The 57671-nt window shown below is 72.5% G+C and carries 46 protein-coding genes and 1 rRNA gene (1 of these 47 running past the window's edge); 28 read left to right on the top strand and 19 right to left on the bottom strand.

What is annotated here, in order from left to right; genetic code table 11:
- Together TU30_RS19540 and hutI are read left to right on the top strand one after the other, a co-directional pair.
- Positions 1–628, top strand: partial view of a formimidoylglutamate deiminase gene (locus TU30_RS19540; protein ID WP_042171723.1) — the 3' end only. Its footprint begins 782 nt before the window's first position; the window shows 628 of its 1410 coding nt (coding positions 783–1410); the start codon falls outside the window, past its left edge; it ends in the stop codon at positions 626–628.
- 96 nt (positions 629–724) lie between these two features.
- A complete protein-coding gene (gene hutI, locus TU30_RS19535) occupies positions 725–1933 on the top strand; it encodes an imidazolonepropionase (protein WP_042171722.1) in 1209 nt (402 codons plus the stop codon).
- A gap of 229 nt (positions 1934–2162) precedes the next feature.
- Here the strand turns inward: hutI and TU30_RS19530 are convergent, their stop codons facing one another.
- Complete coding sequence (locus TU30_RS19530) at positions 2163–3092, bottom strand: RNA polymerase sigma factor SigF (RefSeq protein ID WP_042171721.1); 930 nt, start codon at positions 3090–3092, stop codon at positions 2163–2165.
- Between the two features lie 239 nt (positions 3093–3331).
- Between TU30_RS19530 and TU30_RS19525 the strand changes: the two genes are divergently transcribed.
- Both TU30_RS19525 and TU30_RS19520 read left to right on the top strand, forming a co-directional pair.
- Positions 3332–3709, top strand: coding sequence for an STAS domain-containing protein (locus TU30_RS19525; RefSeq protein WP_042171720.1), 378 nt, complete (start codon positions 3332–3334; stop codon positions 3707–3709).
- Between the two features lie 308 nt (positions 3710–4017).
- Complete coding sequence (locus TU30_RS19520; protein WP_042171719.1) at positions 4018–4614, top strand: ATP-binding protein; 597 nt, start codon at positions 4018–4020, stop codon at positions 4612–4614.
- A gap of 435 nt (positions 4615–5049) precedes the next feature.
- On the opposite strand, the gene TU30_RS19515 is transcribed toward TU30_RS19520, so the two are convergent.
- Positions 5050–6546, bottom strand: a complete 1497-nt coding sequence (locus tag TU30_RS19515) for an oligopeptide:H+ symporter (protein ID WP_042171718.1) — start codon at positions 6544–6546, stop codon at positions 5050–5052.
- A gap of 512 nt (positions 6547–7058) precedes the next feature.
- Between TU30_RS19515 and TU30_RS19510 the strand changes: the two genes are divergently transcribed.
- Both TU30_RS19510 and TU30_RS19505 read left to right on the top strand, forming a co-directional pair.
- Positions 7059–7736, top strand: coding sequence for a response regulator transcription factor (locus TU30_RS19510; RefSeq protein WP_042171843.1), 678 nt, complete (start codon positions 7059–7061; stop codon positions 7734–7736).
- A 111-nt stretch (positions 7737–7847) separates the two neighbouring features.
- Positions 7848–9119, top strand: a complete 1272-nt coding sequence (locus TU30_RS19505) for an ATP-binding protein (protein WP_042171717.1) — start codon at positions 7848–7850, stop codon at positions 9117–9119.
- 43 nt (positions 9120–9162) lie between these two features.
- On the opposite strand, the gene TU30_RS19500 is transcribed toward TU30_RS19505, so the two are convergent.
- Complete coding sequence (locus tag TU30_RS19500) at positions 9163–9732, bottom strand: GtrA family protein (RefSeq protein ID WP_042171716.1); 570 nt, start codon at positions 9730–9732, stop codon at positions 9163–9165.
- Positions 9733–9927: 195 nt separating this feature from the next.
- Between TU30_RS19500 and TU30_RS19495 the strand changes: the two genes are divergently transcribed.
- From TU30_RS19495 to TU30_RS19485, 3 genes are read left to right on the top strand one after another with little or no spacing between them, the layout of a single operon-like run.
- Complete coding sequence (locus TU30_RS19495; RefSeq protein ID WP_078878374.1) at positions 9928–11121, top strand: 5-(carboxyamino)imidazole ribonucleotide synthase; 1194 nt, start codon at positions 9928–9930, stop codon at positions 11119–11121.
- A complete protein-coding gene (gene purE / locus TU30_RS19490) occupies positions 11118–11648 on the top strand; it encodes a 5-(carboxyamino)imidazole ribonucleotide mutase (RefSeq protein WP_107068508.1) in 531 nt (176 codons plus the stop codon). Before TU30_RS19495 ends, purE begins: the two co-directional genes overlap by 4 nt.
- Positions 11645–12865, top strand: a complete 1221-nt coding sequence (locus TU30_RS19485) for a dipeptidase (protein WP_199816875.1) — start codon at positions 11645–11647, stop codon at positions 12863–12865. Before purE ends, TU30_RS19485 begins: the two co-directional genes overlap by 4 nt.
- Positions 12866–12967: 102 nt before the next feature.
- Here TU30_RS19485 and TU30_RS19480 read toward each other — a convergent pair whose 3' ends face one another.
- On the bottom strand, positions 12968–13327 hold the full coding sequence (locus tag TU30_RS19480; RefSeq protein ID WP_042171712.1) for a VOC family protein: 360 nt from the start codon (positions 13325–13327) through the stop codon (positions 12968–12970).
- A gap of 139 nt (positions 13328–13466) precedes the next feature.
- Between TU30_RS19480 and TU30_RS19475 the strand changes: the two genes are divergently transcribed.
- Entirely contained in the window at positions 13467–14018 is a 552-nt protein-coding gene (locus TU30_RS19475) for a CGNR zinc finger domain-containing protein (RefSeq protein ID WP_042171711.1), read from the top strand.
- Between the two features lie 132 nt (positions 14019–14150).
- On the opposite strand, the gene TU30_RS19470 is transcribed toward TU30_RS19475, so the two are convergent.
- Complete coding sequence (locus tag TU30_RS19470) at positions 14151–15494, bottom strand: UDP-glucose/GDP-mannose dehydrogenase family protein (RefSeq protein ID WP_042171710.1); 1344 nt, start codon at positions 15492–15494, stop codon at positions 14151–14153.
- 260 nt (positions 15495–15754) lie between these two features.
- Here TU30_RS19470 and TU30_RS19465 point away from each other — a divergent pair, with 260 nt between their 5' ends.
- Positions 15755–16912, top strand: a complete 1158-nt coding sequence (locus tag TU30_RS19465) for an acyl-CoA dehydrogenase (protein WP_042171709.1) — start codon at positions 15755–15757, stop codon at positions 16910–16912.
- Positions 16913–16981: 69 nt separating this feature from the next.
- Here the strand turns inward: TU30_RS19465 and TU30_RS19460 are convergent, their stop codons facing one another.
- Complete coding sequence (locus TU30_RS19460; RefSeq protein WP_042171708.1) at positions 16982–18034, bottom strand: glycosyltransferase family 2 protein; 1053 nt, start codon at positions 18032–18034, stop codon at positions 16982–16984.
- A 178-nt stretch (positions 18035–18212) separates the two neighbouring features.
- On the opposite strand from TU30_RS19460, the gene TU30_RS19455 reads away from it, so the two are divergent.
- Positions 18213–19694 (top strand): LCP family protein, encoded by a 1482-nt coding sequence (locus tag TU30_RS19455; protein ID WP_078878373.1) that lies wholly within the window; start codon positions 18213–18215, stop codon positions 19692–19694.
- Positions 19695–19721: 27 nt separating this feature from the next.
- Here TU30_RS19455 and TU30_RS19450 read toward each other — a convergent pair whose 3' ends face one another.
- Positions 19722–20315 carry an acyl-CoA thioesterase gene (locus TU30_RS19450; protein ID WP_078878372.1) on the bottom strand — a complete coding sequence of 198 codons (594 nt, stop codon included), beginning with the start codon at positions 20313–20315 and terminating at the stop codon, positions 19722–19724.
- A gap of 90 nt (positions 20316–20405) precedes the next feature.
- On the opposite strand from TU30_RS19450, the gene TU30_RS19445 reads away from it, so the two are divergent.
- Entirely contained in the window at positions 20406–21692 is a 1287-nt protein-coding gene (locus TU30_RS19445) for an LCP family protein (RefSeq protein WP_078878371.1), read from the top strand.
- Positions 21693–21781: 89 nt separating this feature from the next.
- On the opposite strand, the gene TU30_RS19440 is transcribed toward TU30_RS19445, so the two are convergent.
- The 6 genes from TU30_RS19440 to TU30_RS19415 form a co-directional block, all read right to left on the bottom strand.
- Complete coding sequence (locus TU30_RS19440) at positions 21782–22144, bottom strand: four-helix bundle copper-binding protein (RefSeq protein ID WP_042171704.1); 363 nt, start codon at positions 22142–22144, stop codon at positions 21782–21784.
- Between the two features lie 130 nt (positions 22145–22274).
- Positions 22275–23999 carry an LCP family protein gene (locus TU30_RS19435; RefSeq protein WP_052479862.1) on the bottom strand — a complete coding sequence of 575 codons (1725 nt, stop codon included), beginning with the start codon at positions 23997–23999 and terminating at the stop codon, positions 22275–22277.
- 165 nt (positions 24000–24164) lie between these two features.
- Positions 24165–25919: an LCP family protein gene (locus tag TU30_RS19430; protein WP_078878370.1), complete on the bottom strand. Its 1755-nt coding sequence runs from the start codon at positions 25917–25919 to the stop codon at positions 24165–24167.
- Between the two features lie 297 nt (positions 25920–26216).
- Positions 26217–28025 carry an LCP family protein gene (locus TU30_RS19425; protein ID WP_052479861.1) on the bottom strand — a complete coding sequence of 603 codons (1809 nt, stop codon included), beginning with the start codon at positions 28023–28025 and terminating at the stop codon, positions 26217–26219.
- 241 nt (positions 28026–28266) lie between these two features.
- Entirely contained in the window at positions 28267–29556 is a 1290-nt protein-coding gene (locus TU30_RS19420; RefSeq protein ID WP_042171701.1) for an LCP family protein, read from the bottom strand.
- Between the two features lie 272 nt (positions 29557–29828).
- Positions 29829–30584 carry a TIGR03089 family protein gene (locus TU30_RS19415; RefSeq protein WP_042171700.1) on the bottom strand — a complete coding sequence of 252 codons (756 nt, stop codon included), beginning with the start codon at positions 30582–30584 and terminating at the stop codon, positions 29829–29831.
- Positions 30585–30713: 129 nt separating this feature from the next.
- Here TU30_RS19415 and TU30_RS19410 point away from each other — a divergent pair, with 129 nt between their 5' ends.
- Together TU30_RS19410 and TU30_RS19405 are read left to right on the top strand one after the other, a co-directional pair.
- Positions 30714–32231, top strand: a complete 1518-nt coding sequence (locus tag TU30_RS19410) for a peptidoglycan recognition protein (protein WP_042171841.1) — start codon at positions 30714–30716, stop codon at positions 32229–32231.
- A gap of 132 nt (positions 32232–32363) precedes the next feature.
- Positions 32364–33452 (top strand): sugar phosphate nucleotidyltransferase, encoded by a 1089-nt coding sequence (locus TU30_RS19405; RefSeq protein WP_042171699.1) that lies wholly within the window; start codon positions 32364–32366, stop codon positions 33450–33452.
- Between the two features lie 64 nt (positions 33453–33516).
- On the opposite strand, the gene TU30_RS19400 is transcribed toward TU30_RS19405, so the two are convergent.
- The 4 genes from TU30_RS19400 to TU30_RS19385 form a co-directional block, all read right to left on the bottom strand.
- Positions 33517–34551 (bottom strand): DNA-3-methyladenine glycosylase, encoded by a 1035-nt coding sequence (locus TU30_RS19400; protein ID WP_042171698.1) that lies wholly within the window; start codon positions 34549–34551, stop codon positions 33517–33519.
- A gap of 105 nt (positions 34552–34656) precedes the next feature.
- Positions 34657–36009, bottom strand: a complete 1353-nt coding sequence (locus TU30_RS19395) for a coenzyme F420-0:L-glutamate ligase (protein WP_042171697.1) — start codon at positions 36007–36009, stop codon at positions 34657–34659.
- Positions 36006–37064 carry a 2-phospho-L-lactate transferase gene (locus tag TU30_RS19390; protein WP_042171696.1) on the bottom strand — a complete coding sequence of 353 codons (1059 nt, stop codon included), beginning with the start codon at positions 37062–37064 and terminating at the stop codon, positions 36006–36008. Before TU30_RS19390 ends, TU30_RS19395 begins: the two co-directional genes overlap by 4 nt.
- Positions 37065–37118: 54 nt before the next feature.
- Positions 37119–37703, bottom strand: a complete 585-nt coding sequence (locus tag TU30_RS19385) for a cysteine dioxygenase family protein (RefSeq protein ID WP_042171695.1) — start codon at positions 37701–37703, stop codon at positions 37119–37121.
- A 777-nt stretch (positions 37704–38480) separates the two neighbouring features.
- Between TU30_RS19385 and TU30_RS19380 the strand changes: the two genes are divergently transcribed.
- From TU30_RS19380 to TU30_RS19370, 3 genes are all read left to right on the top strand, one after another.
- Complete coding sequence (locus TU30_RS19380) at positions 38481–38744, top strand: WhiB family transcriptional regulator (protein WP_004930599.1); 264 nt, start codon at positions 38481–38483, stop codon at positions 38742–38744.
- Between the two features lie 230 nt (positions 38745–38974).
- Positions 38975–42778, top strand: a complete 3804-nt coding sequence (locus TU30_RS19375) for a glycosyltransferase family 2 protein (protein WP_078878369.1) — start codon at positions 38975–38977, stop codon at positions 42776–42778.
- Positions 42775–44325 carry a DUF5719 family protein gene (locus tag TU30_RS19370; protein WP_042171693.1) on the top strand — a complete coding sequence of 517 codons (1551 nt, stop codon included), beginning with the start codon at positions 42775–42777 and terminating at the stop codon, positions 44323–44325. Before TU30_RS19375 ends, TU30_RS19370 begins: the two co-directional genes overlap by 4 nt.
- A 24-nt stretch (positions 44326–44349) precedes the next feature.
- On the opposite strand, the gene TU30_RS19365 is transcribed toward TU30_RS19370, so the two are convergent.
- A complete protein-coding gene (locus tag TU30_RS19365) occupies positions 44350–44799 on the bottom strand; it encodes a metallopeptidase family protein (RefSeq protein WP_107068507.1) in 450 nt (149 codons plus the stop codon).
- A 277-nt stretch (positions 44800–45076) separates the two neighbouring features.
- On the opposite strand from TU30_RS19365, the gene TU30_RS19360 reads away from it, so the two are divergent.
- The 8 genes from TU30_RS19360 (at position 45077) to TU30_RS19330 (ending at position 54483) form a co-directional block, all read left to right on the top strand.
- The gene (locus TU30_RS19360) at positions 45077–45544 is read left to right on the top strand and encodes a DUF3499 domain-containing protein (protein ID WP_078878368.1); all 468 of its coding nucleotides are present in this window, start codon (positions 45077–45079) and stop codon (positions 45542–45544) included.
- A 552-nt stretch (positions 45545–46096) separates the two neighbouring features.
- Positions 46097–47461 (top strand): phosphomannomutase/phosphoglucomutase, encoded by a 1365-nt coding sequence (locus tag TU30_RS19355; RefSeq protein ID WP_042171690.1) that lies wholly within the window; start codon positions 46097–46099, stop codon positions 47459–47461.
- Positions 47462–47987: 526 nt separating this feature from the next.
- Positions 47988–48158: a Trm112 family protein gene (locus tag TU30_RS34290; protein WP_078878367.1), complete on the top strand. Its 171-nt coding sequence runs from the start codon at positions 47988–47990 to the stop codon at positions 48156–48158.
- Between the two features lie 78 nt (positions 48159–48236).
- On the top strand, positions 48237–49364 hold the full coding sequence (locus TU30_RS19350; RefSeq protein WP_042171689.1) for an SIS domain-containing protein: 1128 nt from the start codon (positions 48237–48239) through the stop codon (positions 49362–49364).
- Between the two features lie 140 nt (positions 49365–49504).
- A complete protein-coding gene (manA, locus tag TU30_RS19345) occupies positions 49505–50656 on the top strand; it encodes a mannose-6-phosphate isomerase, class I (protein WP_042171688.1) in 1152 nt (383 codons plus the stop codon).
- Positions 50657–50801: 145 nt separating this feature from the next.
- A complete protein-coding gene (locus TU30_RS19340; protein ID WP_042171687.1) occupies positions 50802–51776 on the top strand; it encodes a cation diffusion facilitator family transporter in 975 nt (324 codons plus the stop codon).
- Positions 51777–52219: 443 nt separating this feature from the next.
- Positions 52220–53677 carry an adenosylhomocysteinase gene (ahcY, locus tag TU30_RS19335; RefSeq protein WP_042171686.1) on the top strand — a complete coding sequence of 486 codons (1458 nt, stop codon included), beginning with the start codon at positions 52220–52222 and terminating at the stop codon, positions 53675–53677.
- A 191-nt stretch (positions 53678–53868) separates the two neighbouring features.
- Positions 53869–54483 carry a hypothetical protein gene (locus TU30_RS19330; protein WP_042171685.1) on the top strand — a complete coding sequence of 205 codons (615 nt, stop codon included), beginning with the start codon at positions 53869–53871 and terminating at the stop codon, positions 54481–54483.
- Between the two features lie 41 nt (positions 54484–54524).
- On the opposite strand, the gene TU30_RS19325 is transcribed toward TU30_RS19330, so the two are convergent.
- A complete protein-coding gene (locus tag TU30_RS19325) occupies positions 54525–55466 on the bottom strand; it encodes an RDD family protein (protein WP_042171684.1) in 942 nt (313 codons plus the stop codon).
- 174 nt (positions 55467–55640) lie between these two features.
- Between TU30_RS19325 and TU30_RS19320 the strand changes: the two genes are divergently transcribed.
- Together TU30_RS19320 and TU30_RS19315 are read left to right on the top strand one after the other, a co-directional pair.
- Positions 55641–56648 (top strand): stage II sporulation protein M, encoded by a 1008-nt coding sequence (locus TU30_RS19320; RefSeq protein ID WP_042171683.1) that lies wholly within the window; start codon positions 55641–55643, stop codon positions 56646–56648.
- A 566-nt stretch (positions 56649–57214) separates the two neighbouring features.
- Positions 57215–57671, top strand: a 16S ribosomal RNA gene (locus TU30_RS19315); the annotation flags it as partial.

The raw sequence follows: 57671 nt of genomic DNA, 5'->3' as shown, positions 1-57671 counted from the left end.
GAACGAGGCCTGCCAGGAGGCGTACGGCCGCACCCCGACCCGCCTGCTCGCCGACCACGGCGTGCTCGGACCGCGTACCACCGGCATCCACAGCACGCACCTCACCGGCCAGGACATCGCGCTCCTCGGCGACAGCGGCACCGGCACCTGCATGTGCCCCACCACCGAACGCGACCTCGCGGACGGCATCGGCCCCGCGGCCGCCCTGCAGCGCCGGGGCTCGCCGCTCTCCCTCGGCTCGGACAGCCACGCCGTCATCGACCTGCTGGAGGAGGCGCGCGCCCTGGAGCTGAACGAGCGCCTGCGCACCCGCACCCGCGGTCACTGGACGGCGAACGCCCTGCTGAGGGCCGCCACCGCCGACGGGCACGCCGCCCTCGGCTGGGACGGGGCGGGCACCATCGAACCCGGCGCCCCCGCCGACCTGACCACCCTCACCCTGGAGTCGGTCAGAACAGCGGGGCCACCGCCCCGGCTCGGCGCCGAGACCGCCGTGTTCGCCGCGACGGCCGCCGACGTACGGCACACGATCGTGGCGGGACGGCACGTCGTACGCGACGGGGCGCACACCCTCGTCCCCGATGTGCCGCACGCCCTCGCGCGCGCTGTCGAGGCGCTGAGGCCCTGAACGCCGCCGGTCGCAACGTCGTCGGCCGCAACGCCGCCGGCCGCCCGAGGACCGGCCGCCGTCCCCGTACCCGCCCCCGCCATCCACGAGGACGCCATGAGCAGCACCGCCATCGTCAACATCGCCACGCTGGTCACCAACGATCCCTCCCTCGGACGGGGGTCCTCCCGCGCGAGCACCTCCGGGAGCGGGGGAACGTCCCCTCTCGGGCTGGTCCGGGACGCGGCCGTCGTCATCGACGGCGACCGCATCGTGTGGGCCGGCGCATCAGGCACGACACCCGCCACCGACCACCGGGTCGACGCCGCAGGCCGGGCCGTGATCCCGGGCTTCGTCGACTCGCACTCCCACCTGGTCTTCGCGGGCGACCGCACCGACGAGTTCAACGCCCGGATGTCCGGCCGCCCCTACAGCGCGGGCGGTATCCGCACCACCGTCGCCGCCACCCGGGCCGCGAGCGACGCGGAACTCGAGACGAACCTGACCCGTTTCCTCACCGAGGCGCTGCGGCAGGGCACCACGACCATCGAAACCAAGTCCGGCTACGGACTGACCACCGAGGACGAGGCCCGCGCGCTGCGGCTGGCCGCCCGCCACACCGACGAGGTCACCTACCTCGGCGCCCACATCCCCGCCCCGGAGTACGCCGACGACCCGGCCGGCTACGTGGACCTGGTCACCGGGAAGATGCTGGACGCCTGCGCGCCGCACGCCCGCTGGATCGACGTCTTCTGCGAGCGGGGCGCCTTCGACGGCGACCAGGCACGCGCCGTTCTCACCGCGGGCCGGGCCAAGGGCCTGCACCCGCGCATCCACGCCAACCAGCTCTCCCACGGCCCCGGCGTGCAGCTCGCCGTCGAACTCGACGCGGCCAGTGCCGACCACTGCACGCACCTCACCGACGCCGACGTGGACGCCCTCGCCCACAGCCGTACGGTCGCGACCCTGCTGCCGGGCGCCGAGTTCTCCACCCGCGCCGCCTGGCCGGACGCCCGCCGGCTGCTCGACGCGGGCGCCACCGTCGCGCTGTCCACGGACTGCAACCCGGGGTCGTCCTTCACGTCCTCGGTGCCGTTCTGTGTCGCGCTCGCCGTGCGGGACATGGGCATGACGCCGGACGAGGCGCTCTGGTCGGCCACCGCGGGCGGTGCGGCGGCCCTGCGCCGCACCGACGTCGGCCGCATCACCCCCGGCGCCCGCGCCGACCTCGTCCTCCTCGACGCCCCGAGCCACGTCCACCTGGCCTACCGCCCCGGCGTCCCGCTGGTCGCGGGCGTATGGCGGCGGGGCGTCCGCGCACTCTGAGCCGTCCGCGCGCCCTCCCCTTCGCGCGCCCTTCCCCCGCGTGCACCCGGATCACCGGCCGGCGGCGGAAAACGCGTTACGCCCCGTACCCGGCCGGTGTCCGGCGCCCGGGGAGGGCGTCCGGCGCCGGCGGAGTGCGGGGCGCGACGCGCGGGGCGCGACGCGCGGGTCGTCCGTGCGGGCCGTGTCCGGTGGCGACCGTGCGGGGTGCGCGGGACGCGGCCGTCCGTCATTCCTCGAGGGTCAGCCCTTTGCGCAGCCGTACCAGGGTGCGTGAGAGCAGCCGTGACACGTGCATCTGTGAAATACCCAGTTCCTCGCCGATCTCCGACTGGGTCATGCCTGCCACGAAGCGCAGCGAAAGGATCTTCCGGTCGCGCGGCGGCAGTTCGGCGATCAGCGGCTTCAACGACTCGACGTACTCGATCCCTTCGAGCCCGTGGTCCTCGTACCCGATCCGGTCCGCCAGCGCGCCCTCGGAGTCGTCCTCCTCCGGCTGGGCGTCGAGCGAGGAGGCGGTGTAGGCGTTGGACGCCGCCATGCCCTCGACGACCTCCTCCTTGGAGATGCCCAGACGCTCGGCCAGTTCGCCCACCGTCGGGGACCGGTCGAGCTGCTGCGCCAGCTCGTCACCGGCCTTGGCCAGGTCGAGCCGCAGTTCCTGCAGCCGGCGCGGTACGCGCACGGACCACGAGGTGTCACGGAAGAAGCGCTTGATCTCACCGATGATGGTCGGCATCGCGAAGGTGGGGAACTCCACACCGCGCGAAAGCTCGAAGCGGTCGATCGCCTTGATCAGACCGACGGTGCCGACCTGGATGATGTCCTCCATCGGCTCGCTGCGCGAGCGGAACCGGGAAGCGGCGAACTTGACCAGGGCCAGGTTCAGTTCGACGAGCGTGTTGCGTACGTACGAGTACTCGTGGGTGCCTTCCTCCAGCGACTCCAGCCGCTCGAAGAGGGTCTTGGACAACGCCCGTGCGTCGACCGGGCCCACCTCGTCAAAAGGGGGGATCTCCGGGAGCCCGACGAGCAGATCGTCGTCCGGGACGACACCCACGTCGTCCTGCTCGATGGGAATCAGATGTTCCGGAGGGAGTGTCGACGTCGCTTCCTGGGTAGGCGGTGCGTCGAGCCGGGGTGACATGATGTCCTCCATCGTTCTCGGCATATGGCAGCCGATGCCGTTACGTGCACTGCGGTGTGCGGCGCCTCCAAAGCCGGCCGTGTCGAGTACGTGTCCCTACTAGCCCTACCCGTTTTCACAAGCCCACCGCAAGTAAGTTCTGTTGGCTTATGTCCGTTTGGGGTCGATTGTTCGGCTGTCGGAGCGCGCTGGAAGGGCGTAATGTTCGACAGCGTCAGTAGCAGCCACGACCGGTGGGAGAGAGAGACGGCATGGACCGCGGGACGGTCGGCAGCGCACAGTCGGGCCGGCTTCTGGTCGAGGTGCGAGAAGAGGGCCTCAGCGCCGTCGTGACCCCGGCGGGTGAGTTGGATCATCACACCGCCGATCTGTTGCGCGAGCCGCTGGAGGAATGCCTCACCAAGGGATTCAAGCGACTCGTCATCGACTGCTCCGGCCTGGAGTTCTGTGACTCCACCGGGCTCAATGTGCTGCTCGGCGCCAGGCTGAAGGCCGACGCCGTCGGGGGCGGGGTGCATCTCGCGGGAATGCAGTCCGTGGTCGCGCGTGTGTTCGAGATCACGGGAGCGGACGCGGTGTTCACCGTCCATGACAGCCTCGAGGCGGCTCTGGCCGACGATTCCGGATGACCGCGAGGGCAGGTCGGCGCCGCCCCGCGGCGGCTTCGAGGGCGGGCGTCCTCCTTCCGGTGCGTCGGGCGACGCGTCGCTCCCCGGCTTTCTCCGCGGGCCCTCTTTCGGGGTGCCCCCGGGCCGTCGCGCCTTTCTTGTGCGAACACGGGGGTGTTCCCTCGGCTGCCTCGGGCAGGAGACAAGCTGAACGTGTCCGCTGCTGCGGTCGCGGGGACGCCGGGAACCGGACGATCCCGCACCGCGTGACTGAGTGAGTACGGATTTTCTTGAATGGTGAACTGGTGAATCGGTGAGGTGAAGCGCTGATGAGCACCACCCGGCCCTACCCGCCGGGCGACCGCGGTCCGGAGCCCAGCGGTGCTTCCGGTATGCCCGGGGGCAGTGCGCCGACGGCGAGTGTGCCCGACGGGACCGTGGCCTCGCCCCCTCCGGGGGCGCAGTCCACGCTGGCGCCCGTGCCGGAGGCATCGGGACCGTCGGGTTCGCCGGGAGGGCGTCAGGTCCGTCGGCTGAGCTTCGAGGACCAGAGCGGCGTCGTTCCCCTCGCCCGTGACTTCACCCGCCAGGCGCTGCACGCGTGGGGCTGGCTGCCCGCCGCCACCGCCGACCGGAGAGCCGCCGCCGAGGACGTCCTGCTCGTCGTGTCCGAGCTGGTGACCAACGCCTGCCTGCACGCCGAAGGGCCGGACCGGTTGAGCATCGTCTGCGACAACAAGGTGATCCGGCTCGAAATCACCGACCGCGGCACCGGTCAGCCGGCACCGCGTACCCCGCACCAGGCGGGGCGGCCCGGCGGGCACGGCATGTTCATCGTGCAGCGGCTCTCCCTCGACTGGGGTGTCGTCCGCACCCCGGGCGTCGAGGGCAAGACCGTGTGGGCGGAGCTCGGGGCGCCCGCCTGACCGGCGGCGCCCTCAGGCTCCGCGGCGCCCTCGGCCCCGCACCACCGCCCGCCCATCGGGGTCCCCCGCCCCCGCCCCCGTCTCCGCATGGGGTCTTCGTCGTCCTCGCCCTCCCCCTCGTGGTTCCCGGCGTACCTCGCCGGGCCGTCCGCCGAACGGGTCCTCCCGAACGGGACCAGCCGCGGCGCACCCCGTACGCCCCGGCTGCAGGCACCGGCGGCCCCACACCCCGCACCCCGCGAACCGGGCCGGCACCGACACGGCCGCGGACGCGGGCTCCCTGCCCCGCCCCGTGACCGCGGCGGGTCCGCCCGCGCCCGCCGCGACGGGAAAGCGCGAAGGGCCCCGCATCCGCGCACGTGCCGGCGTACGTACGGATCCGGGGCCCTCCGGCTCATGAACGCGGCCCGCGGCGAGCCTCACGGCCTCACGGCCTCAGCGGACGCTGCCCATCAGGGACTTGACCTTGCTGCGGTACATCCACACCGCGACACCGGCGACCACCGCGAGGGCGGCCTCCATCGCGACGACGCCCGGCCTGTTCAGGTCGACGCCGGCGATGGAGAGCAGGCCGGTCGTGGCGTCACCGGCGGTGACGGCCAGGAACCAGACACCCATCATCTGCGAGGCGTACTTCGCGGGCGCCATCTTCGTGGTGACCGACAGGCCGACCGGGGAGAGCAGCAGCTCACCGACGGTCTGCGTGAAGTAGATCGCCACCAGCCAGGCCGCCGCCGCCTTGTGACCGCCCTCGGCGATCGACAGCGGGGCGAGGAACAGGAAGAAGGACGCGCCGACCAGCACCAGGCCGGAGCCGAACTTCACGATCGTGCTGGGCTCCTTGCCGCGCCGGTTCAGCGCCAGCCAGAACCAGGCGAAGACCGGGGCCAGCGCCATGATCAGGACCGGGTTGACCGACTGGTACCAGGAGACCGGGAACTCCCAGCCGAGGACGCTGTTGTCGGCCGACGCGGCGGCGAAGATCGACAGGGTCGAGCCGCCCTGGTCGTAGATCATCCAGAACACGGCCGCGGCCACGAAGAACCAGATGTACGCGGACATCTTCGACTGCTCGTCCCGGTCCAGGTCCCGGTCACGCTTGATCCGCACCAGCACCAGCACCGGGACGATCACGCCGAGCAGCGTCAGCGGGACCAGGATCCAGTTCAGCGTGTAGCTGCCGGAGAAGCCGATGACGGCGTAGGCGACGGCGGCGATGCCGGCCCAGAGGGCGGCCTTGCGCAGCGTGGAGGACTTCTCCGCGGCGGACAGCGGCTTGGGCACGACGCCGGAGTGCGCGGCGAGGTGGCGGCTGCCCAGCAGGAACTGGAGCACACCCAGCCCCATGCCGGCGGCGGCGAGTGCGAAGCCCAGGTGCCAGTTGACGCTCTCACCGACGGTGCCGATGATCAGCGGCGCGGCGAAGGCACCGAGGTTGATGCCCATGTAGAAGACGGTGAAGCCGCCGTCGCGACGCGGGTCGTCCGGACCGTCGTACAACTGGCCGACCATCGTGGAGATGTTGGCCTTGAGGAGGCCGGAGCCGATCGCGACCAGGCCGAGACCCGCGTAGAAGGTGCCGGCGGAGGGCAGGGCCAGCGTCAGGTGGCCGAGCATGATGACCGCGCCGGCGACGGCGACGGTCCTGCGCGGTCCCAGGACCCGGTCGCCGAACCAGCCGCCCGGCATCGTGAGCAGGTACACCAGCGACAGGTACACCGAGTAGACGGCCGTCGCCGTGCCGGCGCTCAGGCCCATGCCGCCCGGGGCGACGAGGTACAGCGGGAGCAGAGCCCTCATGCCGTAGTAGGAGAACCGCTCCCACATCTCGGTCATGAAGAGAGTGGCCAGTCCGCGGGGGTGGCCGAAGAAGGTCTTCTCGGAACCGGGGGTTCCCGGTGGGACCGAGTCCTTCGTCAGGCTGGACGCCATGGTCGTTCCTTGTGGGTCGGGACGCGTCGCGTGATGTGTACGCGCCCGGTGGGGGGCTGGCCGGCACCGGCGGGCCCCACCGTCCACCCCCACGCCCCTGGGGAGGCCGCCCCGGATCACGGAGCGGCGGACGGCGACCACCGGGATCCACGCCTCTGCGCGCGTCCGTGCGCGCCGAGGCCCGGCCACAGGTCGTTCCTTCCGGGGCCGGCGGGAGACCGGCCCGCACACGAAAGAGACCTTCGGCGTCAACTGCGCCAAAGGTCCCCGTGGTGCAAAAGGCGTTGATTCAACATACGGCAGGACACTGCCCGAAATGGAAGGACTTGAGACAGGGGTCACAGGTTCCGGAGGGCTGTGGTCACCCGTTCGAAGGTTTTCTCCACGATCCCACCCCGCACTCCCAGGTGCGGCACGCGGGTTCCGGACGTGAGGATCCGGTGTGCTCCGGGTGGGAACCGGCGTCGGTGACCACACCCCGGGCCGTGTCGGTGCGGGACTACCATCAGTCCATGACCCGTGTACTGCTCGCCGAGGACGACGCGTCCATCTCGGAACCCCTGGCCCGCGCCCTGCGCCGGGAGGGGTACGAGGTGGAGGTGCGTGCGGACGGACCCAGCGCGCTCGACGCAGGCCTGCAGGGCGGCATCGACCTGGTGGTGCTGGACCTCGGACTGCCGGGCATGGACGGCCTGGAGGTAGCCCGCCGGCTGCGTTCCGACGGTCACGCGGTCCCGATCCTGATTCTTACCGCGCGCGCCGACGAGGTCGACACCGTCGTCGGTCTGGACGCCGGCGCCGACGACTACGTCACCAAGCCGTTCCGGCTCGCCGAGCTGCTCGCCCGGGTGCGGGCCCTGCTGCGGCGCGGTGCCAGCGAACCGCAGCAGCCGCCCGCGACGCACGGGGTGCGCATCGACGTCGAGTCGCACCGGGCGTGGATGGGCGAGGAGGAACTCCAGCTCACCGCGAAGGAGTTCGACCTGCTGCGGGTCCTGGTCCGGGACGCGGGCCGGGTCGTCACCCGCGACCAGCTGATGCGCGAGGTCTGGGACACCACCTGGTGGTCGTCCACCAAGACCCTCGACATGCACATCTCCTGGCTGCGCAAGAAACTCGGCGACGACGCGGCCAACCCCCGCTACATCGCGACCGTACGGGGCGTGGGATTCCGCTTCGAGAAGAGCTGACGCCGCGGAGGGGGGCCGCACCCCCGTTCGTCGCGCTTCCGTCTCGGACGCCTCGAACACCTCGGACGTCCCGGGCACCTCGGACGTCCCGGACACTTCGGATATGGGGACATGCGCCGCCGACTGATCCAGTCCACGCTCGCCGTGGTGCTCGTCGTGATCGCCGTGTTCGGCGTGTCCCTGGTGATCGTGGAGACCCGTACGATCACCGAAAGCGCCAGGGAGCGGGTCGAGTCCGAGGCGGTGCGGCTCGCCAGCATCGTCGACAGCAGGCTGCTCCTCGAGGAGAAGGTCACCGCCGAGGTCCTCAGGGACCAGGTCACCGAGGACCGCTACGTCGTCGTCCGCCTGCCCGGCAGGGCGCCCATCGAGATCGGCGGGAAGCCGGAGGGCGAGGTCATCGGCGCCTCGGCGTCCGGTGAGGAGGGTGAGACGGTCACCGTCCAGGAGCCGAGCTCCTCGGTGACCCGGGAGGTCGGCCGCACGCTGCTGATCATCGGGCTGGTGGCGCTGCTGGCGGTGATCGCGGCGGTACTGCTGGCGGTCCGCCAGGCCAACCGGCTCGCCTCCCCGCTGACCGACCTCGCGGAGACCGCCGAGCGCCTCGGGTCGGGCGACCCGCGCCCCCGCCACCGGCGCTACGGCGTCCCCGAGCTGGACCGGGTCGCGGACGTGCTGGACTCCTCCGCCGAGCGCATCGCCCGTATGCTGACCGCCGAGCGGCGCCTGGCCGCCGACGCCTCCCACCAGCTGCGCACCCCGCTCACCGCGCTGTCCATGCGGCTGGAGGAGATCACCCTCACCGACGACCTCGAGACGGTGAAGGACGAGGCGACGATCGCGCTGGCGCAGGTGGAACGGCTGACGGACGTGGTGGAGCGGCTGCTGACCAACTCCCGTGACCCGCGGACCGGTTCGGCGGTCACCTTCGACCTCGACGAGGTGATCCAGCAGCAGCTCGCGGAGTGGCGGCCCGCCTACCGCAGCGCCGGCCGCGCGATCGTCACCTCCGGCAAGCGGCACCTGCGGGCCGTCGGCACGCCGGGCGCGGTCGCCCAGGTGCTGGCCGCGCTGATCGAGAACTCCCTCATGCACGGGGGCGGCACGGTCGCCCTGCGCACCCGGGTCACCGGGAACCAGGTCGTCATCGAGGTCACGGACGAGGGCCCGGGAGTCCCCGCCGACCTGGGCGCCCGCATCTTCGAGCGTGCGATCAGCGGCCACAACTCCACCGGCATCGGCCTCGCGGTCGCCCGTGACCTGGCCGAAGCGGACGGCGGCCGGCTGGAGATGCTCCAGGCCAAGCCCGCGGTCTTCGGCCTGTTCCTGTCCCGCACCCCGCCGCAGAAGTCCCGGGACGACCACCGCCACACGGTGCGCTGAGCAGGGAGTACGCCGGCGTGCCCACCGGCCCGGGCCCGGGGGCCTACGGCACGCGCTGCCGGGAGGGCGGCCCGGCGGCCCCGCGCCCGCCCTCCGCGCGCCCGCCCTCCGCGACGGGGACCGCCGCCGCGGCTGCCGCGGCCCCGGGCAGTGCGCGGAACACCCAGGTGCGGTAGGACCAGAACCGGAACAGGGTGGCGACCCCGATGCCGAGGAACTTGAAGATGTTGCTCTGCAGCGGGCTGTCCCAGCCGAATCCGTAGGTCGCCGCGTACAGCAGGCCGTTCTCGATCACCAGGCCGACCGCGCTGAACAGCAGGAACAGCGACATCTCCTTGGTGCGCCCGGACTTGTCGCGGTCCCGGTAGGTGAAGTAGCGGAAGCCCAGGTAGTTGAAGACGATCGCGACGACGGTCGCGACGACGCTCGCCCGCACCACCGGGAGGTCGGTCACCTGCCGGACCAGGTTGAACACGAGGAGATTGACCAGCAGCCCCGCCCCGCCGACCGCGCCGAACTTCACGGCTTCACGGCCGGCCCGGTCGAGGCGCTGCCGCATGAAGCCGCGCGGGGCCGGGGCGCCCGTCGAAGGCTCCGAGGAACCGCGTCCCATGGTCGTGCCGGCCCCCGTCCGTGGAGTGGCGTCGTGGAGCGCCGAGGTGGCGTCAACCAGACCATGCTAACCACCCGTCCGCGCGATCTTCCCGCGGATGGGCGCCCGGGGCCGCAGACCGTCCGGGAACGGTTCAGGAGCGGCCGGTAACGACCGTGGAACCGGCCACCATGGCTCGACCGATACCCTGGGTGCGTGACGTTCCCGGTAGTCGGCATGGTCGGCGGGGGGCAGCTCGCTCGTATGACACACGAGGCGGGCATCCCGCTCGGCATCAGGTTCAAGCTCCTCAGTGACACTCCGCAGGATTCCGCGGCGCAGGTCGTCGGCGAGGTCGTCGTCGGCGACTACCGCGACCTGGACACGCTGCGCGCGTTCGCCCGCGGCTGCGACGTGATCACCTTCGATCACGAGCATGTGCCCACCGAGCACCTCCGGGCCCTGGAGGCGGACGGCATCCCCGTCCGCCCCGGCCCCGAGGCGCTGGTGCACGCCCAGGACAAGGGGGTGATGCGCGCCCGGCTCGACGCGATCGGTGTGCCCTGCCCGCGGCACCGCATCGTCACGGACCCCCGGGACGTGGCCGCGTTCGCGGCGGAGCTCGAGGGGGGCGGGCACGGCGTGCCCTCCGGCAAGGGTGGTGGCGGGCGACGGACGGGCGGCTTCCCGGTCGTCCTCAAGACCGTCCGCGGCGGCTACGACGGCAAGGGCGTGTGGGTCGTCGACTCGGCCGAGGAGGCCGCCGAGCCGTTCCGGGCCGGTGTCCCGGTGCTGGCCGAGGAGAAGGTCGACTTCGTGCGCGAGCTGGCCGCCAACGTGGTCCGCTCCCCGCACGGCCAGGCCGTCGCCTACCCGGTCGTCGAGTCGCAGCAGGTGAACGGCGTCTGCGACACGGTGATCGCGCCCGCGCCCGGTCTGGACGAAAACCTCGCCCTGCGTGCCGAGGAGATGGCGCTGAACATCGCCAAGGAACTCGGCGTCGTCGGTCATCTCGCCGTGGAGCTGTTCCAGACCCGCGACGGCCGCATCCTCGTCAACGAGCTCGCGATGCGCCCGCACAACTCCGGCCACTGGTCCATGGACGGCGCGATCACCTCGCAGTTCGCCAACCACGTCCGCGCCGTCCTCGACCTCCCGCTCGGCGACCCCCGCCCGCGCGCGAAGTGGACGGTGATGGCCAACGTCCTGGGCGGCGACTATCCCGACATGTACTCCGCGTACCTGCACTGCATGGCCCGCGACCCCCAGCTGAAGATCCACATGTACGGCAAGGACGTGAAGCCCGGCCGCAAGGTCGGCCACGTCAACACCTACGGCGACGACCTGGACGACGTGCTCGAGCGCGCCCGTCACGCAGCCGGCTACCTGAGAGGCACGATCACCGAATGAGCCCCAGCCCCGTAGTCGGCATCGTCATGGGGTCGGACTCCGACTGGCCCGTCATGGAGGCCGCCGCCAAGGCCCTCGAGGAGTTCGAGATCGACCGCGAGGTCGACGTCGTCTCCGCACACCGCATGCCCCGCGAGATGATCGCGTACGGCGAGCAGGCCGCGGACCGCGGGCTGAAGGTGATCATCGCGGGTGCGGGCGGCGCCGCCCATCTGCCCGGCATGCTCGCCTCGGTCACCCCGCTGCCCGTCATCGGCGTCCCCGTGCCGCTGAAGCACCTCGACGGCATGGACAGCCTGCTCTCCATCGTGCAGATGCCGGCCGGTGTCCCGGTCGCCACCGTCTCGGTGGGCGGCGCCCGCAACGCGGGACTGCTCGCGGCCCGGATCCTCGCCGCCCACGACGAAGAACTCCTCGGCCGGATGCGGGAGTTCCAGCAGGAGCTGAACGACCAGGCCACGGAGAAGGGCAAACGCCTGCGGGCCAGGGCCGAAGGCGCCGGCAACGGCTTCGGCTTCGGGAAGTGAGCCCCGTGCCGTCCGCCTCCCTCGACGACGCCCGCGCGCTGCTCGCCGAGTTCCCCGTCGTCGACGGGCACAACGACCTGCCCTGGGCGCTGCGCGAACAGGTCCGCTACGACCTCGGCGCCCGGGACATCGCCGGCGACCGGTCCGCCCACCTGCACACCGACATCCCGCGGCTGCGCGCGGGCGGCGTCGGCGCGCAGTTCTGGTCGGTGTACGTCCGCGCGGACCTGCCCGACGCGGTGCCCGCCACCCTCGAGCAGATCGACTGCGTGCGGCAGCTGCTGGCCCGCCACCCCGAGGACCTGGCGCCCGCGCTGACCGCCGCCGACATGGAGACGGCCCGCGGACAGGGCCGTATCGCCTCCCTGATGGGGGCGGAGGGCGGCCACTGCATCGCCGACTCCCTCGGCACCCTGCGGGGGTTGTACGACCTCGGCGTGCGCTACCTGACCCTCACCCACAACTCCAACGTGGCCTGGGCGGACTCCGCGACGGACGAGCCCGGCGTGGGCGGTCTGTCGGCGTTCGGCCGCGAGGTGGTCCGGGAGATGAACCGGCTCGGCATGCTGGTCGACCTCTCGCACGTCGCCGCCACGACCATGCGGGACGCGCTGGACACCACGTCCGCGCCGGTGATCTTCTCCCACTCCTCCGCCCGCGCGGTCTGCGACCACCCGCGCAACATCCCGGACGACGTACTGGAGCGGCTGCCCGCCAACGGCGGCGTCGCCATGGTGACGTTCGTACCGAAGTTCGTGCTCCGGGAGGCCGTCGACTGGACGGCCGCGGCCGACGAGAACATGCGCGCCCACGGCTTCCACCACCTGGACACCACCGCGGCAGGGATGAGGGTGCACGCCGCCTTCGAGGAGGACCACCCGCGCCCGGTCGCGACCGTGTCCACGGTGGCCGACCACCTGGACCACATGCGTGAGGTCGCCGGCGTCGACCACCTCGGCATCGGCGGCGACTACGACGGCACCGCCTTCACCCCCGACGGCCTGCGCGACGTCTCCGGCTACCCGAACCTGATCGCCGAACTGTACGACCGCGGCTGGTCCAGGACCGACCTGGCCAAGCTGACCTGGCAGAACGCGGTACGGGTCCTGGGCGCCGCCGAGGACACCGCCCACGCGCTCCGGGCGACCCGTGGCCCGTCGAACGCGACCCTTGAGTCCCTCGACGGCGACGTCGGCGGCACCAGCGGCAACGGCTGAGACAGGCCGGCGCCACGGCTGCCCGGTCCGGCAGAGGCCGAACGGATGCCCTGCCGGACCGGCGTACGCCCGAAAGCCCTTCTTCCCGTCGTCCTCCCGGTGTCAGCCGGCGCACAGACAGAAGGGGTGACCCGCCGGGTCCGCGTACACCCGGAAGCTCCGCGAGCGGTCCTCGGCGTCCAGCGGCTTCGCGCCGAGCGCCAGCGCCTCCTTCTCGGCGGCGTCCAGGTCCTCGACGGTCAGGTCCAGGTGGAACTGCTGCGAGTGGTCCGGCGCAGGCCAGCGCGGCGGTACGTGTCCAGAGGCCTCCTGGAACGCGAGCGCCGGCCCGCCGGGCACCCGGAGGTCCACCCAGCGGCCCTGGTCCTCGACCGTGCCGCCCACCAGTCCGGCGTAGAAACCGGCCAGCGCACGCGGATCGACGCAGTCCAGGACGACGGCACCCACCTTGGCAACAGGCATGACTTCCTCCTCGGGTCCCTGATCTCCCACTCTCCCGGTTACCGCCAGGAACCGGTAACAGGTAACCGTTACTGCATGCTGCCGCATGGGGGGTAACGTCGCAAGGGGAAACGCAGAACGCGAGAGGTACCGTCCGGACATGAGTGAGAGATCGGCTGCGCCCGGGGGACTGGCCCTGGTCCAGGACCTGGTCAACACGCTCGACCTCGAGTCGGGTGCCGACGCGCTGGACACGGTGGACGGCCGCTCCCGCTTCGGGCTTCCGGAAGGCGACGCGGCCGGCGTCGAGTCGGCGCGCACCCTGCGCGAGGCGCTGCGCGCGGCCCTGCTCGCCCACGCCGGCCATCCGCCGCACCGCGCGGTCGTCCCGCTCGGCGCACTGCTCGCGAAGGCCCCGCTGGTGGTCACCGTCGACCCGGCGGACGGCTCCGCCGCCCTCGCACCCGTCGACGGGGGGCACCTGCTCTCCCGGGTCGCGGCTGCCGTGGCGGAGGCGGTCGCCGCGGGTACGTGGATCAGGCTCAAGGCCTGCGAGGCCGCCGACTGCCACTGGGCGTACTACGACCGCAGCCCCGCGGGACGCGGCCGCTGGTGCTCCATGCAGGTGTGCGGCGCCCGTGCCAAGATGCGCCGCTACCGCTCGAAGCGCCCGCAGCCGAACCCACAGCCGGAGCCGAACCCGGAGTCGTAGCCGTAGTCGAACCCGGAGCCGGAAAGTCGTAGGCGTCACAGCGGCACCACCGGACCCGTCCCGTGGTGCAGAATGCAGGCAGACGCCGGTTCGGCCGACTGAGCCTCGGCCGAACCGGCGTCACCCGTTCCGTCAGGCGGTGGGGCGTCCCATCGCGCGGTAGCGCCATCCGGCCCGGCGCCACGCCTCGGCGTCGAGCGCGTTGCGCCCGTCCAGGACCAGCCGCCGGGCCGCGACCTCGCCCAGCGCCGCCGGGTCCAGCTCGCGGAACTCCCGCCACTCCGTCAGATGCAGCACCACGTCCGCGCCCCGCACCGCGTCGAGTGCCGAGTCCGCGTACCCGAGGGTGGGGAAGAGGCGCCGGGCGTTGTCCATGCCCTTCGGGTCGTACACGGTGACCTGGCCGCCCTGGAGGTGTATCTGGCCCGCGACGTTCAGCGCCGGGGAGTCCCGTACGTCGTCCGAGTCCGGCTTGAAGGTGGCGCCGAGGACCGCGACCCGCTTGCCCAGGAACGCCCCGTCGCCCAGCGCCTGCCGGGTCAGCTCCACCATGCGGCCGCGCTGGCGCATGTTGATCGAGTCGATCTCCCGCAGGAAGGTCAGCGCCTGGTCCGCGCCCAGCTCGCCGGCGCGCGCCATGAACGCCCGGATGTCCTTCGGCAGGCACCCGCCGCCGAAGCCGATCCCGGCGCGCAGGTACTTCGGGCCGATGCGGTCGTCGTGGCCGATGGCCTCCGCCAGCTTGGCCACGTCGGCGCCGGTGGCCTCGCACAGCTCGGCCATGGCGTTGATGAAGGAGATCTTGGTGGCGAGGAAGGAGTTCGCGGAGGTCTTCACCAGCTCCGCGGTCGGGAAGTCGGTCACCACGAACGGGGTGCCCTCGGCGACCGGCGTGGCGTACACCTCCCGCAGCAGCTTCTCGGCCCGCTCGCTCCTGACGCCCACCACGACCCGGTCCGGGTGCAGCGTGTCCTGGACGGCGAAGCCCTCGCGCAGGAACTCCGGGTTCCAGGCCAGCTCGGCGTCCTCACCGGCCGGCGCGTGCCCGGCCAGGTAGGCCGCCAGACGGTCGGCCGAGCCCACGGGCACCGTCGACTTGCCGACGACCAGCGCGGGACCGGTGAGGTGCGGAGCCAGCGAGGCGATCGCGGAGTCGACGTACGACATGTCGCAGGCGTACTCACCGTGCCGCTGCGGAGTGTTCACGCAGACGAAGTGGATGTCGCCGAACGCGCCGACCTCGGCCCAGTCCATGGTGAACCGCAGCCGGCCGGTGGACCCCTCGATCCCGGCCACGTGCCGGCGCAGCAGCTCCTCGAGCCCCGGCTCGTACATCGGGACCTCGCCCCGCCGGAGCATGTCGATCTTCTCCGGGACGACATCGAGGCCCAGCACCTCGAACCCGAGCTCCGCCATGGCCGCCGCGTGGGTCGCACCGAGATAACCGGTGCCGATCACGGTGATCTTGAGGGCCATGCGTGCTCCAGGGGTGTACGGAAGCCAGTGCGGGCTGAGCATATCCGGTGCCGCCGGGCGCGCCGCACGAGGCGATCCCGCCCGTTACCGCCCATTGCGGCCCCGGAGTCGTCCCGCCTGTCACCAAACTCACGTGCTGCCGCGGGGGCGGGAGTTCTAAAATAGGAGTTACTTAACAGTAGTTAGCGTCATCGGGGCGTCGCCCTTCTTCGCACCACGCCGTACCACGTCGCACCTCGTCGTCTTTGGAGTGAGAGACCTTGGCCGGATCGGCTGATTTCGACCTGTACCGCCCGTCCGAGGAGCACGACATGCTCCGCGACGCCGTCCGCTCGCTGGCCGAGGCGAAGATCGCGCCGTACGCCGCAGCGGTGGACGAGGAGGCGCGCTTCCCGCAGGAGGCGCTCGCCGCGCTCCTCGGAGGCGACCTGCACGCCGTCCACGTGCCCGAGGAGTACGGCGGCGCGGGCGCCGACGCGCTCGCCACCGTCATCGTGATCGAGGAGGTGGCCCGCGTCTGCGCGTCCTCCTCCCTCATCCCCGCCGTGAACAAGCTCGGCTCCCTCCCGGTGATCCTCTCCGGCTCCGAGGCGCTGAAGAAGAAGTACATGACCCCGCTCGCCAAGGGCGAGGGCATGTTCTCGTACTGCCTCTCCGAGCCGGACGCCGGCTCGGACGCGGCCGGCATGAAGACCAGGGCGGTCCGCGACGGCGACACCTACGTCCTCAACGGCGTGAAGCGCTGGATCACCAACGCCGGCGAGTCCGAGTACTACACGGTCATGGCGGTCACCGATCCCGCCAAGCGCTCCAAGGGCATCTCCGCCTTCGTCGTCGAGAAGTCCGACGAGGGCGTCTCCTTCGGCGCCCCCGAGAAGAAGCTCGGCATCAAGGGCTCCCCGACCCGCGAGGTCTACCTGGACGACGTCCGCATCCCGGCGGACCGCATGATCGGGGAGGAGGGCACCGGCTTCGCCACCGCGATGCAGACCCTCGACCACACCCGCATCACCATCGCCGCCCAGGCCCTCGGCATCGCCCAGGGCGCCCTCGACTACGCCAAGGGCTACGTCCGGGAGCGCAAGCAGTTCGGCAAGCCGATCGCCGACTTCCAGGGCGTCCAGTTCATGCTCGCCGACATGGCCATGAAGATCGAGGCCGCCCGCCAGCTCACCTACGCCGCCGCGGCGAAGTCCGAGCGCGGCGATGCCGACCTCACCTTCCAGGGCGCCGCCGCCAAGTGCTTCGCCTCCGACGTGGCCATGGAGGTCACCACGGACGCCGTCCAGCTCCTCGGCGGCTACGGCTACACCCGCGACTACCCGGTCGAGCGCATGATGCGCGACGCGAAGATCACCCAGATCTACGAGGGCACGAACCAGGTCCAGCGGATCGTGATGGCCAGGAACCTGCCGTAACCCCGGCGACTCCGGCGCACGGACGCGCGGAGGGCGCCCGGGTACGCGTACCCGGGCGCCCTCCGCGCGTCATGCCGGGGCGTCCGCGTCCGGGTCCGTGTCCGCGTGGACCGCGGGGCGGCGGGAGGCGATGACCTTCTTCGCGAGGGAGCGCGGGCTGGTCAGGAAGCCCCAGCCCCAGGACATGTGCATGGTGGCCAGCGCCACCGGGATCTGCAGGCGTGCCTTCGGCGGCAGCCCCCTGCCCGCCGGTACCGAGCCGAGCACGATCGCCGCGAGGTAGCCGCCGGGCACGACGAAGCCCCACGGGGTGAGCAGGGAGCCGGCCAGGATCCCGGCCGCGATCGCGCACACCGCGGCCGGCGGGGCCAGGTAGCGCAGGTTGATGGAACCCGAGTGGTAGCGGGCGACGACGTGCCGCCAACGGCCGTAGTCCTTGTACTGCTTGGCCAGCGCCCGGATGCTCGGCCGGGGCCGGTACGACACCTTCAGCTCCGGCGAGAACCAGATCAGTCCGCCGGCCTCGCGGATGCGGAAGTTCAGTTCCCAGTCCTGGGCGCGGACGAACTCCACGTTGTAGCCGCCCTGCCGCTCCAGCGCCTCGCGCCGGAACACCCCGAGGTAGACGGTCTCGGCCTCGCCGGCCGTGCCGCCGGTGTGGAAGGCCGCGTTGCCGACACCTATCCGGGACGTCATCGCGGCCGCGACCGCGTGCTCCCAGTCGTTCTCGCCCTCGGCGTGCATGATGCCGCCGACGTTCTGCGCGCCGGTATCCTCCAGGAGGCGTACCGCGGTGGCGATGTAACCCGGCGAGAGGATGCCGTGTCCGTCGACGCGGACCACCACCGGATGGCGTGAGGCCCCGATCGCCGCGTTGAGGGCGGCCGGGGTGCGGCCGGTGGGGTTGGGCACGGTGTGCACCCGCGGGTCCTCGGCCACGAGCTCGGCGGCGATCTCGTCCGTGCGGTCCGTGGAGGGACCGAGGGCGATCACGACCTCCATCTCGCCGGCGTACTCCTGGGCGAGGATCGCGCGGACGGCGCCACGCAGGTGCCGTTCCTCGTTGAGCACGGGCATGATCACGGAAACGGCGGGGAGCCGCACGTCGGGATTGGCGTTCATAGGAGCCTCACGTTACCGCGAACGGGGGACAGAGCCGCGCGCGCCGGGTGCGGCTGCGCCGGGCCGCAGATCGTATCGGCCTACGGTGCTCAGGGTCCCGCGTACGGCCCTTTATGTCCCGTATGTTCCGTACGCCCCCGCGCCCCGCCCGCATCCCCCGTGCGGCCCTCGTCCGGAGGTGTCCCCCTTGCCCGCGTCGTCACGGTCCCCCCGGCCCCGCACCGCGCCGCAGCGCCGACCGCAGCCGCCACGGGAAGGCGGCCCGAAACCACCGGGGCGCCGGAGGCCGCGCCGGGGCGGGCGGGCGGTGACCACGCTGTCGGTCCTGGTGCTCGCCTCCGCCGGGATCGGACACGCGGTGGTCAGCAGCCTCGACGCGGGAATCGACCGGGTCGACCCGTTCCGGGACATGAAGAACCGCCCCGAGGCGGGGCACGGCACGAACATCCTGCTCGTCGGCACCGACGGACGCGAGGAACTCGGGGCCCGGGAACGGCGGAAGTACCGGCTCGGCGGGTCGCCCTGCAACTGCACCGACACGATCATGATCGTGCACATCTCGGAGGACCGGGAGCGTGCCAGCGTCGTCAGCCTGCCGCGCGACTCGTACGCCATGACGCCCGCACACACCGACCAGGTGAGCGGCGAGGAGCACGAGGGGCACCCCGTCAAGCTCAACGCGGCGTACGCGGAGGGCGGGCCGCAACTGACCGTGCGCACGGTGGAGAAGATGACGCGGGTGAAGATCGACCACTACCTGGAGCTCGACTTCACCAGCTTCATGAAGACCGTGGACGTGGTCGGCGGCGTCGAGCTGTGCACCAGCGAGCCCCTGAAGGACAGCCACACCGGTCTCGACCTGCCCGCCGGCCGGCACACCCTCGAGGGCGGCGAGGCCCTGCAGTACGTGCGCGCCCGGCACGTCGACGGCGCGGCCGACCTCGGCAGGATCAGGCGCCAGCAGCACTTCATGGCGGCCCTGGTGGACCGGGCGACGTCCTCCGGGATCCTGCTGAACCCGATGAAGTTCCGGGACGTGACCCGCGCGGTGCTCGGCTCGGTCCGCGCGGACAAGGGCTTCGGCACCGACGAGATGCTGGACCTGGGGCGGGCGATGCGGACCTTCTCGCCCGCCTCGTCGGAGTTCACCACCGTGCCGCTCGGCACGGCGGTCCGCACGGTCAAGGGCATCGGGTCGACGGTGAAGTGGGACCCAGAGAAGTCCGAGAACATCTTCCGGGCGCTGCGCGAGGACGAGCCGCTCTCCGCGCAGTCGTCGCCCGACGCGGCGCGGCGCGTCCCGGTGGATCCCCGGCAGATCAGGGTCCAGGTCGAGAACGGCACGGAGACGAAGGGCCTGGGCCGCCGCGTGGACGCGGCCCTCGCGGCCACCGGTTTCCGCACCACCAACGTCCCGGTCAACGCGGCGGACCGCTCCGTGGAGCGGACCGTCGTCGCCTACGACCCGCGCTGGGACCGCTCCGCGAAGTCCCTCGCCGCCGCCCTGCCGGGCAGCGAGCTGCGTGCGGTGAACGGTCAGGGCGCCACACTGAAGGTGATCGCCGGCGGCGACTTCGAGAAGGTCCGCAAGGTCCGGGCCCGGGACCCCGGCAAGGACGAGTTCGGGGTGGTGCGGGGCGACGAGGTGGGCTGCTCGTAGCCCCGCCGCGCGCGGGGACGGGTGAGGTCAGTCCTCGATGCCGTCCGCAGCCCGCTTCTCGCGCAGCTCCATGATCGCCCGGCGGCGGGCCAGGCGGTGGGTGCGGCGGATCTGGGCCTCCTGGTTGCGGCGCCGGTCCCGCTCGCTCTCCGGTATCACCTCGGGCACGCGGCGGGGCTTGCCGTCGGCGTCGACGGCCGCGAAGACGAGATAGGCCGAGCCGACCTGGGTGGCCGGGGCGGACTCGTTCCACCGCTCGGCCAGGACCCGCACGCCGACCTCCATGGACGTCCGGCCGGTCCAGTTGACCTGCGCCTTCACGTGGACCAGGTCGCCGACCCGGACCGGTTCGAGGAAGGCCATCTCGTCCATCGACGCGGTGACGGCGGGCCCTCCGGAGTGCCGTCCGGCGACCGCGCCCGCCGCGTCGTCGACGAGTTTCATGATCACGCCGCCGTGCACCGTACCCAGGAGGTTGGTGTCGCTGTGGGTCATGATGTGGCTGAGGGTCGTCCGCGACGCCGAGACGGGCTTGCCCGGGATGTCGGGTATGCCGGGACTCTCCGTGAGTGGGGCTGGGGCCTGATCTGTCATGGCCTCCACCTTATGCCGAGGCCGCATCCCGGGAATTTGTGTCAGCTTGGCAACAGCGCTGCTCCTATTTCCCGAGGACCGGTACGGCGCACAGCCCGGACCTGCACACTGTGGCGCATGAATGATTGGCCCGAGGCCTGGTCCGACGACAACCGCGGCCCCCGCTACGGACAGGGGAGCGCGAGCGCACAGCCCGAGAGCGCCCGGGTCATGCGCCAGGTCCGCCGCGGCCCGGCGGCCCCGCCCGGCCAGGGGGCGTACGGCGGCACGGTGCCGCAGCAGCCGTCGTACGTGGACGGCCGCGGGCACGGCGGCGACCACGACAGCGGCTACAACACGGGCCAGGTCTACGGCTCCCCCGGCGGGGGCGGCTACGGCGGACCCGGAGGGCCGGGCGACGACGGCCGGTACGCGCAGCGTCCCGCGCCCGACTGGCGCCGCCGGATCAAGGTGACGGCGATCACGGTCGCGGCCGTGCTGGTCGTGACGACCGTGGGCACCTACTTCTGGGCCGACGCGAAGCTCAACCGCGAGGTCGACCTGTCGATCGTGCTGGACCGGCCGGAGGCGGGCGAGGGCACGAACTACCTGATCGTCGGCTCCGACAGCCGGGCCGGGCTGACCGACGAGCAGAAGAAGAACCTGCGCACCGGGTCGGCCGAGGGCAAGCGCACGGACTCCATGATGATCCTGCACACCGGCAGCAACGGCCCCACCCTGGTCTCGCTGCCCCGCGACTCGAACGTGGAGATACCCACCTTCAAGGGCTCCGAGTCCGGCAAGACGTACCAGGGCACGGGCCGGCAGGTGAAGCTGAACGCGGCCTACGCGGAGGACGGCCCCGAACTCCTGGTCCGCACCGTCGAGTTCAACACCGGCCTGCGCATCGACCACTACGTGGAGATCGGTTTCGCCGGCTTCGCGAACATCGTGGACGCGGTCGGCGGTGTGGAGATGGACATCCCGCAGGACATCAAGGACACCAAGTCCGGCGCCGACCTCAAGAAGGGCCGGCAGACGCTGAACGGCGAGGAGGCCCTTGCCTTCGTCCGCACCCGGTACGCGCTGGCCGGCTCCGACCTGGACCGTACGAAGAACCAGCAGAAGTTCCTCTCCGCCCTCGCGAACCAGGTGGCGACGCCGGGCACGGTCCTGAACCCGTTCACGCTGTACCCGACCATGGGCGCGGGCCTGGACTCGCTGATCGTCGACGAGGACATGAGCCTGTTCGGCCTGGCCGACATGTTCTGGTCGATGAAGGGCGTCAGCGGCGGCGACGGCACCTCCCTGAACATGCCTCTCGCGGGCTCCACCGGCGGCAACCTGCTCTGGGACAAGGCGAAGGTCAAGCAGCTGGTGGACGAGCTGAAGAACGACGAGAAGGTCACCGTCAAGGGCGACTGAGCACCCCGGCGCCGACGAGGACGGGCGGGCGGGACGGACAGGGCGGCCGAGTGTCCGGCCCCTTCCGGCGCCGGTGCGGACGTCCGGCGTCACATCGTGGCGCCCGCCATGGCACGGCAGGACTCGGAGCAGCGGCGACAGGACTCCGCGCAGCGCATCATCTGCGCGTCGTCCGGCATGGACATGCACGCCTCGGCGCACAGGTCACAGGCCGTGGCGCACATCGCGCACATCTCGGCGGCCAGCGGCGAGCGGCGCATCATCATGTCGGCGCACATGCGGGTCATGTCGGCGCAGTCCATGAGGGCTCCCATGATCTGCGCGGGGGCCTGGCCACCCATCCGCAGACAGGAGCTCATGGTCTCCTCGCACGTGCTGTGGCAGTCCATGCACGCCTGAACGCACTCCTGCATCTCCTGGCTCATGGGGGACGCGGCGGCGGACCGGGTCATGATTCCTCCCAGGGGAACGGCGGGGGCCGCGGACCGGCCCCCGCCTTCAGTCCTACGCCCCTCGCCCCATGACCACCACAGGACGGGCGGGGCGCCCGGTCCGGGAACGCGCGGTGATCCCCGGCTCCTGTCAGGACCAGGTGTAGTTCGGGTCGACCTTCATGCAGGCGGAGTCGTCCGCCCCGTTGAGGGCCTCGGCCGACTCGGGGGTCGTGTCGTCCTGTTCGGGTGCCTCGTACTCCGTTCCCTCACGCCAGTCGGCGCCGACGACGACCGTGACACCCGAGACGCCGGTGGACCGGCGCACCGAACTCTCCGGAACGCCCAGCGACTCGGCGACGCGCAGGGCGTTGCTCTCCAGGTCGGTGCTCGGGTAGCGCACCAGCGTCAGCTGCTCGTTCAGGGAGCCGGCGGTGTCGGCGGACGTGCCGGTGAACCCCTTCTCGTGCAGGAGCCCGGCCACGGTGCTCGCACGGCCGGACGCCGCGGCGAGGGTGTCGGTGCGGGTGCCGTTGACGACCTGGACGGCGATCTCGGCGTCGGGGGCGGCCGGTTCGGCGGACGCGGCCCCCTTCTCCTCCTCGGCCGCCTCCTCGGCAGCCTTCTCGGCCCGGGCCGGCTCCTCGTCCTTGCCGTCCAGGGCGATGTCGTCGCGGACCAGCCGGAACAGCTGGTCGGCGTCCCCGGTGGGCTCCACGCGGGCACCCACGTACCGGTTGGGCATCGTGGTCATGGTGATGCGCTCCGGCCTGACCTTGCGCAGCTCGTTGCTGAGGTCGTACAGCTTCTTGACGGTGTCGAGGCCGGGGTCGACGGTGAGCGCCCGGGTGGCCTCCTCGGCCAGCCTGCGCAGTTTGTTGGGGCTGCTCAGGGTGGCGTTCTCGCGCAGCTCGCGGGCCAGCGAGTTCATGTACATGTGCTGTGCCTTGGCGCGGGCGAGGTCGCTGCCGTCCTCGAAGCCGTAGCGCGTACGCAGCCACTGCAGGGCCTGCTCGCCCTTGACCGGGTGGGTGCCCTCGGGCAGCTTCAGGCCGGAGCCGTGGCCCCGGCTGTTGCGCGAGAGGATGTTGGCGTCCACGCACACGGGGACGCCGCCGACGGCGTCGGCCATGGAGACCACCCCGGCGAAGTCGACCATGACGAAGTGGTCGATGTGGATGCCGGTGAGCTCCTGCCAGGTGGCCACGGTGCAGCCCGGACCGCCGTGTCCGAGGCTCTGGTTGGTCATCGTCCGCCCGTTGCTCGCCTCGTACACCGTCCCGTCCTCGGGGTCGGTGCACTTGGGGATCCGGACGAGGGTGTCGCGGGGCATGCTGATCACGGACATGTTGGTCCGGTCGGCGGACAGGTGCAGCAGCATCTGCACATCGGCCAGCGGGGTGGAGCCGAACGTCTCGCGGGCGCCGCCGAGCTCCTGGTTCTCCTTGCTGTCCCGGGCGTCGGAGCCGATCAGCAGGATGTTCAGCGGGGTCTGCCCGGCGGCGTTCGGCGTGGGTTCGGCGACCTTGCCGTCGCCCAGGTTCAGGGGGTTCTGCTTGATGTTGCCGTTCAGGTGCCGGTAGTAGACGTAGCCGGCCCCGGCCGAGCCCAGGAGCAGCAGCGCGAGGGCCGCCGCGGCCCATCTGAGCATCCGGCGCCGAGGGCGACGGCCGCCGCCCTCGCCGGAAGCGGGCGCGTCGGCGCCGGACGCGGGTATGCCGCCGTCGTCACCGTCCGACGCGGGTGTCTCACCGCTGCCGTCACCGCCCGCCGCACGCCCGCCGTCGCCGTCGGCCGGGACGCCCGAGGGGCCGTCCTCCGGGCCCGGGTCACGCCGGTCGTCGCGGAGCGTCTTCCGCGCGGCGCGCTGCGTCACTTCGGTCGCCCTCCCCACCCCTGGTACTCCTCGCGTCATGGAACTGGCCTGTTCTGCGTTGTGTTAGACGCACGACAGGCCAGTCAGTTGCCCCAGGAACGCGATTCCACGTCAACAACTTTTGACGGGCCGCGCACGGGTCCCCGGACGCGGCCCGGCTGGGCGTCAGGTCGCGCACTCGACCTGGTCGGCGGTGGACTTCTCCACGTCCACGGCCTCCGCGGCGGAAGCACCGAGCGGTGATCCGGCGCCCGTGAAGTCCTCGCCGAGGGTCAGCGTCATCGCGGGCAGACCCTGGGAGTCGGTGACGCCCTCGCCGGGCTTCAGCGCCGCACCGGACAGGCCGAGCAGGTCGGCGAGGCGGCGGGCCTGGTCGGCCTGGTCGGGCGCGTACTCGAGGGTGGTCCTCTTCAGCGTCCTGGGGGCGTTGCCGGCGTTCTCCGACTTGTTCACGCCCTCCTCCACCTGGAGCCGGCGGAGCATCTCCTGGGCGCTGCCCGCAGGGGCGCCGCCGTTGAGGACCTGCACCCGCACCTCCGAGGCCGGTGCCCTGGCGCCCTCGAGGCGGGCGGCGACGGCGGCCCTCTCCTTCTTCTCCCGCTTCTCCTCGACCTCGGTCAGCGACACGTCGCCGGCGATCGCGGCGAACAGCTGCGGGGCCTTGGACTCGTCCACGACGACGGTCGCCCTCACCGCCTCCGCGGGGTTGTCACGCACCGGCACCGTGGTGAACGAGATGTTCTTCGGCGGGACCTTCTTCAGCTCCAGGGCGACGTCCTTGAGCGTGCTCACACTGCCGATGCCGGTGTCCACGGTCAGCGCCTCGGTGGCGGCCTCGGCCAGCTTCACCAGCTTGGTGGGGCTGGTGAGGGTGTCGCTCGAGGACATCTTGCGCATCAGCGAGGCCAGGAAGTGCTGCTGCACCTTGATCCGGTCGAGGTCGCCCTCGTTGCCGAAACTGTGCCGGGTCCGGACGAAGGCGAGGGCCTGTTCGCCCTCCACCGTCGACTCGCCCGCGGGCAGCTTCAGCTTCGACTGCTTGTCGTCCACCGCGTGTTCCACGCACACGTCGACGCCGTCGACCGCCGAGGTGAGCGTCTTGACCGCGTTGAAGTCGGCCATCATGAAGTGGTCGGGCTTGATGCCGGTGGCCTTCTCCACCGTGCGCATCGCGCAGCCCGGGTCCCGGCCGCCCTCACCGAGGCTCCGGTTGAAGCGGGCACCCTGCAGCCCGGGGATCACCTTCTCCGTCCCGTCCTCCATCTGGGTGGGGCAGTCGGGGATGTCGACTATGAGGTCGCGCGGGATGCTGAGCGCGGTGGCGTTCGTGCGGTCCTCGGAGACGTGCAGCAGAATCGTGGTGTCGGCGTGCCCCGCGCTGCCGGCGTCGCCGTAGCCCTCGTTGCCCGAGCCGGTGCGCCTGTCGGTGCCGAGAACGAGGATGTCGAAGGCCTCGTCCCTGCTGAAACTGCCCGAGCCCGCGTCGCCGACGTCGGTCGTGTCGACGTTGCCCTCGAGATGCTTCAGATAGACGTAGCCGGCCGTGCCGGTGGCGAGCACCACGAACGCCGTCGTCCCGCCGATCCACAGCAGGGCCTTCCTCGCCCGGAGCCCGCGCTGCCCCGGCCGGCCTCCGCGCCGTCCGGGCGGCGGCTCGGGCGTGCCGCGCCGTCGCGGCGGCGGCACCTCGCGGCCGGGCGCCCGCGGGGGGCTGCCGGGCATGCCACCGTGGGGGCGGCCCCTGCCGCCGGGGCCGGCCGGGCGGTCCGTGGGGCGCGGGAAGGTTCCGCGGGGTCCGGGGACGGACGACTGCGATGCGGAAGGGCCCAGTCGCAGTTCGTACTCACCGGTGGCCGGATTGAGTACCCATTGGTCTGCGGGGTCGGCTCTGTCCGCCCGCCCACGGCCCTGCGCGTCCACGCTCGTCCGATCCTCCGTCGGGGCCACACGGCACCCTCCCCCCTCCGGAGGGTGTCCGCGCGTACTGGTTCGCCACCGTGCGCGCGACGCCGGAACGGTCCTCGCGGCCGGGGCACTGGAGCGTTCACAGTAGCCGCCGATCCGGGCGGGACGGGACCTCAGTGACGAATTCCTCGGGCGCGAAAAGGGGTAAACCGCCCTATTGGGTGGGGAAATGACGGCGTGAGGTCACTCCCTCCGCAGGGCGCGCGCCCCGCGGGCGCGCCGGCACCCCGCGTCGCGTCACCCCGCGTCGCGTCACTCCGCGCACTCGACCTTGTCCGCCGTGGACTTCTCGATGTCGTCCGGCGCCTTGGACGGAGTGGTGAGGGAGACGCCCGCACCCTTGAAGTCCTCGCCGAGGGTCAGCGTCATCGCGGGCGCCCCCTGGGAGTTGGTGACGCTCTCGCCGGGCTTCATCCCCGAGCCGGAGAGGCCGAGCAGGTCGGCGAGGCGGCGGGCCTGGTCGGCCTGGTCGGGCGCGTACTCGAGGGTGGTCCTCTTCAGTGTCTCGTCCGCGTTGCCGGCGTTCTCCGACCTGCTCACGCCCTCCTCCACCTGGAGCCAGGTGAGCACCTCCTGGGCGCTGCCCGCCGGGGCGCCGCCGTTGAGGACCTGTACCCGCACCTCGGAGGCCGCTGCCTTGGTGCCCTCGAGGCGGGCGGCGACGGCGGCCTTCTCCTTCTTCTCCTGCTGCTTGACCTCGGTGAACGACACGTCGTTCTTGATCAGGTCCAGGATCTCCGGGGCCTTGGACTCGTCCACGACGACGGTCGCCCTCACCGCCTCCGCGGGGTTGTCGACCACCGGCAGCGTGGTGAAGGTCAGGTTCTTGGTGTTGAGCTTGCCCAGCTCCAGACCGAGATCCTTCAGCTTGTTGATGCTGTCCAGCTGGGAGTCGACGGTGAGTGCCTCGGTTCCCGCCTCCGCCAGCTTGATCATCTTCGACGGGCTGGTCAGCGTGTCACTCGACTTGAGCTGCCTCATCAGCGCGCCGAGGAACTGCTGCTGCACCTTGATTCGGTCGAGGTCGCCCTGGTTGCCCCAGGCGTGGCGGGTGCGGACGAAGGCCAGGGCCTGTTCGCCCTCGATGGTGTGCGTCCCGGCGGACAGCTTGAGCTTGGAGTCCTTGTCGTCGACGTCCTGGGCGAGACAGACCTCGACGCCGCCGACCGCCGTGGTGAGCGTCTTGATCGCGTTGAAGTCGGCCACCATGAAGTTGTCCGGCGTGATCCCGGTCAGCTCGGTGACGGTCCGCATGGTGCAGCTCGGTGTGCGGTCGCTCTGGCCGAGGCTGGTGTTGAAGCGGGCCCCGGCGGAGCCCGGGATGACCTTCTCCGTCCCGTTCTTCATCTGGGTGGGGCAGTCGGGGATGTCGACTATGAGGTCGCGCGGGATGCTGAGCGCGGTGGCGTTCGTACGGTCCTTGGAGACGTGCAGCAGGAGCGTGGTGTCGGCGTGTCCGACGCTGCCCGCGTCGCCGTAGCTCTCGTTGCCCTCGCCGGTGCGCTTGTCGGTGCCGATCAGCAGGATGTTGATGGCCTTGTCCTTCTGGAAGCCACCGGTGCTCGCGCCGTCGTCGGAGACGGCGTTGATGTTGTCGTTGAGGTGCTCCAGGTACAGATAGCCGCCCAGGGCGGTGGCGAGCACCACGAACGCCGTCGTCCCGCCGGTCCACACCAGGGCCTTCCTGGCCTTCGACTTCTTCTTCACCGGCCGGCGCCCGCACCTGCCCGGCAAAGGCTCCTCCGGCGCGCCGCGGCGCCTGCGCGGCGGCCCCTCGCGCTCGGTCGTCCCGGGTCCGGACGCCCTGCGGCCGGCGGGCCGCTCCGCCGCGCGCCCGGGGGCGTCGCCGCGGCCGCGTGGCGCACCCGCGCCGGAGGCCTTGCCGGCACCCGCGCCGCCACCCGGCCCCCCGCCGGAGGAGCGCGGTCCGCGAGGGGAGGGGACCGGCTGCTGCGGTGCGGAACTGCTCAGTCGCAGTTCGTAATCACCGGTTTCCGGGTTGAGTACCCACTGGTCTGCGGGGTCCATGTCGTTGCCCCGCCCACGGCCTTGCGCGTCCACGGTCGTTTGAATCCTCCGTCGGTGCCACGCGGCGCCTTTCCCCTCCCAGGCGCTCGGTCGGTCCTCGGTGTGCGCATGGAGAGTCGAAATCCTGGGAACGCATGCACCGGGAGCGCACACACTAACGGCACGGAACGGCCTCCGGCGACGCCGGTGGCGTATTCCACATCCTCACAACTGGGCAATTCGTGCATATCCCTTGACGGGGCTTCACGGTCTGGGAGTCACCTGAGAGCCGGCTTTACGCGCAGGTGTCCTCGGCGGCCGTGTTCCCGGAGAACGTCGGCGCGGGGGAGGCCGCTTCGGCCACTTCCTCCGGCTGTTCCCCGGATTCGTTCCGGGTGACCTTTGCGTCACCCTCCGTGTTTTCGTCGTCCGGATTTCCGGACGGCGCGCCGGACCCGGACCCGGCGCCGGTGGCGCTGCCCCGGCCCTGTGCGACCGTGACCGGCGCGTCCCTGCGCAACCGCTCGAACAGGGCCTCCGCCTCGGGCTGTGAAAGCTGGTCCCGATTGGCGTCGTTCGTGTACGGCTCCCGGGGGACGGTGAGGAATTGCACGCGTTCCGCGGGGATGTCGCGCAGTCCGCGGACGAGTTCGTACAAACCCCGCAGGCTGGCCAGTCCCGGGTCGGTCGTCAGTGCCGAAGTGGCCGCGTCCAGCACGGGATACAGCTTGGCCGGATTGAGCAGAACGTCATTGCCGCTCGCCTTGTTGACGAGTGCCCCGAGGAACCGCTGCTGGCGCTCCATACGGTGCGTATCGCTTCCGTCACCGAGGGACTTGCGGGCGCGGACATAACCGAGGGCCTGTTCCCCGTCCAGCGTCACCCGGCCCGCGGGCAGCTTCAGTTCGGCCGCCTTGTCGTCAATGGGTTCACGCAGACACACCTCGACGCCGTCGACCGCCTCGACCATCTTCTTGAACCCCTGGAAGTCCACGACGACGTGATGGTCGACGCGAATGCCGGTGAGTTTCTCCACGGTGCGGATCGCGCAGGCGGAACCGCCCCATTCGAAGGCCTGGTTGAACATCGCGAACACGGGCTCGGTGCGGCCGCCGCCCCGGCGCAGACAGCCCGGCACGTCCACCATCAGGTCCCGGGGAAGGGACACCGCGGTGGCGCTGCCCCGGCCCGCCGGCAGGTGCAACAGGATCGCGGTGTCGGACCGCTCCGTCCCCGGGTCCCGGCCGTAGCGGGCGTTCTCCTCCCCGGAGCGTGAGTCCGAGCCGATCAGCAGGATGTTCCGGGCGTCCCTGACCAGTGCGGTCGGCCGTTCCTTCTCGAACCGCGCCAGCTCGGCCGCGGCCGCCTCGTCCGGCGTGATGTTCCCGTCGAGCTTCACGTACACCGCCCACCCGGCCGCGGCGGCCACGACGAGCAGGGCCGCGCCACCGAGCCCGGCGCCCAGCATCCACCGCCGTCGCCTGTGCCGCGGGAGCCCCGCCCCGCTGGCCGAGGCTCCCGCCCCCGGCCCGAGGGCACCCCCGCCCGCCGGGTCCGCGGGGGACGTGCCTGCGGTGTCACTCATGACCGGTCCACCCCCTCACGGCGTACGGGACGGCTTGCGGCGGCATGCGGGACCGCGGGCCGGCGTACGGGCGCACGGGGCGGCGTACGGACGTACGGGCGTCGGGGAGTGGCGTGCCGCTGGTACGACGATGACCCGGATGCGCGGCGGGGGCGGGCGCTGCGCATCCGAACGGGGGAAGGGGCCCGGCGGACGGGGGACGGCCCGGCGGGGCCGGTTCGGGCGACCGGTCCGGGCCGGGGGCGCGGCTGGGTGCGAGGGCGGGGCGGCCGTCAGCGGGCGATGACGGTGACCCGCTCGCTCTCGACCCGCCTGTCCAGGGCGTCGCCCCCGAGCCGGTCCAGGTTCCGGCACAGCACCACCGAACCGCCGGTCGCCAGCGGTCCGTACAGGCCCGCGCGCAGACCCTCCCAGGTGTCGTACGGCAGCCCCGACAGGATGCGCGAGACCGGTCCGGTCAGCCCGAGGTCCGTCGCCTCCGCGCGGGCCCGCTGCACCACCTCGGCCCCGGTGAACTCCCGGCCCGCCACGATCAGCGCCGGTGCCTCGGGGTCGACCGGCGCGTACGGCGCGAACCGGTCGCCCTGCCCCGGGACCTCCACGGCGTAGTCGGCGAAGCCCTCCGGAGGCTGCGGGAACCGTCCGCCGAGCGGCCTGAGGGCCAGCGCGACCCGTGCGCCCGAGCAGGCCCGCGCGGCCTCCAGCGCGTCCGGCCCGCTCACCACCACATCGGCCGCCGCCGGGTCGCCGGACACGTCCGCGACCACGCCCACCGACGCGCACGCCAGCAGCCACACGGCGGTCTGCCAGTGCGCGGGCAGCAGCAGCGCCACGCGGTCACCGGGCTCGGAGGCCAGTTCGTCCTGCAGCAGGTTCGCGGTCTTGGCCACCCAATTGGCGAAGGTGGCCACGGACAATTCGACGCGTTCGCCCGTGGCGTCGTCGTAGAAGGTCACCAGGGGGCGTCCCGGGTCCGCGGCGAGGGCGGAACCCAGCAGGTCGGCGGGGGTGCGGTCGGTGGCGTTCACCCGCGCAAGCGTACGCGGACACGGCGGCGCGCACCGGGCGCCCGGGGCACCGGTTCGGCGCAACAGGCCCCGACAGTCCGTCAATTCCCCGATGGACAGATGTGTGCGGCCATGCCCAAGCTCAGGGGCATGCGTAGACCTTTCGCTTCCTCCGTCGGTGTCACCTGCGCGGCCGCACTCGCCCTGCCCCTGGCCCCGTCCGCCGTCGCGGCGGACGCGGGCCGGACGGCGCCGGCGGCCACCCGCGCAGCGGTGACGACCGGGGCCGGCACCCCCGGCAGCACCCAGTCGCTGCCCCTGCGGCCCCTCGACCCCGAACGCGCCTCCGACGCCGCCACGTTCGGCCTCGCCCCGCGGTCCGTACGGCACTTCTCCCTCGTCGGTGTCGTCTGGGACGACCCCGACGCCGAACTCCACGGCCGGGTCCAGGTCCGCGTCCGCGCGGCGGACACCGGCGCCTGGTCCGGCTGGCAGGACGTCGAGACCCACAACGCCGACCACGCGGCCGACCCCGGGACCGCGGAACGCGCCTCGGGCCGGGTCCGCGGCGCCACCGCACCGCTGTGGGTGGGCGCGTCGGACGGCGTGGAGATCCGGGTCCGGGCGGAGACCGGACCGGACGCGGAGCCGGAGGCCGGGTCCGGGCCCACCGGCTCCACCGCCGGGGAAGGGGCCCGGGAAGGCTCCGAGGAGTCCGCCCCGCTGCTGCCCTCCGGGATGCGCCTCGAACTCGTCGACCCGGGGGAGGACGCCCCGCCCGAGGACAGCCCTGCCGGGAGCCCCGCGGAAAGCTCCGGAGGGCTCTCGGAGGAGAGCTCCGAGGAGAACACCGGCCGGAACCCCGTCGACGGCTCCACGGGCCCCGCGGCGGAGGCCCCCCGAACCGGTGTGATGAGCGCCGGGGCGGCCGCCGCATCGGCCGCCAACGCCCCGCTCGTGCCCCTGGGGGCCACCGGGATCCCGGCGCTGACCCGGGCGGAGACCGAGGAGGAGTACCACGTCCTGCGCGGCACCGAGGCGGCCGGACAGCGGGCGGATCCGCACATCGGCCCGCGGCCCGGCATCGTCACACGCAGCGGGTGGGGTGCGGACGAGAGCCTGCGGGAGAAGGAGTTCGTGTACACCGACAAGGTGGGCGCGGCCTTCGTGCACCACAGCGCCTCCGGCAACACCTACACGTGCGCGGAGGCCCCTTCCGTCATCCGCGGCATCTACCGCTACCACACGGCGAGCATGGGATGGCGGGACATCGGCTACAACTTCCTCGTCGACAAGTGCGGGAAGATCTACGAGGGGCGGGCCGGGGGAGTGGCCGCCCCGGTCATGGGCGCGCACACCCTGGGATTCAACAGCGGCACCATGGGCGTGGCGGTTCTCGGCACCTTCGACACCACGGGTCCGCCGGCCGCCGCGGTGACCGGCGTCGCCCAGCTCACCGCGTGGAAGCTCGGACTGCACGGCATGGATCCGAGCGCGAAGACATACCTGACGTCCGACGGTGGCAATCTCTACGCAAAAGGCACGAAGGTGCGACTGAACGTGATCTCCGGTCACCGGGACGGGTTCAACACCGTGTGCCCAGGGGGGAAGCTCTACGGCGAGCTCGGCACCGTCCGCTCCGCGGCGGCCGGTTACCAGGGCCGCTGAGAGCGGCGGACCGCCGGGCCCGCGTCCCCTCCCGCCGGAGACACCGCCGTCGAAACCACCGTGCGACGGTCTGCATACACTGGCCGGCCGAAAGACAGTTCGGCCGGTCCCGGCAGGAAGCAGAGACGACAGGTGACAGAAGCGATCCTCCTGGTCGGCGGCAAGGGCACACGGTTGCGCCCGCTCACGGTGCACACACCGAAGCCCATGGTCCGGGCGGCCGGAGTGCCCTTCCTCACGCACCAGCTGGCGAGAGCGAGAGCGAGAGCGGCGGGCGTCGAGCACATCGTCCTGGCCACGTCCTATCTGGCCGAGGTCTTCGAACCGTACTTCGGCGACGGGGCGTCGCTGGGCCTGCACATCGAGTACGTGACGGAGGAGGAGCCGCTCGGCACCGGCGGCGCCATCCGCAACGTCGCCTCCCGGCTGCACTCCGGCCCCGACGAACCGGTGCTGATCTTCAACGGCGACATCCTCACGGGCCTGGACATCCGGGCGCTGGTGCACACCCACGAGGTGACGGGCGCCGACGTCTCGCTGCATCTGACGAAGGTGACGGACCCGAGGGCGTACGGCCTGGTCCCCACCGACGGCACGGGCCGCGTCCTGGCGTTCCTGGAGAAACCGCAGACACCCGAGGAGATCGTCACCGACCAGATCAACGCGGGGGCGTACGTCTTCCGCCGCTCGGTCATCGACACGATCCCCACGGGCCGGCCGGTGTCGGTGGAGCGGGAGACGTTCCCGGGACTGCTGGCGGCCGGAGCCCACCTTCAGGGCCTGGTCGACTCCACGTACTGGCTGGACCTCGGTACCCCGGCGGCCTTCGTCCGGGGCTCCGCGGACCTGGTACTGGGCCGCGCCCCGTCCCCGGCGGTCCCGGGACGCTGCGGCGACCGGCTGGTCCTGCCGACGGCGAGGGTGGCACCGGACGCCAAGCTGGCGGGCGGGACCGTGGTGGGCGAGGGCGCGTTCGTGGCGGAGGGCGCGCGCGTCTTCGGCAGCACGATCCTGCCGGGCGCGGTCATCGAACCCGGCGCGGTCGTCACCGACTCACTGATCGGCACGCGTGCGCGGGTGGGGGAGCGGTCGGTCCTCACCGGGACGGTGATAGGCGACGGCGCGGTCGTCGGCGCCCGCAACGAACTCCGGGACGGGGTCAGGGTCTGGTGCGACGCGCGGATCCCGGCGGGGTCGGTGCGGTTCTCCTCGGACGAGTAGCCGAGGCGTCGGCAGGGGGCACGGGGACCGCACAGGGGGACCGGACGGCTGAGCGGCCCGGGCCTCACAGCCGTCCGATGTCCCAGCGCGGCATCTTCGGTGCCCGCCGTGCCGGCGTCCGTCCGCTCAGCAGGACCAGTCGCGCCGCCCGGTGCCGCTGACCGGCATACGGCTCCAGCAGTTCCAGCATCGCCGCGTCGTCCGCGTCCCGGTTCCCGGCCAGCGCCCACCCCACGATGCCCGGCAGGTGCAGGTCCCCCGTGGTCACCTCGTCCGGCGCGCCGTGACTGCGCTGCACCGTCTCCGCCGACGTCCACGGCCCGATGCCCGGCACCAGTTCCAGTCGTGCCCGTGCCGCCGCCGGAGCCATCCCGGCCGCCTCCTCCAGCCGCGCCGCGACCCGCACCGCCCGCAGCACCGTGGACGCCCGCTTGTCGTCGACACCGGCCCGGTGCCACTCCCAGGAGGGGATCAGCGCCCAGGTCCGGGGCGACGGCATCACCGCCATCCGCTCGGGCGCGGGCCCGGGGGCCGGCTCCCCGTACGTGCGGACCAGCAGCCGCCACGCCCGGTACGCCTCACCGGTGGTGACCTTCTGCTCCAGGACCGACGGGATCAACGACTCCAGCACCAGCCCGGTCCGGGCCAGCCGCAGCCCCGGCCTGCGGTGCCGGGTGAGTGCCAGCAGCTTGTGCCGGGGGACGAACGCGGCCGGGTCGTCGGCGGCGCCGAGCAACTCGGGCAGCCGGTCCAGGAGCCACCCGGCCCCCGGCCCCCACGCCTCGCCCCGCACCTCGCCGCCGTGCCGCGTCACCCGCAGCGTGCCCGGCCCGGCGGGTGTCAGGCTCGTCCGCCACACGGAGCCGTCCGGCAGCGTGCGCAGCGTCGGGTCCGCGGACCCGCGCCGCAGCGGCCCGAGGACCAGCCCGAGGTCCAGCGGGCCGTCCGGCACCCACGTCCGGACCGAGGGCGGGCCGGCCGGGACCGGTGCCTGTCGCGGCACCCCCGCCGGCTCGACGGCCCGCCCGTCCCGCACGGTCGTACGAGCGGGGCGGGGGACAGGCCGGGGGGCGGGCCGGGGAGCGAAACGTCCTGCCACGGAGGGCTCCCGGGGGTAGGGGCGGAGGGGGGAGTGGTGGAGCGGTGCGGAGGCAGGGGAAGGCGGGGTGCCTACGAGGGTAGGCGCCCCGCCCTCCCGCCCGGTTCATCGCACGGCGATGAACGCGCCCGCGTCCCGTTCCGGCCGCGGCCGGGGTTCCCCGGCGGGGTGGCCCACCGCCACCGCGCCCATCGGGTCCCAGCCCGTCGGCAGGTCCAGGACCTCGCGGACCACGTCCCGGCAGAACATCGTCGACGACACCCAGGCCGAGCCCAGCCGCTCACCGGCCAGGGCGACCAGGAAGTTCTGCACGCCGGCACCCGTCGCGACCACGAACATCTCCCGCTCCGCGCCGTCCCGCCGCGCGTCCCCGTAGGTGTGCGAGCCCTCCATGACCAGGCAGGGCACGACCAGGCAGGGCACGTCGCGCAGGACGTCGCCGCGGCGGACCCGCCTGGCGACGGACTCCTCCGACCTGCCGTCCCGGCGCAGGTCCGCGATCCAGGCGTCCCGCATCGCGTCGAGCAGCCGGGTCCGGGACTCCTGCGACTCCAGCAGGACGAACCGCCACGGGGTGGTGTGGTGCGGGGCCGGAGCCGTCACGGCCGCGGCCACCGCGCGGCGCACCGCCCCCGGGTCGACCGGCTCGTCGGTGAAGGCCCGTACCGTGCGGCGCTGGGTCACCGCCTGCCGTACCGCCTCCGAGGTACCGAGCCGGAACATGTCGTCGCGGGAGTCGCGGACCACGGCCCGCGCGCCCCCGCCGTGCTCGCCGTCGGCCGTCACCAGGGCGGACAGACCGCGTACGACGGCCACCGGCAGGCCCGCGGCCTTGCCCTTGACCAGGTCGCCCGCCGCGGCGAGCTCGTCGGCGGTGGCGACCACGGTGGCGCCCAGCGGATTGCCGTACGCGTCCGTCCCGCCGCGCAGGTCGTCCAGGACGTGGACGCCCGCGGCGCCGATCGCCACGTCCGTCAGCCCCGCCCGCCAGGGGCGCCCGAAGGTGTCGGTGACCAGCACGCCGACCGTGACCCCGAGGGTGTCCCGCAGGCCCTCGCGGATCGCCCGCGCGGACGCGTCCGGATCCTCGGGGAGCAACAGCACCGTGCCGGCCGGCGTGTTGGAGGCGTCGACCCCGGCCGCGGCCATGACGAGGCCCTGCCGGTTCTCGACGATGCGCAGCGGGCCGCGCCGGGCCACCACCCGTACCGTCTCCGCGTCGATCGCGGCCTCCCGGTCGGCTGCCTCCCGCAGCCGGCCCTCCGTCTTGGAGACGATCTTGGAGGTGACGAGCAGCACGTCCCCGTCGGCCAGCCCCGGTTCCGCGGCCGCGATCAGCTTCGCGAGGTCGTCCCCCTGCCGGACCTCGGGCAGCCCCGCGACGGCCCACACCCGGTACCCGCCGGACGACGCCGCGCCACCCGCGGGTACCTCGTCGTGCGCACGCGTGCCGTTCACACCGCCTGCACCTCCTCCGCCAGGGCGATCGCCTCCCGGGCCATCCGCGCGGTGGCGTCGATGCCGGTCATCATCAGGGGCACGGCCCGGCAGCGGATGCCCGCCTCCTCGACGTGCTCCACGGCGGCCGCGTCGACCGTGTCGACCAGCCAGCCGTCCAGCAGGCCCGAGCCGTAGTGCTCGGCCACCGCCCGCGCCGTGGATTCGACGCCGACCGCCGCGAGCACCTTGTCGGCCATGCCGCGTACGGGCGCGTCGCCGACGATCGGCGACAGGCCGACCACCGGCATGCCCGCCTCGGCGATCGCCTCCCGGATGCCGGGGACGGAGAGGATCGTGCCGATGGAGACGACCGGGTTGGACGGCGGGAAGAGGATCACGTCGGCCGCGGCGATCGCCTCCAGCACCCCCGGCGCCGGCTTCGCCTGCTCCGCGCCGACCGGCACGACCGCCTCGGCCGGGACCGACGCCCGCAGCCGCACCCAGTACTCCTGGAAGTGGATCGCCCTGCGCGTACCGGAACCCGACGCGGAGCCTGCCGCGGAACCCGGTGCGGAATCCGGCGGGTTCTCCCCGGCCCCGGACCCCGCCGACGGCCCCGCCGCCGGGTCGCCGTCGGGCAGGGTGACGGCGACATGCGTCTCCACGCGGTCGTCGGTCATCGGGATCAGCCGGACGCCCGGCTGCCAGCGCTCGCAGAGGGCCTGGGTCACCGCGCTCAGCGGATAGCCGGCGGCGAGCATCTGCGTCCGCACGATGTGCGTGGCGAAGTCCCGGTCGCCGAGCCCGAACCACCCCGGGCCGACGCCGTACGCCGCCAGTTCCTCCTTGAGCCGGAAGCTCTCGTCGGTCCGCCCCCAGCCCCGCTCCTCGTCGATGCCGCCGCCGAGGGTGTACATCACCGTGTCGAGGTCCGGGCAGACCTTCAGCCCGAAGAGGTGGATGTCGTCCCCGGTGTTGCCGATGACCGTGATGTCCGCGTCCGGCGCGGCCCGCTTCAGACCGCGCAGGAAACGGGCACCGCCGATGCCGCCTGCCAGAACCACAATGCGCATGGGAAACAGTCTGTCAGCCGCCGGGCGGGACGCGGCACCGTGCCGGCCGGTCCGTCACACCGGCGGCCGGGCGGGGGCGTGCGGGGCGGGCCGGGCGGCCGGCGTCCGGGGCTCCGTCCGCGTCCCGGAGTGCGGGGCGGCCGGGTGCATCGGCATCTCGGTCAGGCCCGGGTAGTACACGTGCAGGCTGACCGCCGGTTCCAGCGCGTCATTGACGACCTCGTGCGCGTAGCCCGGCGCGAAGACCCGCTCCGTGCCCGGCGTCAGTGTGCGCGTGCCGCGTGCGGTGCGCTCGGTGAGGGAACCCTGCAGGACGGTCAGGATGCCGGAGGAACGGCCGTGGTCGTGCAGCCCGCTGCCCTGTCCGGGCACCCAGGAGAGCAGCCACACCTCGTAGCCGACGGGGGTCTCCCCCGCGAGGGCGGATCCGGGAGCCCGGGGCACGGCGCGCAGCCGGTGGTACCAGCGGCTGCTCGCGTCGTACCGCACCAGGTGCTCCCACCGGGACCGGTCGGCGGCGAGCGAGCGGGCCAGGCCGACGAACTCGGCGACGGTCGCCGGGTGCTCGCGCGGGGGCTGCAGGAGATGCGGTACTTCGAGGATGTCGCCGGCGATCTGGAGGTCGCTGTCGCTGTTCATGGATGCGGTGGTTCCTCGGAGGAGAAGGGGTCGGGAAGCGGTGGGGAAGCACTCGGGAGGCGGAGGGTGCGGCCGTCGGGCGGGGCCGTGCGGAGAACCGGCCTGTCACGGACGACGTGCCGCGTGTGTCCGGGTCACGGACGGCGGCGGAGAGTGCCCCGGTGGGAGCGGGGGGAACGGCGGTCGGATCGAGGGCGATCCGAAGGGCCGGAGCGCGTGGGGCTCAACAACCGCAACAGCTGCAGCGAGCGCGGGCAGCACCGAGGGACCCGGCGGAGCGGGTCGAGGCGAGTGCCGGGTTCGCGAGCATGCCCACAAGGACAGCGGCTCAGACTTCCGGTGTCAACTCGATGCCCGGATCGTGGGACACGGTTCACCTCATCAGGTCCACCTGCGAGGCGAAAGGTTTGCTCACGTGGTTCCGGGGACACAAGGGGCACACGGTCGGGGGCGCACGTGCCGTTGCGGTCCTGTGATCCGAATGTGATCCGGGTCGCTGTGGCGTCAGCGGGTCAACGGGGTCGAACACCCGGGCGTCCTCCTCCGTGGAGGCTCTGCGCGGGACGGGGCGCCCTGAGGGCCCATCAGAGTGTCAGCATTTATGGCGATTTGAACACTTTCGGCTTGGGCTTGGTTCCGCAGAGTGAATAAGGGGGCCAATAGCAGATCTCGGCTTGACTCGCACGGATCGGCACACTTGTAATTTCACTCGTGTCGTTCGGCCGGAATCGGTAACGGCAGCATCACGGGGACGCGAAAGACGGACGAGGGGCGCGCATGACGGAGCTGGTGGAGCAACTGCTGGTCGACGACGCGGACGAGGAACTCGGCTGGCAGGAGCGCGCGCTGTGCGCCCAGACCGACCCCGAGTCGTTCTTCCCCGAGAAGGGTGGCTCCACCCGGGAGGCCAAGAAGGTCTGCCTCGCCTGTGAAGTGCGCTCCGAGTGCCTCGAATACGCCCTCGCCAACGACGAGCGCTTCGGGATCTGGGGCGGCCTGTCCGAGCGGGAGCGCCGCCGGCTGAAGAAGGCCGCCATCTGAGGGGCGGCGCGTGGCGCACGCCACACCCGTATGTGCGCCTTGTTCTTTGACGCGTCAGACGGCCGGGATGTGCGCACAGTTGACTTGTGGCCCGTCGCGTGTGGTTTGTCCACAGGCGGCGGGCCGCCTTGCTGCCCAGCCGATAGTGTGGTTGCTCGTCCGAGACGCCACGCCGCCCCCACCGGGCACGGGCGTCCCCCACAGTCCACTGAACCGGGGCCCGTACCTCGATGTCCGTGCACAGTCACCCGGCAGCCAGCCAAGACGCCGCTGCCGCACCAGAGTTCCCGCGTCATGTGGTGACCGCGGTCCTCGTCTCCCACGACGGAGCCCGCTGGCTGCCCGACGCGCTCGCCGGGCTACTCGGCCAGGAACGCCCCGTCCAGTTCGCCATGGGCGCCGACACCGGCAGCGCGGACGACTCCGCCCGACTGGTCACCGAAGCCCTCGGCGACGACCACGTCCTGCACCTCGCCCGGCGCACCGGCTTCGGCCAGGCCGTCGATGAGTGCCACCGTGCCGCGCCGGACCTCACCCCGGACGACCTGCCCTACCTGAAACGGCCCAGCGGCTGGGACCCGGTCACGCGCAGCTGGCGCGACGACGCCTACGACCTGCCCGACCTCCCGCACGGGGAACCGGTGCAGTGGCTGTGGCTGCTGCACGACGACTGCGCCCCCGAACCCGACGCGCTGGCCCGGCTGCTGGGCGTCGTGGAGAACGAGTACGAGCTCGGCCGGGACGACGTCGCCGTGGTCGGCCCCAAGCTCCGCGGCTGGTACGACCGCCGGCAACTGCTGGAGGTCGGCGTCTCCATCGCCCCCTCCGGCCGCCGCTGGACCGGGCTGGACCGCCGCGAACAGGACCAGGGACAGCACGACCAGGTCCGCTCCGTCCTGTCGGTGTCCACCGCCGGCATGCTGATCCGCCGCGACGTCTTCGACGAACTCGGCGGATTCGACCGGCACCTGCCCCTGATGCGGGACGACGTCGACCTGTGCTGGCGCGCGCACGCGGCGGGACACCGGGTGCTCGTCGCCCCCGACGCGGTCGTACGGCACGCCGAGGCCGCCTCCCGCGAGCGCCGCGCCGTCGACTGCGTGGGCCGCACCGCCGCCTCCCCGCACAAGGCGGACAAGGCGGGCGCCGTCCACACTCTGCTCGTCAACACCCGTACCGCCGCACTGCCCTGGGTGCTGCTGCGGCTCGTCCTCGGCACCGTGCTGCGGACCTTCGCCTACCTCGTCGGCAAGGTCCCCGGACAGGCCGTCGACGAGATACGCGGCCTCGTGGGCACCCTGCTGCGGCCCGAACGCATCCTTGCCGGGCGGCGCCACCGCGGCAGCCCGCAGATCGACAAGGGCGAACTGCGGGCGCTGTTCCCGCCCCCCGGCGCGACCGTCCGCGTCACCGTCGAACAGGCCGCGAGCAGCCTCGTCGGCCGCTCCGACCCCGAGACCACCACCGGCGCCGGACGGCATGGCGGCGCCATCGAGTCCGGACCCGGCGGGGACGACGCCGACTTCATCGAGGTCGAGCGGTTCGCCCGGCTCAAGCGGATCGCCCGCAAGCCCGGCCCGGTGCTCTTCCTGCTCCTGCTGCTCGTCTCCCTCGCGGCCTGCCGCGCCCTCCTCGGCAGCGGCGCGCTCGCGGGCGGCGCCCTGCTGCCCGCCCCCGCCGGCTCCGGCGAGCTGTGGGCGCGCTACACGGACGCCTGGCACGCGGTGGGCGCCGGCGGCACCGGCTCCGCACCGCCCTACCTCGCCCTCGTCGCGTCCCTGGCCACCCTGATGCTCGGCTCGACCGGGCTCGCCGTGACGGTCCTGCTCATCGGCTCGGTGCCGCTGGCCGGCCTCACCGCCTACTTCGCCTCCCGCCCGCTCGTCGAGTCCCGGCTGCTGCGCGCCTGGGCCGCCGTCGCCTACGCCTTCCTGCCCGCCGTGGCGGGCGCCCTCGCCGGCGGCCGGATCGGCACCGCCGTCCTCGCCGTGCTGCTGCCGCTGATCGCCCGCGCGGGCACCGCCGCGAGCGGACTCACCAACGACCCCGGCGTCCGCGGCAGCTGGCGCGCGACCTGGGCGTACGCGCTGCTGCTCACCCTCGCCACCGCGTTCACCCCGATCGTGTGGCCCATCGCCCTGTTCCTCGGCCTCGGCGTCCTCGCCCTGCGCAGGTCCGACCTCCTGGCCCACGGGCTCCGCTTCCTGGCCCAGCTCGGCACCCCGCTGCTGGTCCTCGCCCCCTGGTCGCTGTCGCTGCTCCCGCTCGGCTTCTTCCAGGAGGCGGGCCTGGAGTACGGCGCCTCCGCCGCCTCCGCCCTCGACCTGCTCGGCGCGAGCCCCGGCGGCCCCGGCGCGGTCGGCGGACCGGTGCTCGTCGGCATCGTGCTCGCCGCCCTCGCGGCCCTGCTCCGCTCCGAGCGCCTCCTCGCCATCCGCGCCGCCTGGACGGCCGCCCTGGTCGGACTCGTCTTCGCGGTCCTGTCCAACGGCTCCACCTGGGCGGGACCCGCGACCCTCGTCTACGGCATCGCCCTGCTGGCCGCGGCCACGCTCGGCGCCGACGGGGCCCGCGCGCGCGTCGCCGAGCAGAGCTTCGGCTGGCGCCAGCCGGTCGCCGTGCTGATCGCCCTCGCCTGCGCGGTCGGCCCGCTGCTGGCCGCCGCCGGCTGGGTGCTCCGCGGCGCCGACGGACCGCTCGAGCGGCGCGACCCCGTGCAGGTGCCCGCGTTCGTCGCCGAGGAGAGCGGCACCCGCGACCAGGCCCGCACCCTCGTCCTGGACAGTGACTCCGCCGCCCGCGTCGACTACGTACTGGTCCGCGGTTCCGGTGCCCGCATGGGCGACGCCGAGGTCGCCGCCGCGAGCGGTGTGAACACCGGGCTCGACAAGGTCGTCGCCAACCTCGTCGCCGGCTCCGGCGCCGACCAGGCCGACCAGCTCGGCGGATTCGCGGTGCGCTACGTCCTGGTCCACCCGGGCGCGCCCCGCGAGGTCACCCGCGTCCTGGACGCCACGCCCGGCCTGACCCGGCTCAGCCAGCAGGCGGGCGGCGCGCTGTGGCGCGTCGACCAGAACGTGGCCCGCGCGACCATCGTCCCCGCGAAGGGCGACGAGGGCGAGCCCCGGGCCGTGGCCGCCGGACCGGTCGGGATCAGCACCGAGATCCCCGACGGAGCCCAGGGGCGCGTCCTGCGCCTGGCCGACGCCGCGGCCGAGGGCTGGACCGCCACCCTCGACGGCGAGCCGCTGACCCGCACCACGGTCGACGGCTGGGCCCAGGGCTTCCAGCTCCCGGCCGCCGGCGGACAGCTGGCCGTCACCTACGAGGACCCGTTCACCCACACCGTGTGGCTGTGGGCACAGGGGCTGCTCGCCGTCGTCCTCGTCGTGCTCGCGCTGCCCGGCCGGCGCCGCGACGTCGACGACGACCTGCCCGAGGAGCCGGCCGTCCCTGACGAGGCGCTCGTTGGCGACGGCCGTCGCGCCCGCCGCCTGCGTGCCCAGGCGGAGGCGGAAGCCGCGGCCGCCGAGGAAGCAGGCGCCGACGGCGGCGTGACCGAGGGGACGGACGACGGGGCCGACGCCCCGCCGGAGCCGGCTCCCGCGGTCGTTCCGCAGCAGCGGTCCCACGACGCATGGGACGCGTCGAGCTACCCGGACCCGGATCCGGACCCCGGGTACGACGGCGCCCACACCGCCGCCGCCTCGTACCCGCAGGGACAGCAGCAGCCGTCGCAACAGGAGCAGCAACAGCAGTACGCGACGGACGGCTACGGACAGCCGTACCAGGCGGACCCGTACCAGGCCGGCCAGGCCGGCCAGGGTGGCCAGTACGACCCGTACGCCTACGACGGCACGCCCCAGCAGCAGTACGACCCGAGCGCGTACGCCCCGTCGGCGTACGGGCAGGGCTACGAGGGTTACGACGGCTACGACCAGACCTACGCGCAGGGCTACGACGCGTCGTACGACCCCGAGCAGCCGCACCGCCCCCAACCGGGCAGTGAGCGTCCCGACGGGAGCCAGCAGTGAACCGCACCACCCTGTCCCTGATCGCGGGAGCCACCGCGCTCGCCGCCGTCACCGGCTTCGCCGTCCTGACCGCGCCGGACCCCACCGCCGCGGACGACGGCGTCGCGGCGGCGGCCCACCTGCCCGTGGAACGCTCGAGCCTGCTGTGCCCGACGCCCAGCGGCTCCGACCTCGCCGAGACGGCGTACACGTCCTTCACGCCCGTCACGAAGGGCACGGAGAGCGAGGGCAGCGCCCGACTCCAGCCGGCCGCCGCGGGACGGCCCGCGGAGGAAGGCACGGGCGAAGACGCCGAGGAGGGCGCCGAGGAGGGCGAGGGGGAGGAGGCAGCCGGGTCCGCGAAGCCCGAGAAGCCGGTGCTGGAGCACAAGGAGGGGCCCGGCAAGCCGGTCACCGTGGACGCTTCCGGAGCCGAGGCACCCGCGCTCGTCGGTACCGCCGAGGGCCGCTTCGCCCCCGGCTGGACCGTGCAGCAGACCACCGAGGTCGCCGCGGGCACCGGCCGGGGTCTGCAGGGCGTCAACTGCTCCGCCCCGGACACGGAGTTCTGGTTCCCCGGCGCGAGCACCGCGCCCGAGCGCACCGACTACGTCCATCTGACCAACCCCGACGACTCCGCCGCCGTTGTGGACATCGAGATCTACGGCAAGGACGGCGCCCTCGAGACCACGGTGGGGGAGGGCATCACGGTCACCCCGCACTCCTCCGAACCGGTGCTGCTGTCCACGCTCACCGACGAGGAACAGACCGACGTGACGGTCCACGTCGTCGTCCGCAGCGGGCGGGTCGGCGCGGCTGTCCAGGCCCTGGACGACTCGCTCGGCGGTGACTGGCTGGCCGCGTCGGCCGATCCGGCGGGCAGCCTGGTCCTGCCCGGCATCCCCGAGGACGCCACCGCCGTACGCCTGGTCGCCTTCACCCCCGGCGACGTCGACGCCGACCTGAAGGTGCAGCTCGCGTCGCCCTCCGGGCTGATCACACCGGCCGGCAACGAGACGGTTCACGTGAAGGGCGGCATGACGACCGCCGTCGACCTCGGCGACGTCACGCGCGGCGAGGCGGGCTCCCTGGTCCTCACGCCGACGGACGGCCCGGTGCCCGTCGTGGCGGCCGTCCGGGTGCTGCGCGGCAAGGGGGACGGCCAGGAGTCGGCGTTCGTCCCGGCGGCCCGCGAGGTCGGGGTGCGGGCGACGTCCGTCGACAACACGGCCAAGGACAGCACCCTCGCCGTGACCGCGCCCGAGGGCGCCGCCAAGGTCAAGGTCACCGTCTCCGCGGGCAGCGAGGACGGTACGCCGGCGACCGGGACGTACACGATCAAGGCCGGCACCACCCAGAACATCGAGGTTCCGGTCCCGGACGACGTGGAGGGCACGTACGCGCTGACGGTCGAGCCCGAGTCGGACGACACGCCTGTCTACGCCTCACGGACCCTCACCGCCACGAAGGACGGTGTCCCGGCCTTCACGGTCCAGACCCTCCCCGACGACCGGGGCATGGTGGCGGTACCGGAGACGGAGGAGGACCTGTCGGTCCTGCAGAAGTAGGGCCCGCCGACAGGCCGTGGGCCGTCAGTCCTCGCCGTACCGGGGATCCACGGTCTCCGGCGTCAGTCCCAGCAGCTCGGCGACCTGCTCCACGACGACCTCGTGGACCAGCGCCGCCCGCTCGTCGCGTCCCTTGGTGCGGATCTCCACCGGCCGGCGGTAGACCACCACCCGCGCGGGACGCCCCTCGCGGTTCGGCACGGTGTCGCCCAGCGGCACCGGCTCGTCGCTCCATCCCGCTCCGGGCGCGTCCAGGCGCGGGACCTCCAGCACGAGGAAGTCGATGTCGGCCAGCTGCGGCCACCGCCGCTCCAGCCGCTCCACGGAGTCCTGCACCAGGTCCGCGAACGTCTCCGCGCGGCTGGCGGCGAGCGGCACCTGGGGAGGCGCGATCGGCCCGCGCATGCCACGGCCGTGGCGATCACGACGGCGGGGCCCGCGGTCGGCGGCACGGGGCGTCACAGGGGTGTCCATCACGGTGAAGCGTAGTCTCCGCCGGTCCGACGCGCCCGGCCCCCACACGGCTTCCGGGCGCCGGTCCCGCACGGGCCCGGCGCCCGACCCCCACCGGCTTCGGTTCCCGGTTCCCGCAGGGCGTTGTCGCAGGACCGTTCCGGCCAAGGTTCGACTCGACTCCATATCTTTCGCGCATCGGTGATCTCAAGGTATTTGACAGTATTTGTACCAAGTGATGACCGGAGTGGAATCCGCGGATGTTCCGAATGTGAGCGTCGGAGCAGGTCAGAGGTGTGTGCCGGCAGGGGAGCGTGGGGCATTTCAGGCCACGACACGGGGAGGCGCGCAGGCGGGGAGTCGTCGCGGCCCGCTCAAGAGTGCGGTACCGTCCAACATCGTGAGCCCTGTACGTCGCTGTTCGCGCACCGCCTGCGGCCGTCCCGCCGTCGCGACGCTGACGTACGTCTACGCCGACTCGACCGCGGTCCTCGGCCCGCTCGCCACCTACGCCGAACCCCACTGCTACGACCTGTGCGCCGAGCACTCCGAGCGCCTCACCGCACCGCGTGGCTGGGAGGTCGTCCGTCTGCTCGACGGTTCGGCCCCGGCGCGGCCCAGCGGGGACGACCTCGAAGCGCTCGCGGACGCGGTGCGCGAAGCGGCCCGGCCCCAGGAGCGGGCGGCCGGCGGCGGGCGCGGCGCGGACCCGATGGAGGTCGCGCGACGCGGCCACCTGCGCGTGCTCCGCTCTCCCGACAACTGACGCCGCACGACGTGCGCCGGCTCTGCCGCCCGATCCCTGAACAGCCGTCTCCTGTGCGGCCGTTCGCATGGCCGTGCCGCGGTCGTCCGGAGAGGCCGCTCCGTCCTCTCCTTCTCCTTCCGCCCCGCCGGTCCCGGAGGTGAGGCGCCGCACGCCCGTGCGCGCGCCTGTCGGGGACAGGGTCATTCCGAGGACGTAGCGGGATCCCTCCTTCGCATTGCGGAATCCGGGAGGTGTGTCCGTGGACGTCCGGGAACGGGAATCCGTCGCCGGCCCACCCGCTCCGTCCGACCTCGTGGCGGCGCCGCCCCTCGTGATCGTCCCCGTCCTGCTCGGCGGCCCCCGAGGGAAAGCGCATCCGGCAGGCCCGACCGGCCTGCCGCTCGGCAGATGCCCGATCGTGGTGGGGCGGAGCACCTTCGTCCTCGGCCGGATGCTGCCCCGCTGCCGCCCCGCCCCGACGTCCGCCGCTCACCACGAACCGCCCGCAGCGGAGTGTCACCCTCTGCGGGTAGTTTGTGGTGACCGACAGGACCTTCGGAAGGGCTGGCCGTGGCTGCTGATCTGTCACAGATCGTGAAGGCGTACGACGTACGCGGGGTCGTTCCCGACCAGTGGGACGAGTCCCTGGCCGAACTCTTCGGCGCCGCCTTCGCACGGGTGACCGGCGCGAGCGCCATCGTCACCGGGCACGACATGCGGCCCTCCTCGCCCGGCCTGTCGGGCGCCTTCGCCCGCGGCGCCGCGGCGCAGGGCGTCGACGTGACCGAGATCGGCCTCTGCTCCACGGACCAGCTCTACTACGCCTCGGGCGCGCTGGACCTGCCCGGCGCGATGTTCACCGCCTCGCACAACCCGGCCCGGTACAACGGCATCAAGCTGTGCCGCGCGGGCGCCGCGCCGGTCGGCCAGGACACCGGCCTGGCCGAGATCCGCGGACTCGTCGAGAAGTGGAGCGAGTCGGGCGCCCCCGAGCCGGCCGCCACGGCGGGAACCGTGACCCGGCGCGAGACGCTGGACGACTACGCGGCACACCTGCGCTCCCTCGTCGACCTCACCTCCGTCCGCCCGCTGAAGGTCGTCGTCGACGCGGGCAACGGCATGGGCGGGCACACCGTACCCACCGTCCTGGCCGGCCTGCCGCTCACCGTCGTCCCGATGTACTTCGAACTCGACGGCACCTTCCCCCACCACGAGGCCAACCCGCTCGACCCGGCCAACCTCGTCGACCTGCAGCAGCGGGTCCGCGAGGAGGGGGCCGACCTCGGCCTCGCCTTCGACGGCGACGCCGACCGCTGCTTCGTCGTCGACGAGCGCGGCGAGCCGGTCTCCCCGTCCGTGATCACCGCCCTGGTCGCCTCCCGGGAACTCGCCCGCAACGGCGGCAAGGGCACGGTCATCCACAACCTGATCACCTCCTGGTCGGTGCCGGAGGTCGTCGAGGAGAACGGCGGCACTCCGGTACGCACCCGCGTCGGCCACTCCTTCATCAAGGCCGAGATGGCCACCAGCGGCGCGATCTTCGGCGGCGAGCACTCGGCGCACTACTACTTCCGCGACTTCTGGAACGCCGACACGGGCATGCTCGCCGCCCTGCACGTCCTCGCCGCCCTCGGCGGCCAGCAGGGCACCCTGTCCGCCCTGGTCGACCAGTACGACCGCTACGCGGGCTCCGGCGAGATCAACTCCACGGTCGACGACCAGGCGGCCCGCCTCGCCGCGATCAGGGCCGCGTACGAGGGCCGCGACGGCATCACCCTGGACGAACTGGACGGCCTCACCGTCACCGCCGCCGACTGGTGGTTCAACGTCCGCCCCTCCAACACGGAGCCCCTCCTCCGTCTGAACGCGGAGGCTCGCGACCAGGCCACCATGGCCAGAATCCGCGACGAGGCCCTGGCCGTCATCAGAGGCTGACGCCCGGGACGGAGCCGGCCGGCCCAGCGGCCTGCGGAGAGCCCCGTACGGCCCGTCGCACGTCCGTCCCGTACGGCGGGCCGGGACGGCGGCCGTGTCGTCGGGCCCCACGTCCGGGGCCCGACGTGCCGGCGCCCTCCTCCGCCTTGCGTCGCACACACCGGACCCCGCCCACTCCGGCCCGGAAGACGCCGCCGGTCACTTCCGACCGATCCACCGGACGGACCCCGGCCGTCCCGGGCACCGCGTCAGAGGGCTTCCCGGCCCGGAACCGCGACGGCCTGCACCGGGCGGGCCCGGGTCCGAAGGCCCGCGGCCCGGGGCCGCCTGCCCGGTGGCCGGGCCGCCGGCCCTGACCGCGTCCGGCTCTCACGGGCGGGCAGGTCAGGGCGCACCCCGGCGGCCACCGAGCCCCCGCCGGACCGGGGCGCCGGACCCACCCTCCGCCGCCCGCCCGCAGCGCCCCCACCGGCGGTACCCTGACCAGGCACATCCGCATACGCCCGCCCCGAAGGGAACCTGCCCCATGCCGCTGGAAACCGGCCTCCTGGAGATCCTCGCCTGCCCGGCCTGCCATTCCTCCCTCAAGGAGCAGGACAACGAGCTGATCTGCACCGGCCAGGAATGCGGCCTGGCGTACCCGGTCCGCGACGGCATCCCCGTCCTCCTCGTCGACGAGGCCCGCCGCCCCGCGTAAGCGACGATCGGGCGGCCCCGCGCACCGACGCCCGCCGCCCCGCGTACCGACGCCCCGCCGATCGGAGGCTGCCGCCCCATGCTCGACGAATCGCTGCTGGACTCACCGGAGGGCCTCGCCGAGGCCGACCGCCGCGGACTGCTCCGTGGCGCGGCCGAGGCGGGCGCCCGTGTCCGCACCGCCGCACGGTATGCCGCCGAGGCCGGTGTCCACGACCTCAAACCGGACGGCCGGCCCCGCGCCGTCCTCATCGCGGGCCCCGGCGCGGCCGCCACCCAGACCGCCGACCTCCTCGGCACGCTCGCCGGCGCCGGCAGCCCCGTCACCAGGCTCGCGCCCACCGGCGTGGCCCCCGCCGCGGGCGCGCTGCGCTGGGAACTGCCCGGCTGGGCCGGCTCCGTGGACCTGCTCCTGATCGCCACCCCGGACGGCACCGAGCCGGGCCTGTCCCTGCTCACCGAGCAGGCCTACCGCCGCGGCTGCACCGTCGTGGCCGTGGCCCCCGCCCGGACCCCGCTCGCCGACACGGTCAACGGCTCCCACGCCCTGTTCGTCCCCATGGCGACCGCGTCCTACGAGCAGGACGAGGACCTCGCCGCCTCCGCCCCCGGAGTCCTGTGGGCGCTGCTCACCCCACTGCTCGCGCTCCTGGACCGCGCCGGCCTGCTCGCCGCCCCGCCGGACGTCCTGGAGAAGGTCGCCGACCGTCTCGACCGCATCGCCGAACGCTGCGGCCCGGCCATCGCCACCTACAGCAACCCCGCCAAGACCCTGGCCGCGGAACTCGCCGACGCGCTTCCCCTCGTGTGGACCGAGGGCACCTCGGCCGGCCCGGCGGGCCGCCGCTTCGCCGCCACCCTCGCGGAACTGTCCGGCACCCCCGCGGTCGTCGCCGAACTCCCCGAGGCGCTCAGCTCGCACAGCGCCCTGCTGGCAGGCCCGCTCGCCGGCCGCGCCGACCCGGACGACTTCTTCCGCGACCGCGTGGAGGAGGCCCCCGCTCTGCACGCGCGCGCGGTGCTGCTCCGCGACCGCCCGATCGGCGGCCTCACCGCCGCCCCGGCCGCCCGCGAGCTGGCCCTCGGTCACGACACACCGATCAGCGAACTGGAACCGGAGGAGGGCGGCGAACTGGAGACCCTCGCCGAACTGATCGCCGTCACGGATTTCGCCGCCGTTTACCTGGCGCTCACCTCGAGAGCCTGATCATGCGGGGGCAGGACCGGCACGGATGTTCTGACCAGGACTTCCGGGGGCGTCCGCCCCGCGGCGTACGCATGCGCCTCCGCGTGCGCCGCCCCTTCGGCCCGAGCCGAGAACCTGCCGAACGACCCGGAGAGAACCCCATGGACCGCCTCGACAACACCGTCCGCCCCTACGCCTGGGGTTCCACCACCGCCATCGCCCGGCTCCTCGGCGTCGAACCGACCGGCGAGCCGCAGGCCGAGATGTGGATGGGCGCCCACCCCGGCGCGCCCTCGCGCACCGGCCGGGGCACACTCGCCGAGGTCATCGACGCCGACCCGGAGCGGGAACTCGGCGCGGCCTCGGTCGCGAAGTTCGGCCCGCGCCTGCCCTTCCTCCTCAAGCTCCTCGCCGCCGGCGCACCCCTGTCCCTCCAGGTCCACCCCGACCTGGACCAGGCGAAGACCGGATACGCGGACGAGGAGCGACGCGGCATCCCCGCCGACGCCCCGCACCGCACCTACAAGGACGCCAACCACAAACCCGAACTGATCTGCGCCCTCACCGACTTCGACGGCCTCTGCGGCTTCCGCGCCCCGCTGCGCGCCGCCGAACTGCTCGACGCCCTCGGCGTGGACTCCCTCAAGCCGTACGTCGACCTGCTGCACGCGCACCCCGAACAAGCGGCCCTGCGTGAGGTCCTCACCGCCGTCCTCACCGCCGACCGCGACGCAATGGCCCGCACCGTCACCGAAGCGGCCGCCGCCTGCGACCGCCTCGGCGGAGACCACGCCCCGTACGCCGCCATCGCCCACCACTACCCGGGCGACCCCGGCGTCATCGCCGCCATGCTCCTCAACCACGTCCGGCTCCAGCCCGGCGAGGCCCTCTACCTCGGCGCCGGCGTCCCGCACGCCTACCTGAACGGCCTCGGCGTCGAGATCATGGCCAACTCCGACAACGTGCTGCGCTGCGGACTGACCCCCAAGCACGTCGACGTCCCCGAACTCCTGCGCATCGTCCGCTTCGAGGCCGGCGACCCCGGCGTGCTGCGCCCGGAGGCCGCACCCGACGGCGAGGAGCTCTACGACACCCCCATCGACGAGTTCCGGCTCTCCCGCTACGTCCTGCCCGCGGGCGGCGCCACCCACGACCTCACGCGGGCCACCCCCCAGGTCCTGCTCTGCACCGCCGGCTCCGTACGCGCGGGCGAGCACGAACTGTCCCCCGGTACCTCCGTGTTCGTCCCCGCAGGCGAAAAGGTCGAAGTGTCCGGTACCGGAACCCTGTTCAGGGCCACGGTCGTCGTCTGACCGGCCGGTCACGACGATCCGGCACACCGTGGTCCGATCGGGCTGCAACAATGTCCCCCCGTTACAGGACGGTCAACGCCCCGGGCGGTGCAAGAAGACGCCGACCCGGGCCCGTCAACGGCGTACGAAGGGACAACGCGAACACATGAGCGCGTCAGGCGGCACCAAGGCGATCGTTGCGGCACTCGTTGCCAACGCCGCGATCGCGGTAGCGAAGTTCGTGGCGTACCTCTTCAGCGGCTCCTCGTCGATGCTCGCAGAATCCGTGCACTCCGTCGCCGATTCCGGCAACCAGGCCCTGCTGCTGCTCGGCGGCAAGCGGGCCAAGCGGCAGGCCACCCCGCAGCACCCCTTCGGCTACGGCCGCGAGCGCTACATCTACGCCTTCCTCGTCTCCATCGTGCTGTTCTCGGTCGGTGGCCTGTTCGCGCTCTACGAGGGCTACGAGAAGATCAAGCACCCGCACGAGCTGGAGCACTGGTACTGGCCGGTCGGCGTCCTGGTCTTCGCGATCATCGCCGAGACCTTCTCCTTCCGCACGGCCATCAAGGAGTCCAACGCGGTGCGCGGCGACCGCTCCTGGAAGGAGTTCGTCCGCCACGCCAAGGCCCCCGAGCTGCCGGTCGTCCTCCTGGAGGACCTCGGCGCCCTCGTCGGCCTCGTCCTCGCCCTCGGCGGCGTCGGCATGGCCCTGCTCACCGGCGACAGCGTCTGGGACGGCATCGGCACCCTCTGCATCGGCGTCCTGCTGATCCTGATCGCCGTGGTCCTCGCGCTCGAGACGAAGTCCCTGCTGCTCGGCGAGGCGGCGGGCGCCGAGGAGACCCGGAAGATCGAGGCCGCCGTCGTCGACGGCGACACCGTCACCCGCATCATCCACATGCGCACCCTCCACATCGGCCCCGAGGAACTGCTGGTCGCCGCGAAGATCGCCGTACGGCACGACGACACGGCCGCGGAGATCGCCGCCGCCATCGACGCCGCCGAGTCCCGCATCCGCGAGGCCGTCCCGATCGCCCGTGTGATCTACCTGGAGCCCGACATCTACAGCGAGACCGAGGCCGCCAAGGGCGCCGACGCCGCAGCCAGCCCCGGGGGTCCCGCACCGACGGAACACTGAGCCCGCGCCCGTCCGGCCCTGTCGGCCGGGCGCACCCCCTGACCGGACACGACCACCGACCGGTGACGACCGCCGGCCCCGGTGGTCGTGTCCGTTCTCTGCCGTTCTCCGCCGTTCTTCTCCGTTCTTCTCCGCTCAGCGCGGCTCCTTCCCGTCGCCTGCCGTTCGTCGCCCCGTCTCGTCGCCCTCCGTGTTCGGCCTGATGTGTTCGGCAACCGGCTGGGGTCGGCCCCGCCCGTCGGTGTAGCTTGGGACGGAGCCAGACGTCGCTGCTGATGGCGGTCGGGCGGTCCCCTGCGGACCGGCCGAGGGAGAGAGGGCCTCCGACGGACTGCGCTGCGCGCACGCGGGGCATGCCTGTGCCCTCCTCGGGCACTCCTGTGTCCGCCGCCGCGCAGAACAGCCGTACCCACCTCGACCCACACCCCGAGGAGCAGCTCTCCATGACGACTGTCGACACCCGACAGGACTTCAAGGTCGCCGACCTCTCCCTGGCCGCCTTCGGCCGCAAGGAGATCACCCTGGCCGAGCACGAGATGCCGGGCCTGATGGCGATCCGCAAGGAGTACGCCGAGGCACAGCCCCTGGCCGGCGCCCGTGTCACCGGCTCCCTGCACATGACCGTGCAGACCGCCGTCCTCATCGAGACCCTGACCGCCCTCGGCGCTCAGGTCCGCTGGGCGTCCTGCAACATCTTCTCCACCCAGGACCACGCCGCGGCCGCCATCGCCGTCGGCCCGAACGGCACGCCCGAGAACCCGCAGGGCGTCCCCGTCTTCGCCTGGAAGGGCGAGACGCTGGAGGAGTACTGGTGGTGCACCGAGCAGGCGCTGACCTGGCCGGACGCCTCCACCGGCGGCCCGAACATGATCCTGGACGACGGCGGTGACGCCACCCTCCTGGTCCACAAGGGCGTCGAGTACGAGAAGGATGGCAAGGTCCCCTCGGTCGACACCGCCGAGTCCGACGAGCACCGCGTCATCCTCGAACTCCTCACCCGCACGGTGAGCGAGAGCCCGCAGAAGTGGACCCAGCTGGCGTCCGAGATCCGCGGCGTCACCGAGGAGACCACGACCGGCGTCCACCGCCTGTACGAGATGCACCGGGACGGCACCCTCCTGTTCCCGGCGATCAACGTCAACGACGCCGTCACCAAGTCGAAGTTCGACAACAAGTACGGCTGCCGCCACTCCCTCGTCGACGGCCTCAACCGCGCCACCGACACCCTGATCGGCGGCAAGACCGCGGTCGTCTGCGGCTACGGCGACGTCGGCAAGGGATGCGCGGAGTCCCTGCGCGGCCAGGGCGCCCGCGTGATCATCACCGAGATCGACCCGATCTGCGCCCTGCAGGCGGCGATGGACGGCTACCAGGTCACGACGCTGGACGAGGTCGTCGACAAGGCCGACATCTTCGTCACCACGACCGGCAACAAGGACATCATCATGGCCTCGGACATGGCCCGGATGAAGCACCAGGCCATCGTCGGCAACATCGGCCACTTCGACAACGAGATCGACATGGCCGGCCTTGCCAGGACCCCCGGCATCGTCAAGGACGAGATCAAGCCGCAGGTCCACACCTGGACCTACCCCGACGGCAAGGTCCTCATCGTCCTCTCCGAGGGCCGCCTGCTGAACCTGGGCAACGCCACCGGCCACCCGTCGTTCGTGATGTCCAACTCCTTCGCGGACCAGACCCTGGCCCAGATCGAGCTGTTCACCAAGCCCGACGCGTACCCGACCGGCGTCTACGTGCTGCCCAAGCACCTGGACGAGAAGGTGGCCCGGCTGCACCTCGACGCGCTCGGTGTGAAGCTGACCACCCTGCGCCCCGAGCAGGCCGAGTACATCGGTGTGACGGTCGAGGGCCCGTACAAGTCGGACCACTACCGCTACTGAGCCCGGCGCCCGAGCCGACGCCCACCGGGCCGAGGCTCCTGCCACGGTGGGCGTGCCCGTACACGGGCGCGCCCACCGTGGCAGGACCATCCGGGACAGGCCCCCGCACCCCCGTGACGGGGGCCTGTCCCGTTGGCCGGCAGGTGACCGGGCGGACCGGCCCGGCCCGCCCGTCAAGACCCAGGACCCCCATGCCCCGCGGCCGCTATTCGCTCCACGATCCGCACGATCGCACCCCCCTCGCCGAAGAACACTTCCACTGCGCCCCCGGTCCCTCCGGCTGGCGTTACGTCTCCCAGCTCACCGACCCCTCCGGCGATCACCTGGGCTCGGTCGACCTGGCCCTCGACGAACTCGGCCGCCCCGTCCGACTCGAACTGCACGCCGCGAGCTGGCAGGTCCGCGGCGCCGCCCTCGACGGCGTCACCTGGGTCCGTACCGACCCCACCGGAACCCACGCCACCGAAGGCAATGTGCGCGCCCACGCCTTCACCGGCTCCTCACCCGCCTTCCTCATCGCCACCGCCCGTCTCCTGCGCCTCACCCCTTCCGCCCCGGCCACCCGCGTACGCCTCGTGGCCTTCACGGACCCGGTGCTCGCCCCGCTCACCGTGGACCAGTCCTGGACCTTGGTGGAAAGAGAAGCACACGCCACTGACAACGGACCCCTGACCGTGGACGCGTACCAGTTCACAGCCCTGGACACGGGTGAGCGGCACACCGTGCACCTCTCCGGGGACGTGGTCCTCGCGGCCCCCGGCATCGAACTCGAGGACCTCGAGTCACCCCCCTCGGCCCTCGGCTGACCCGACCACCCCGGGCGCCCGCCCCGAAAGCGCCGTACGCCCTACGCCGGCGGCACGAACCCGGTCGACGGCTTCTCGGCCGCAGGCGGGGGAGAAGCCGGAGAAGCCGGAGACGCGGGAACGGAGGGGTACGCGGTGGGCGGAGCCGCCCGATCGACGGGCGGCGGCGCATACGGGCCCGCCGGTCCGAATGCGCCGACCGGTCCGCCGCCCGTGGCCGCCGCTCCACCGACACCGTGCCCGAAGGCACGCCGCGCATCCCGGGCCTGCCGTTCCTGCACCACCGCCGCCAGATACGCCGCCGCCGGCACGCCCTGCGGCACCGGCGCACCCGTCCGGTCCGCCAGGTCGGCCGCCAGCCGCTCCGCCATGGCCTGCCCCACCGGCGGGTCCAGCTGCCGCATCCGTGTCAGGCACTGGCGTACGGCGAGCCACAGCCCGTCCGGCACTGCGGACAGATCGAGCCCCGAGAACCGGCCGGCCAGCCAGGGCGGAGGCGGCGGCACCGAGCCCACGGGCCCGACCGGCAGCCTCTCCCGAACGACGAGGGTCCCGGCGAAGACGTCCCCGAGCCGCCGCCCCCGCGACGACACGAGCGAGGCGATGCACGCGATGACCCCCATCGTCATCAGGATCTCGATCACTCCGATCAGTCCCCGCACCAGCGCATGCCGGAAACGGATCGGCCCACCGTCGTCCCGCAGCACCCGCAGCCCGCAGGCCACCTTCCCGAGCGACCGGCCATGGGTGAGGGTCTCCACCGCGATCGGCCCGCCCACCAGCAACAGCAGAAAGACCGCGAGGAAGATCGCCGTCTGCGCCGCCTGGTCCAGGGAAGACGTGGAAGCCACCAGCGCGATGGTCGCCACGACATAGACCGTCATGGCCGCGGCCAGATCGAGCAGCACGGCCAGCGCCCTGCTGGGCAGCTTCGCGGGGCGCAGCTCCAACGCCACAGCCTCGCCCGTCACCAGCTCACTCACGTCCGCCCGCCCTTCCCCTGCCCTGCCCGGAACACCGCCAGTCTGCCAAGCTGATGGCACATCGCATCGCAGTACGACCAGCCGATCATCCCGTACCGCCAAGCCGGCCGGTCCGTACGACCGACGAAGAGCCCGCGGCGGGAGCCGACGAGCAGCCGAGGAGCAGGCACACCAATGGACCTGGACGTCTTCGTCTCCGCCCACCGCGCGGAGTGGGACCGCCTCGACGCCCTGCTCCGGCGCCGGCGCCGGCTGACCGGCGCCGAGGCCGACGAACTCGTCCTCCTCTACCAGCGCACGGCCACGCACCTCTCGCTGGTCCAGTCCGCAGCTCCCGACCCGCAGCTGACCGGCAGGCTCAGCCAGCTGGTGGCACGCGCGCGTGGCGCCGTGACAGGGACCCGCCGCGCGTCCTGGCGGGACGTCACCCACTTCCTTACGCACAGCTTCCCGGCCGCCGTGTACCGGGCACGCCACTGGTGGGTGCCCACCGCGCTCCTGTCCACCGCGGTCGCGGCCCTCCTCGGCTGGTGGATCGGCACCCACCCCGAAGTCCAGGCATCCATCGCCGCACCCGCCGAGCTGCGCGAGCTCACCCGCCCCGGCGGCCAGTACGAGACGTACTACTCCAGCAACCCCGCGGCCTCGTTCGCCGCCCAGGTCTGGACGAACAACGCGTGGGCCGCCGCCCTCTGCCTGATCCTGGGTGTCTTCCTGGGCCTGCCGGTCATCTGGATCCTCTTCACGAACATGCTCAACCTGGGCGTCGGCTTCGGACTGATGGCCTCCGCCGGGAGGCTCGACACCTTCCTCGGCCTCGTGCTGCCCCACGGCCTCCTCGAACTGACCGCGGTCTTCGTCGCCGCCGGCACCGGCCTGCGCCTCGGCTGGACTCTCGTCGATCCCGGGACACGCCCGCGGCGCAGAGCCCTCGCAGAGGAGGGCCGGGCAGCGCTGGCCATGGCGATCGGCCTCGCGCTGGTCCTCTTCGTCTCCGGTGCGATCGAAGGCTTCGTCACCCCGTCCGGCCTTCCCACCTGGGCCCGCATCACCATCGGAGTCGTCGCGGAGCTGGCCTTCCTGGCCTACGTCTACGTCCTGGGCGGGCGCGCGGCGCAAACCGGTGAGACCGGTGACCTGGAGACGGCCGAACGCAGCGCCGTCGTGCCGACGGCCGCCTGATGTGCGTGGAGCTCCGTTCAGCTGCTAGTCTCCTCTTCGCCCCGCAGGAACCGTTGACACGGACCGAGCGGGGAGGTAGATTTGAACAGTTGCCTGGAGATGGGTTTTGACCCGCAGGGGCAACCGTGAACATCTGACTGCTTCTCGAATACTTCAGAATTCGACGAAGCCCCTCCCGATGAAATCGGAAAAATTCGGCCGGTCAGTCCGGCACGAAACATCTGATAAAGTCGGAGCCGCCGGAAAGGGAAACGCGAAAGCGGAAACCCGGAAGGCGAAACCCCGGGGACATCGGATCGGAAAGATCTGATAGAGTCGGAAACGCAAGACCGAAGGGAAGCGCCCGGAGGAAAGCCCGAGAGGGTGAGTACGAAGGAAGCGTCCGTTCCTTGAGAACTCAACAGCGTGCCAAAAATCAACGCCAGATATGTTGATACCCCGTCTCCGGCCGTTCGGCCGGGACGAGGTTCCTTTGAAACAAACACAGCGAGGACGCTGTGAACGGCCGGGCCCATTCCGCCCGACCGTTCCGCTCTCGTGTGTGCTCTCCCGATCACGGGAAAACATTCACGGAGAGTTTGATCCTGGCTCAGGACGAACGCTGGCGGCGTGCTTAACACATGCAAGTCGAACGATGAACCACTTCGGTGGGGATTAGTGGCGAACGGGTGAGTAACACGTGGGCAATCTGCCCTTCACTCCGGGACAAGCCCTGGAAACGGGGTCTAATACCGGATAACACTTCCACTCGCATGGGTGGGGGTTAAAAGCTCCGGCGGTGAGGGATGAGCCCGCGGCCTATCAGCTTGTTGGTGAGGTAACGGCTCACCAAGGCGACGACGGGTAGCCGGCCTGAGAGGGCGACCGGCCACACTGGGACTGAGACACGGCCCAGACTCCTACGGGAGGCAGCAGTGGGGAATATTGCACAATGGGCGAAAGCCTGATGCAGCGACGCCGCGTGAGGGATGACGGCCTTCGGGTTGTAAACCTCTTTCAGCAGGGAAGAAGCGCAAGTGACGG

This window comes from Streptomyces sp. NBRC 110035, assembly GCF_000829695.1.
GTDB lineage: Bacteria > Actinomycetota > Actinomycetes > Streptomycetales > Streptomycetaceae > Streptomyces.
The sequence above is the reverse complement of the archived record's forward strand: the minus strand, read 5'-3'. Positions and strand labels throughout refer to the sequence as shown.

What these genes read in the sequence shown, in the direction of transcription:
- hutI (WP_042171722.1), top strand. Translation starts at nt 725, where the DNA reads ATGAGCAGCACCGCCATCGTCAACATCGCCACGCTGGTCACCAACGAT.
- TU30_RS19530 (WP_042171721.1), bottom strand. Translation starts at nt 3,092, where the DNA reads ATGGAGGACATCATGTCACCCCGGCTCGACGCACCGCCTACCCAGGAA.
- TU30_RS19525 (WP_042171720.1), top strand. Translation starts at nt 3,332, where the DNA reads ATGGACCGCGGGACGGTCGGCAGCGCACAGTCGGGCCGGCTTCTGGTC.
- TU30_RS19520 (WP_042171719.1), top strand. Translation starts at nt 4,018, where the DNA reads ATGAGCACCACCCGGCCCTACCCGCCGGGCGACCGCGGTCCGGAGCCC.
- TU30_RS19515 (WP_042171718.1), bottom strand. Translation starts at nt 6,546, where the DNA reads ATGGCGTCCAGCCTGACGAAGGACTCGGTCCCACCGGGAACCCCCGGT.
- TU30_RS19510 (WP_042171843.1), top strand. Translation starts at nt 7,059, where the DNA reads ATGACCCGTGTACTGCTCGCCGAGGACGACGCGTCCATCTCGGAACCC.
- TU30_RS19505 (WP_042171717.1), top strand. Translation starts at nt 7,848, where the DNA reads ATGCGCCGCCGACTGATCCAGTCCACGCTCGCCGTGGTGCTCGTCGTG.
- TU30_RS19500 (WP_042171716.1), bottom strand. Translation starts at nt 9,732, where the DNA reads ATGGGACGCGGTTCCTCGGAGCCTTCGACGGGCGCCCCGGCCCCGCGC.
- purE (WP_107068508.1), top strand. Translation starts at nt 11,118, where the DNA reads ATGAGCCCCAGCCCCGTAGTCGGCATCGTCATGGGGTCGGACTCCGAC.
- TU30_RS19480 (WP_042171712.1), bottom strand. Translation starts at nt 13,327, where the DNA reads ATGCCTGTTGCCAAGGTGGGTGCCGTCGTCCTGGACTGCGTCGATCCG.
- TU30_RS19475 (WP_042171711.1), top strand. Translation starts at nt 13,467, where the DNA reads ATGAGTGAGAGATCGGCTGCGCCCGGGGGACTGGCCCTGGTCCAGGAC.
- TU30_RS19470 (WP_042171710.1), bottom strand. Translation starts at nt 15,494, where the DNA reads ATGGCCCTCAAGATCACCGTGATCGGCACCGGTTATCTCGGTGCGACC.
- TU30_RS19460 (WP_042171708.1), bottom strand. Translation starts at nt 18,034, where the DNA reads ATGAACGCCAATCCCGACGTGCGGCTCCCCGCCGTTTCCGTGATCATG.
- TU30_RS19450 (WP_078878372.1), bottom strand. Translation starts at nt 20,315, where the DNA reads ATGCGGCCTCGGCATAAGGTGGAGGCCATGACAGATCAGGCCCCAGCC.
- TU30_RS19445 (WP_078878371.1), top strand. Translation starts at nt 20,406, where the DNA reads ATGAATGATTGGCCCGAGGCCTGGTCCGACGACAACCGCGGCCCCCGC.
- TU30_RS19440 (WP_042171704.1), bottom strand. Translation starts at nt 22,144, where the DNA reads ATGACCCGGTCCGCCGCCGCGTCCCCCATGAGCCAGGAGATGCAGGAG.
- TU30_RS19420 (WP_042171701.1), bottom strand. Translation starts at nt 29,556, where the DNA reads ATGAGTGACACCGCAGGCACGTCCCCCGCGGACCCGGCGGGCGGGGGT.
- TU30_RS19410 (WP_042171841.1), top strand. Translation starts at nt 30,714, where the DNA reads ATGCGTAGACCTTTCGCTTCCTCCGTCGGTGTCACCTGCGCGGCCGCA.
- TU30_RS19390 (WP_042171696.1), bottom strand. Translation starts at nt 37,064, where the DNA reads ATGCGCATTGTGGTTCTGGCAGGCGGCATCGGCGGTGCCCGTTTCCTG.
- TU30_RS19385 (WP_042171695.1), bottom strand. Translation starts at nt 37,703, where the DNA reads ATGAACAGCGACAGCGACCTCCAGATCGCCGGCGACATCCTCGAAGTA.
- TU30_RS19380 (WP_004930599.1), top strand. Translation starts at nt 38,481, where the DNA reads ATGACGGAGCTGGTGGAGCAACTGCTGGTCGACGACGCGGACGAGGAA.
- TU30_RS19375 (WP_078878369.1), top strand. Translation starts at nt 38,975, where the DNA reads ATGTCCGTGCACAGTCACCCGGCAGCCAGCCAAGACGCCGCTGCCGCA.
- TU30_RS19365 (WP_107068507.1), bottom strand. Translation starts at nt 44,799, where the DNA reads ATGGACACCCCTGTGACGCCCCGTGCCGCCGACCGCGGGCCCCGCCGT.
- TU30_RS34290 (WP_078878367.1), top strand. Translation starts at nt 47,988, where the DNA reads ATGCCGCTGGAAACCGGCCTCCTGGAGATCCTCGCCTGCCCGGCCTGC.
- TU30_RS19350 (WP_042171689.1), top strand. Translation starts at nt 48,237, where the DNA reads ATGCTCGACGAATCGCTGCTGGACTCACCGGAGGGCCTCGCCGAGGCC.
- manA (WP_042171688.1), top strand. Translation starts at nt 49,505, where the DNA reads ATGGACCGCCTCGACAACACCGTCCGCCCCTACGCCTGGGGTTCCACC.
- TU30_RS19340 (WP_042171687.1), top strand. Translation starts at nt 50,802, where the DNA reads ATGAGCGCGTCAGGCGGCACCAAGGCGATCGTTGCGGCACTCGTTGCC.
- ahcY (WP_042171686.1), top strand. Translation starts at nt 52,220, where the DNA reads ATGACGACTGTCGACACCCGACAGGACTTCAAGGTCGCCGACCTCTCC.
- TU30_RS19330 (WP_042171685.1), top strand. Translation starts at nt 53,869, where the DNA reads ATGCCCCGCGGCCGCTATTCGCTCCACGATCCGCACGATCGCACCCCC.
- TU30_RS19320 (WP_042171683.1), top strand. Translation starts at nt 55,641, where the DNA reads ATGGACCTGGACGTCTTCGTCTCCGCCCACCGCGCGGAGTGGGACCGC.